The sequence below is a fragment of the Dyadobacter sp. genome (assembly GCF_039919315.1).
Taxonomy (GTDB): domain Bacteria; phylum Bacteroidota; class Bacteroidia; order Cytophagales; family Spirosomataceae; genus Dyadobacter.
On record NZ_JBDSFX010000050.1, the window covers coordinates 1 to 57,671 of the forward strand.

General features: G+C 45.3%; 53 protein-coding genes, 1 tRNA gene and 1 pseudogene (1 of these 55 running past the window's edge). 29 read left to right on the forward strand and 26 right to left on the reverse strand.

All coding sequences use genetic code 11. The annotated features are described in order from the left end of the window. From ABIO93_RS13410 to ABIO93_RS13440, 7 genes are all read left to right on the forward strand, one after another. The coding region (locus ABIO93_RS13410) for a hypothetical protein (RefSeq protein WP_348068407.1) at nt 1–602 on the forward strand (602 nt) is incomplete at its 5' end. After that, nucleotides 599–1,306, forward strand: coding sequence for a hypothetical protein (locus tag ABIO93_RS13415; protein ID WP_348068409.1), 708 nt, complete (start codon nt 599–601; stop codon nt 1,304–1,306). The genes ABIO93_RS13410 and ABIO93_RS13415, both read left to right, overlap by 4 nt. A 174-nt stretch (nt 1,307–1,480) precedes the next feature. Further along, nucleotides 1,481–1,693, forward strand: coding sequence for a hypothetical protein (locus ABIO93_RS13420; RefSeq protein WP_348068411.1), 213 nt, complete (start codon nt 1,481–1,483; stop codon nt 1,691–1,693). A gap of 228 nt (nt 1,694–1,921) precedes the next feature. Further along, entirely contained in the window at nt 1,922–2,128 is a 207-nt protein-coding gene (locus ABIO93_RS13425; RefSeq protein WP_348068413.1) for a hypothetical protein, read from the forward strand. Nucleotides 2,129–2,426: 298 nt separating this feature from the next. After that, nucleotides 2,427–3,794, forward strand: a complete 1,368-nt coding sequence (locus ABIO93_RS13430) for a Gfo/Idh/MocA family oxidoreductase (RefSeq protein ID WP_348068415.1) — start codon at nt 2,427–2,429, stop codon at nt 3,792–3,794. 93 nt (nt 3,795–3,887) lie between these two features. Beyond that, nucleotides 3,888–4,829 carry a glycoside hydrolase family 43 protein gene (locus ABIO93_RS13435; RefSeq protein WP_348068417.1) on the forward strand — a complete coding sequence of 314 codons (942 nt, stop codon included), beginning with the start codon at nt 3,888–3,890 and terminating at the stop codon, nt 4,827–4,829. A 125-nt stretch (nt 4,830–4,954) separates the two neighbouring features. Beyond that, a complete protein-coding gene (locus tag ABIO93_RS13440; protein ID WP_348068419.1) occupies nt 4,955–5,530 on the forward strand; it encodes a DUF4136 domain-containing protein in 576 nt (191 codons plus the stop codon). Nucleotides 5,531–5,603: 73 nt separating this feature from the next. Here the strand turns inward: ABIO93_RS13440 and ABIO93_RS13445 are convergent, their stop codons facing one another. From ABIO93_RS13445 to ABIO93_RS13455, 3 genes are read right to left on the reverse strand one after another with little or no spacing between them, the layout of a single operon-like run. Further along, a complete protein-coding gene (locus ABIO93_RS13445) occupies nt 5,604–5,981 on the reverse strand; it encodes a transcriptional regulator (protein ID WP_348068421.1) in 378 nt (125 codons plus the stop codon). Between the two features lie 10 nt (nt 5,982–5,991). Then, nucleotides 5,992–6,261: a type II toxin-antitoxin system HigB family toxin gene (locus ABIO93_RS13450; RefSeq protein WP_348068532.1), complete on the reverse strand. Its 270-nt coding sequence runs from the start codon at nt 6,259–6,261 to the stop codon at nt 5,992–5,994. Between the two features lie 12 nt (nt 6,262–6,273). Beyond that, nucleotides 6,274–7,731, reverse strand: coding sequence for a hypothetical protein (locus ABIO93_RS13455; protein ID WP_348068423.1), 1,458 nt, complete (start codon nt 7,729–7,731; stop codon nt 6,274–6,276). A 123-nt stretch (nt 7,732–7,854) separates the two neighbouring features. Between ABIO93_RS13455 and ABIO93_RS13460 the strand changes: the two genes are divergently transcribed. Continuing rightward, nucleotides 7,855–10,812, forward strand: a complete 2,958-nt coding sequence (locus ABIO93_RS13460) for an FAD-linked oxidase C-terminal domain-containing protein (RefSeq protein ID WP_348068425.1) — start codon at nt 7,855–7,857, stop codon at nt 10,810–10,812. A 3-nt stretch (nt 10,813–10,815) separates the two neighbouring features. On the opposite strand, the gene ABIO93_RS13465 is transcribed toward ABIO93_RS13460, so the two are convergent. Beyond that, on the reverse strand, nt 10,816–11,070 hold the full coding sequence (locus tag ABIO93_RS13465; protein WP_348068427.1) for a hypothetical protein: 255 nt from the start codon (nt 11,068–11,070) through the stop codon (nt 10,816–10,818). Nucleotides 11,071–11,281: 211 nt separating this feature from the next. Here ABIO93_RS13465 and ABIO93_RS13470 point away from each other — a divergent pair, with 211 nt between their 5' ends. Beyond that, the gene (locus ABIO93_RS13470) at nt 11,282–12,022 is read left to right on the forward strand and encodes a hypothetical protein (protein ID WP_348068429.1); all 741 of its coding nucleotides are present in this window, start codon (nt 11,282–11,284) and stop codon (nt 12,020–12,022) included. A 74-nt stretch (nt 12,023–12,096) separates the two neighbouring features. Here the strand turns inward: ABIO93_RS13470 and ABIO93_RS13475 are convergent, their stop codons facing one another. Together ABIO93_RS13475 and ABIO93_RS13480 are read right to left on the reverse strand one after the other, a co-directional pair. Next, nucleotides 12,097–13,563 carry a SusD/RagB family nutrient-binding outer membrane lipoprotein gene (locus tag ABIO93_RS13475; protein ID WP_348068431.1) on the reverse strand — a complete coding sequence of 489 codons (1,467 nt, stop codon included), beginning with the start codon at nt 13,561–13,563 and terminating at the stop codon, nt 12,097–12,099. A gap of 23 nt (nt 13,564–13,586) precedes the next feature. Then, nucleotides 13,587–16,724 carry a SusC/RagA family TonB-linked outer membrane protein gene (locus ABIO93_RS13480; RefSeq protein ID WP_348068433.1) on the reverse strand — a complete coding sequence of 1,046 codons (3,138 nt, stop codon included), beginning with the start codon at nt 16,722–16,724 and terminating at the stop codon, nt 13,587–13,589. 371 nt (nt 16,725–17,095) lie between these two features. Here ABIO93_RS13480 and thrA point away from each other — a divergent pair, with 371 nt between their 5' ends. The 6 genes from thrA (at nt 17,096) to ABIO93_RS13510 (ending at nt 22,750) form a co-directional block, all read left to right on the forward strand. Beyond that, nucleotides 17,096–19,552 (forward strand): bifunctional aspartate kinase/homoserine dehydrogenase I, encoded by a 2,457-nt coding sequence (gene thrA, locus ABIO93_RS13485; protein ID WP_348068435.1) that lies wholly within the window; start codon nt 17,096–17,098, stop codon nt 19,550–19,552. Nucleotides 19,553–19,589: 37 nt separating this feature from the next. After that, nucleotides 19,590–19,928 (forward strand): nucleotidyltransferase domain-containing protein, encoded by a 339-nt coding sequence (locus ABIO93_RS13490; RefSeq protein WP_348068437.1) that lies wholly within the window; start codon nt 19,590–19,592, stop codon nt 19,926–19,928. A gap of 240 nt (nt 19,929–20,168) precedes the next feature. After that, the gene (locus ABIO93_RS13495; protein WP_348068439.1) at nt 20,169–20,315 is read left to right on the forward strand and encodes a hypothetical protein; all 147 of its coding nucleotides are present in this window, start codon (nt 20,169–20,171) and stop codon (nt 20,313–20,315) included. Beyond that, nucleotides 20,312–21,247 carry a homoserine kinase gene (locus ABIO93_RS13500; protein WP_348068441.1) on the forward strand — a complete coding sequence of 312 codons (936 nt, stop codon included), beginning with the start codon at nt 20,312–20,314 and terminating at the stop codon, nt 21,245–21,247. Before ABIO93_RS13495 ends, ABIO93_RS13500 begins: the two co-directional genes overlap by 4 nt. Nucleotides 21,248–21,336: 89 nt before the next feature. Then, the gene (locus ABIO93_RS13505; protein WP_348068443.1) at nt 21,337–21,663 is read left to right on the forward strand and encodes an iron-sulfur cluster assembly accessory protein; all 327 of its coding nucleotides are present in this window, start codon (nt 21,337–21,339) and stop codon (nt 21,661–21,663) included. 187 nt (nt 21,664–21,850) lie between these two features. Then, on the forward strand, nt 21,851–22,750 hold the full coding sequence (locus ABIO93_RS13510) for a sugar phosphate nucleotidyltransferase (RefSeq protein ID WP_348068445.1): 900 nt from the start codon (nt 21,851–21,853) through the stop codon (nt 22,748–22,750). 56 nt (nt 22,751–22,806) lie between these two features. Here ABIO93_RS13510 and ABIO93_RS13515 read toward each other — a convergent pair whose 3' ends face one another. The 4 genes from ABIO93_RS13515 to modA all read right to left on the reverse strand — a co-directional run bounded on the left by ABIO93_RS13515 (nt 22,807) and on the right by modA (nt 25,943). Continuing rightward, nucleotides 22,807–23,484 (reverse strand): SGNH/GDSL hydrolase family protein, encoded by a 678-nt coding sequence (locus tag ABIO93_RS13515; protein WP_348068447.1) that lies wholly within the window; start codon nt 23,482–23,484, stop codon nt 22,807–22,809. Between the two features lie 70 nt (nt 23,485–23,554). Next, entirely contained in the window at nt 23,555–24,451 is an 897-nt protein-coding gene (locus tag ABIO93_RS13520; RefSeq protein ID WP_348068449.1) for an ATP-binding cassette domain-containing protein, read from the reverse strand. After that, a complete protein-coding gene (gene modB, locus ABIO93_RS13525) occupies nt 24,432–25,106 on the reverse strand; it encodes a molybdate ABC transporter permease subunit (protein WP_348068451.1) in 675 nt (224 codons plus the stop codon). Before modB ends, ABIO93_RS13520 begins: the two co-directional genes overlap by 20 nt. Nucleotides 25,107–25,190: 84 nt before the next feature. Beyond that, nucleotides 25,191–25,943 (reverse strand): molybdate ABC transporter substrate-binding protein, encoded by a 753-nt coding sequence (gene modA, locus ABIO93_RS13530; protein WP_348068453.1) that lies wholly within the window; start codon nt 25,941–25,943, stop codon nt 25,191–25,193. A gap of 321 nt (nt 25,944–26,264) precedes the next feature. On the opposite strand from modA, the gene ABIO93_RS13535 reads away from it, so the two are divergent. From ABIO93_RS13535 to ABIO93_RS13545, 3 genes are all read left to right on the forward strand, one after another. Continuing rightward, nucleotides 26,265–27,422: an aminotransferase class I/II-fold pyridoxal phosphate-dependent enzyme gene (locus tag ABIO93_RS13535; protein ID WP_348068455.1), complete on the forward strand. Its 1,158-nt coding sequence runs from the start codon at nt 26,265–26,267 to the stop codon at nt 27,420–27,422. Nucleotides 27,423–27,454: 32 nt separating this feature from the next. Further along, nucleotides 27,455–28,312, forward strand: a complete 858-nt coding sequence (locus tag ABIO93_RS13540) for a prephenate dehydrogenase (RefSeq protein WP_348068457.1) — start codon at nt 27,455–27,457, stop codon at nt 28,310–28,312. 255 nt (nt 28,313–28,567) lie between these two features. Then, complete coding sequence (locus ABIO93_RS13545; protein WP_348068459.1) at nt 28,568–29,332, forward strand: murein L,D-transpeptidase catalytic domain family protein; 765 nt, start codon at nt 28,568–28,570, stop codon at nt 29,330–29,332. On the opposite strand, the gene ABIO93_RS13550 is transcribed toward ABIO93_RS13545, so the two are convergent. Then, nucleotides 29,305–30,501 carry a L,D-transpeptidase family protein gene (locus ABIO93_RS13550; RefSeq protein WP_348068460.1) on the reverse strand — a complete coding sequence of 399 codons (1,197 nt, stop codon included), beginning with the start codon at nt 30,499–30,501 and terminating at the stop codon, nt 29,305–29,307. The genes ABIO93_RS13545 and ABIO93_RS13550 overlap by 28 nt on opposite strands. A 192-nt stretch (nt 30,502–30,693) precedes the next feature. Then, nucleotides 30,694–33,384 (reverse strand): permease prefix domain 2-containing transporter, encoded by a 2,691-nt coding sequence (locus tag ABIO93_RS13555; protein ID WP_348068462.1) that lies wholly within the window; start codon nt 33,382–33,384, stop codon nt 30,694–30,696. A 304-nt stretch (nt 33,385–33,688) separates the two neighbouring features. Between ABIO93_RS13555 and ABIO93_RS13560 the strand changes: the two genes are divergently transcribed. The 3 genes from ABIO93_RS13560 (at nt 33,689) to ABIO93_RS13570 (ending at nt 39,273) form a co-directional block, all read left to right on the forward strand. Further along, nucleotides 33,689–34,282, forward strand: a complete 594-nt coding sequence (locus ABIO93_RS13560) for a 2OG-Fe(II) oxygenase (protein ID WP_348068464.1) — start codon at nt 33,689–33,691, stop codon at nt 34,280–34,282. A 61-nt stretch (nt 34,283–34,343) separates the two neighbouring features. Further along, complete coding sequence (locus tag ABIO93_RS13565; protein ID WP_348068466.1) at nt 34,344–38,600, forward strand: T9SS type A sorting domain-containing protein; 4,257 nt, start codon at nt 34,344–34,346, stop codon at nt 38,598–38,600. Then, entirely contained in the window at nt 38,554–39,273 is a 720-nt protein-coding gene (locus ABIO93_RS13570; RefSeq protein ID WP_348068468.1) for an START domain-containing protein, read from the forward strand. Before ABIO93_RS13565 ends, ABIO93_RS13570 begins: the two co-directional genes overlap by 47 nt. 518 nt (nt 39,274–39,791) lie before the next feature. Here the strand turns inward: ABIO93_RS13570 and ABIO93_RS13575 are convergent. The 3 genes from ABIO93_RS13575 to hflX form a co-directional block, all read right to left on the reverse strand. Next, complete coding sequence (locus ABIO93_RS13575) at nt 39,792–40,319, reverse strand: hypothetical protein (RefSeq protein WP_348068470.1); 528 nt, start codon at nt 40,317–40,319, stop codon at nt 39,792–39,794. 182 nt (nt 40,320–40,501) lie between these two features. Next, a tRNA-Arg gene (locus tag ABIO93_RS13580) sits at nt 40,502–40,573 on the reverse strand. Between the two features lie 184 nt (nt 40,574–40,757). Beyond that, on the reverse strand, nt 40,758–41,993 hold the full coding sequence (hflX, locus tag ABIO93_RS13585) for a GTPase HflX (RefSeq protein ID WP_348068533.1): 1,236 nt from the start codon (nt 41,991–41,993) through the stop codon (nt 40,758–40,760). A gap of 333 nt (nt 41,994–42,326) precedes the next feature. On the opposite strand from hflX, the gene ABIO93_RS13590 reads away from it, so the two are divergent. The 6 genes from ABIO93_RS13590 (at nt 42,327) to ABIO93_RS13615 (ending at nt 47,190) form a co-directional block, all read left to right on the forward strand. Then, the gene (locus tag ABIO93_RS13590) at nt 42,327–43,712 is read left to right on the forward strand and encodes an MATE family efflux transporter (RefSeq protein WP_348068472.1); all 1,386 of its coding nucleotides are present in this window, start codon (nt 42,327–42,329) and stop codon (nt 43,710–43,712) included. A 279-nt stretch (nt 43,713–43,991) separates the two neighbouring features. Next, nucleotides 43,992–45,383: a rhodanese-like domain-containing protein gene (locus tag ABIO93_RS13595; protein WP_348068474.1), complete on the forward strand. Its 1,392-nt coding sequence runs from the start codon at nt 43,992–43,994 to the stop codon at nt 45,381–45,383. Between the two features lie 45 nt (nt 45,384–45,428). After that, nucleotides 45,429–45,638: a hypothetical protein gene (locus ABIO93_RS13600; protein ID WP_348068476.1), complete on the forward strand. Its 210-nt coding sequence runs from the start codon at nt 45,429–45,431 to the stop codon at nt 45,636–45,638. Next, nucleotides 45,623–46,000, forward strand: coding sequence for a type II toxin-antitoxin system VapC family toxin (locus tag ABIO93_RS13605; protein WP_348068478.1), 378 nt, complete (start codon nt 45,623–45,625; stop codon nt 45,998–46,000). The genes ABIO93_RS13600 and ABIO93_RS13605 overlap by 16 nt, the downstream gene beginning before the upstream one ends. Nucleotides 46,001–46,073: 73 nt before the next feature. Further along, nucleotides 46,074–46,634 (forward strand): YeeE/YedE thiosulfate transporter family protein, encoded by a 561-nt coding sequence (locus tag ABIO93_RS13610; protein WP_348068480.1) that lies wholly within the window; start codon nt 46,074–46,076, stop codon nt 46,632–46,634. Nucleotides 46,635–46,668: 34 nt separating this feature from the next. Then, a complete protein-coding gene (locus ABIO93_RS13615; protein WP_348068482.1) occupies nt 46,669–47,190 on the forward strand; it encodes a DUF6691 family protein in 522 nt (173 codons plus the stop codon). On the opposite strand, the gene ABIO93_RS13620 is transcribed toward ABIO93_RS13615, so the two are convergent. The 9 genes from ABIO93_RS13620 to ABIO93_RS13660 form a co-directional block, all read right to left on the reverse strand. Then, nucleotides 47,191–47,934, reverse strand: a complete 744-nt coding sequence (locus tag ABIO93_RS13620) for a class I SAM-dependent methyltransferase (RefSeq protein WP_348068484.1) — start codon at nt 47,932–47,934, stop codon at nt 47,191–47,193. Between the two features lie 53 nt (nt 47,935–47,987). After that, a complete protein-coding gene (locus tag ABIO93_RS13625) occupies nt 47,988–49,346 on the reverse strand; it encodes a hypothetical protein (protein ID WP_348068486.1) in 1,359 nt (452 codons plus the stop codon). Between the two features lie 19 nt (nt 49,347–49,365). Further along, the gene (locus ABIO93_RS13630) at nt 49,366–49,707 is read right to left on the reverse strand and encodes a heavy metal-associated domain-containing protein (protein ID WP_348068488.1); all 342 of its coding nucleotides are present in this window, start codon (nt 49,705–49,707) and stop codon (nt 49,366–49,368) included. Between the two features lie 19 nt (nt 49,708–49,726). Further along, nucleotides 49,727–49,972 carry a heavy metal-binding domain-containing protein gene (locus tag ABIO93_RS13635; protein ID WP_348068490.1) on the reverse strand — a complete coding sequence of 82 codons (246 nt, stop codon included), beginning with the start codon at nt 49,970–49,972 and terminating at the stop codon, nt 49,727–49,729. 26 nt (nt 49,973–49,998) lie between these two features. Further along, complete coding sequence (locus ABIO93_RS13640) at nt 49,999–50,577, reverse strand: helix-turn-helix transcriptional regulator (RefSeq protein WP_348068492.1); 579 nt, start codon at nt 50,575–50,577, stop codon at nt 49,999–50,001. Nucleotides 50,578–50,582: 5 nt separating this feature from the next. Then, nucleotides 50,583–52,808, reverse strand: a complete 2,226-nt coding sequence (locus ABIO93_RS13645; RefSeq protein WP_348068494.1) for a TonB-dependent receptor — start codon at nt 52,806–52,808, stop codon at nt 50,583–50,585. 88 nt (nt 52,809–52,896) lie between these two features. Then, on the reverse strand, nt 52,897–53,361 hold the full coding sequence (locus ABIO93_RS13650) for a hypothetical protein (RefSeq protein ID WP_348068496.1): 465 nt from the start codon (nt 53,359–53,361) through the stop codon (nt 52,897–52,899). Between the two features lie 18 nt (nt 53,362–53,379). Further along, nucleotides 53,380–53,589, reverse strand: a complete 210-nt coding sequence (locus ABIO93_RS13655; protein ID WP_348068498.1) for a heavy-metal-associated domain-containing protein — start codon at nt 53,587–53,589, stop codon at nt 53,380–53,382. A 143-nt stretch (nt 53,590–53,732) separates the two neighbouring features. Further along, complete coding sequence (locus ABIO93_RS13660; RefSeq protein ID WP_348068500.1) at nt 53,733–54,905, reverse strand: alginate lyase family protein; 1,173 nt, start codon at nt 54,903–54,905, stop codon at nt 53,733–53,735. A 140-nt stretch (nt 54,906–55,045) separates the two neighbouring features. Here ABIO93_RS13660 and ABIO93_RS13665 point away from each other — a divergent pair, with 140 nt between their 5' ends. After that, nucleotides 55,046–55,273: a DUF2281 domain-containing protein gene (locus ABIO93_RS13665; protein ID WP_348068502.1), complete on the forward strand. Its 228-nt coding sequence runs from the start codon at nt 55,046–55,048 to the stop codon at nt 55,271–55,273. Between the two features lie 32 nt (nt 55,274–55,305). Here the strand turns inward: ABIO93_RS13665 and ABIO93_RS13670 are convergent. Further along, nucleotides 55,306–55,643, reverse strand: a pseudogene (locus ABIO93_RS13670) (tRNA-binding protein). Between the two features lie 108 nt (nt 55,644–55,751). Here ABIO93_RS13670 and ABIO93_RS13675 point away from each other — a divergent pair. Beyond that, nucleotides 55,752–56,855, forward strand: coding sequence for a lactonase family protein (locus ABIO93_RS13675; protein WP_348068504.1), 1,104 nt, complete (start codon nt 55,752–55,754; stop codon nt 56,853–56,855). Here ABIO93_RS13675 and ABIO93_RS13680 read toward each other — a convergent pair whose 3' ends face one another. After that, on the reverse strand, nt 56,856–57,671 hold the 3' portion of the coding sequence (locus ABIO93_RS13680) for a thioredoxin-like domain-containing protein (RefSeq protein WP_348068506.1). 591 nt of this gene lie beyond the right edge of the window; 816 of the gene's 1,407 nt are visible here — the last part of the coding sequence; its start codon lies beyond the right edge, outside the window — the gene reads right to left on this strand; it ends in the stop codon at nt 56,856–56,858.

Here is a 57,671-nt window from a genome sequence, read left to right on the forward strand (position 1 = left end):
TTGCAAATCGCAAATTGCAAATCCAAAACTCAATTATTATGAAAGATCATAAAGGAATGAGACCACAGGACATTGTGGTATTACTGGCAATAGTTGCGGTTCAGAGAGCGGGTTGGGATAGAAAAGGATTAAGGGTTATTCATCGATTACCATTTCCATTAAATAAGGAGATAGCTGAATTACTGCGCATAAGTACCGCCGAAATATCAGCATCATTATATCGTTCAGCCTACGCGGGACTGATAGCGGACATTAGTTACAGCAAACAAGTGTTTTTACAATCATTGCTCGAATTCTTAAAATCGGGGTTAAAATATGTTTTTCCAGTTCAACCAGGTGCCATTGTAAGAGGTATTCCTACTGCTCACTCTGCTGATCCTTTAAAAAGTCAGCTTTCTTTTCAGGAAGAAATAGTCTGGGAACATGCTGATGGAAATGTAAGAGGGCAGGCGATTTTACCGTTATATAGCACCGTCCCGGAAATTGTTACGAAAAACAAACTGCTGTATGAGCTTTTGGCTTTAACCGATTCATTAAGAATTGGCGGAGCACGGGAAAGAGAGCTAGCGATCATTGAACTGGAAAAACGGTTCTTCCAATGATCTACAACAAACATTTATATGTAAAGCGGATTGAAGAAGTCGCCCAAAAACTAGATTACCTACTTGATGAAGTTGTTTTTGTAGGAGGAGCGGTAGTTGCTCTTTACGCAGATGACCCTGCCGCTTCCGAGGTGCGGCCTACGGATGATATCGATATTGTAGTAGGAATTTCAACCAGGGCTGGCTTTTCAACTTTCGAAGAGAAGTTGCGTGAATTAGGCTTTAAGAATGATATTGAATCAAAATTTATAGGACGTTATAAAATCAATGGCATCGTTGTAGACTTCATGCCCATTGAAGAAAATGTGCTGGGATTTAGCAATAGATGGTATAAAACAGGAATTGAGGAAAGTTTTCTATATCAGATTGATAGCGACATTTCAATTCGGCTAATGCCCTTTCACTACTTTATCGCCTCAAAAATAGAAGCGCATAATTCCCGAAATAAAGCTGATTTGCGGACCAGCAAGGATTTTGAAGATATTGTTTATTCATTTGATAATAGATTGGATCCATTAAAAGATATGCAGGAAGCGAAAGGAGATGTTGCTGCATACTTAAAAATACAGCTTGACGATTTCATGGAAAGCCCAAATTTCGATGAAGGAGTGTATTGTCATTTAACTCCTGCAAGCGCTTCTTCGCGATTTAGGCGAATAAAAGGGATTTGGTCTGCTTTTACATTGAATGTGACGGATGGTTAGGTTGTGAAGAAAGTCACCCCAGGCAGGTTTTGAAACGAATAAAAAAATGCCCACCCCAAACAAACGAAGGAGAATGTCGGGGAGTTCTTGAAGTAAGGTAATGCTGGTGACAAGAACCTGCGATGGTGTGCGAGACGCCATGACACACACTAATAATCCAAATTAACTGATAGAATGAGCAATCTCGAATTTGATAAGCAAGGTTACCTCATTCCATACGATTTGATTGATATTGAATGGTTTGAGTTGGAGGAAGTTTTTGTTTTCAGCCATGTGAGAGCAACTGTATTTATTGAGTTCAAAAAATTAGTTCAGGAGCTTTCTAGCATTGGCATTAAAAACTTTGAGATCTGGATTGACGGTTCGTTTGCAAGCAAACCCAAATGACATGGATTTAGTTTGTTTGATCGACAGCATCCAGTATCAGCATCATCAATCAACTTTTGCACAATTGAGAAACCGCTTTCCTTTGCTGGATATTTATTTTCTTAAACAATATCCGACTGATCATCCAAGTTACTTTTTAACTAACTTTGATAAGCTTGACTGGCTGCATTTCTTTACCAGAGATCGGCGGAATGACAAAAAAGGAATCCTAAAATTAAATGTTACGCTATGAAACCATATGATCAACTTCAAAGCGAAATTCAAAATACACTGGAGAAAATCGCGAGGGTAAATACATCTTTGGCAAGACATGAGGCGCAGGATTCACCGGATCAACTGGCTATTGAGCAGTACAATGATTTCAAAAATCAGCTAACGCAACAACTACTGGCTCTTTTAGCTGAAATGGATATTCGGTTGAACGTTGCAGCCTAAGTCGCGGTGTATCATTAAATTAACGATCACTTCCTTATTTTTTACTCAAAACTGGTGTCAAATCTACACTTTCGATGCTCTAATGGCTTTTTCTAATATTTGCCCGAGTAAAATCTTTCAAAATTAGCATACGTCTTTTTCGGTTCACGTTCAACTTTTTTTCTGAACGCTAAATTTTATTCCTCTTTATTTTTGGATTATGAATGCTTCCTAAAAGTGGACAGTAAAACGCCAGTCGCCTTACGCTTTTAATGGCATCCGGTTTTTTACCGTTATTCCTAACCAACCAACTTTGCTAATGAACACTTTCAATATCAATCGCCGGAGTTTTCTTCATGGCGCTACGGCGGCGCTTGCATTATCCTCTTTCGGCGCGCGTGGGATGGACCTGATCAATCCGGCCAAAACACTTCGCGTGGGTTTAATTGGTACGGGCTGGTATGGGAAAAGTGACCTTTTTAGATTGATACAAGTGGCTCCTGTTGAGGTGATTGCGCTTTGTGATGTCGATAAAAATCAGTTGAACGAGGCCGGAAAGCTGGTTAGCCAGAGGCAAAAGTCTGGTAAGGTCCCGAAATTATATGGCGATTATCAAAAGCTGCTTTCCGAGAACGAACTGGACATTGTACTCATCGGTACGCCCGATCATTGGCACGCATTGCAAATGATCGACGCAGTGAAAGCAGGAGCGCATGTGTACGTCCAGAAACCGATCAGCGTGGATGTGATGGAGGGAGAAGCAATGGTAGCCGCTGCAAGAAAATACAAAAAAGTAGTGCAGGTAGGTACGCAACGCAAGAGCACGCCTCACCTGATCGACGCTAAGAAAAATATAGTGGATGCAGGCTTGCTGGGCAAGATCTCTCATGTAGAAATGTGCTGTTATTTCCATATGCGAAACAATGGTAACCCACCAGTGGAAGCCGTTCCTGCGTTTTTGGATTATGAAAAATGGACTGGCCCGGCACCTCTAAGACCTTACGACGGGCTGCCTCATGTGCGCTGGTGGAGGACTTTTATGGAGTATGGTAATGGTGTAACCGGCGATATGTGCGTTCACATGTTCGATACTGTACGCTGGATGCTCAAATTGGGCTGGCCTACCAAGATCAGTTCGACAGGAGGTATTTATGTTCAGAAAGAAGGCAAGTCTAATATTTCCGACACACAATCCGCGATTTTTGAATATCCTGAGCTGAACTGTGTGTGGCAGCATCGTACCTGGGGCACGCCGAATAATCCGGATTACCCGTGGTCATTTACATTATATGGAGAGAAGGGAACGCTTTGGGCGAGTACAATGGCCTACGATTTTATTCCGCAGGGCAAAGGAGAAAAGATCCACAAAGACGTGGTTTATGAAAAAGAAAAGTATCCTGAAGATCTTAAAGAAGACAAAATAGAATTGAATGCTGCACCTGCGACGCGCCTGCATATGCTTGATTTTCTGAGTGCTATCGATAACAGTAGCCGCCCCGTAGCCGATATTGAAGAGGGACACATTTCGACAGCAAGCTGCATTCTTGCCAATCTTTCGATGAAAACTGGACGACCTATTGTTTATGATCCGGTAAAACGCGAAATTGTGGGAGATAGAGAAGCAAATGCCCTTCTGGCCCGCGCCTATCGTGCTCCCTACAAACATCCGGATTATAAAAACGTTTAGTTTGGTATAAAAAGCTTGTGGTCCCCGAGTCAATTCCCAGTACATCGCGTCCGGCTTAACCCGGGCGCGTATTTGTTTAAACCCCTCATCGTGATGTATTTAAGATTTTGTTTTGTTCTGTTCCAGATCATTTGGCTGGCTCATTCAGCTCGGGCACAGCGGGATGTTTACCTGTTTTCTTATTTTGTCGACAATGGCCAGGACGGGCTACATTTTGCATACAGTAAGGATGGTTTGACATGGGAAGCCCTGAAAAATGAAAAGTCTTTCCTGACACCCACCGTGGGCAAGGACAAACTCATGCGCGATCCATGCATTATCCAGGGACCCGACGGATTGTTTCACATCGTTTTTACCACCGGCTGGCACGACCGGATCATTGGTTATGCGTCCTCGAACGATCTGATCAACTGGTCTGAGCAAAAGGCTGTTCCCGTGATGGAACATGAACCTACTACCATGAATAGCTGGGCTCCCGAAGTTTTTTATGATGATCAGAAGAAGAATTACATCATTTATTGGGCCACGACCATTCCTGGCAGACATTCGGACGTGGCCGATTCTGAAAGTGAAAAAGGGCTTAATCACCGGATATATTATGTTACCACGCCCGATTTTAAAAGTTTCAGCGAGACGAAAATGTTCTTCAATCCAGAATTCAGTGTCATTGACGCGAGTATTTTGAAAAAAGGGAATTGGTATTATATGTTTTTGAAAAATGAAAATCCGAAACCTGCGGAAAAGAACATCAGGATCAGCAAATCAAAAAATGCGACCGGACCTTATCCTACCAAAGTTTCGGCGCCCATCACCGGGAATTACTGGGCAGAAGGCCCGACGGCCGTTGAAATTGGGGGCTATGTTTATGTGTATTTCGATAAGTACAGGGATCACCGTTATGGAGCTGTGAGATCGAAAGATATGGAGGTATGGGAGGATGTTTCTGAACAGGTGAAATTTCCGCAAGGAATCAGGCACGGAACAGTGTTCAAGGTCTCTGAGGCCATTTTTAATGGGTTAAAAAATGTTAAATAAAGGAAATTTTTAAACTCACATACCAACTTCATTTGTTTACAAGTTAAATAGTTGTTATCCGAAGATTTAAACCATTTGCCCTCGGAAAGTGTCAGAGATAATGTTAACTAAACGTTCAAACAAAAATGAAAAGCATAGTGAAGTTGATGAAGGCCGCCGGGATGGCGGTATTGCTGGGAATCTTTATGATGGCGTGTAGCCAGGCCCTTCAGGTGAGTTACGATTACGATTCTGCTGTTAATTTAAAGCAATTCAAAACTTTCAAAGTTGAGGCTGAACACAATATGGAAACAGATCCTCTTTTGGGTAGTGAGCTGAACAGAAGGAGATTAGGTGACGCAGTGGTTGAAGTAATGGAATCGAAAGGGTATAAAATGGACACGCAGAATCCTGAGATCATTGTGAGGTTTATGACAGATGTGAAAGATCGGCAGCAGGTTCGTTCCAATAACATGTATTCGCCTTATATGTGGTGGTACGGCGGCGGAAACAACATTTCTACCTACAATTATCAGGAAAGCCGCTTTATTCTGAACATTTATCAGAAAAACAGTGACCGGATGATCTGGCAGGGATGGGCGTCAGGCAAAGTGAAAGCGCCAACTAAAAAGGACGATCGCGAATCTATGGTAAAAAACACAATGGCCGATATCCTGAGAACATTCCCGCAAGCTACGCTGGATACGTACAGCAGAAAGTAATTTGAAAGTATGTTTTAAAAAAAAACTTACCAAGTCTTGGCGACCCCGTCTTCAAGACTTGGCAAGTTTTTTTTTATTTCGCTACCGAAAGATTCTTAGGCTCTGAAATAAGAACGTCCAGCGGAAAACCAAGACCATTATGCAGGTTTCGGATCATCTCAATCGAAAGACTTCGTTTTCGGTTTAACACCTTAGAGACATTTCCCTTATTCCCGATGAAAGGAACTAGATCGGTTGGCTTCAGTCCCATTTCTTCCATTCGGATTTTGATGTACTCGATAGGATCAGGTTCGTCTATCGGATAATTTTCCTCCTCATATTTGTTTACCAATAAAACCAAGATTTCCACTTCTTTGGCTTCGCTGCTACCTTTTGGTGCATCGAATAACAGATCAATGCGTTTGATAGCATTGTCATATTCTTCTTCTGTTTCAATTAATTTAATTTCCATAAAACCAGGTTTAAACATTACGGGCGTCCACTTTATCATATTCTGCATGCGTACCCAGCCATTTAATCATGATTCTTTTGTGCTCAAAACTAATCCTTGCGATTAACCGGTAATGGTTTCCTTTGATGTTGAAAATCACACGATTGTCCGAGACGAAATCTACACTGTTAAAATCAGACCTTAGTGCATTAAAATCTTTCCAGTTCGCTTTTCTGACTGTTTTGAACCAAGAAGTAAGATAGGTTTTGGAATCAGGATGGATTTCGTAGAAATCTCTTATTTTCTTGGTTTTTTATTTCGCTACCTTCTGCAATTCCGCATCCAGCGTCTTATTGTTTGGGAACTCCTGTGGAATCCAGCGGTTTACGATTTTGCCGGATGCGTCGGTGACCAAAAATGGATAGCGGATATCGATTGCGTATTTTTCTTTCAATTGCTCAATGGTTTCGTCGGAGGCCCAAAGGTGCTTGGCATTTGGTCTGTCCTTGGCGTATTGTTTCCAGGTTCCGAAGGAAATGCCGGGTGCAACGGATATGTACACAAAACTAGCTTTATCAGCATATTTATCCTCAAATGCCTTTAAACCAGGCTCATGTTGGCCAATGCTGAATGCGAAGACCATACATAGCGGCTTACCTTGCAGTGACGAAACTGCCACAGCTGAACTGTCCACATTCAAAAACTGAATCTCGGGCAATGCAGCTCCTGCTTGTAATGATTCCTTCGTTTGAATCAGTTTGGTAATGTACTCTGTGTTAGGCGACTGCGGAAAAGTCATTTTGTAGTCTTCTAGTAATGCTTTGCTTGTTTCCAGCGTCGGGATCGCAGTGGCTGCGTAATTCAGCCAATATGTGAGCAGATATTCTTTTTGTTTTGGGTAATCAGCGAGCTTTTCTTTGCTGAATGCGTACACATCTTTCAATGCAGCAGGACTGATCTCATAGCGGGATTCGGATTCTAGTGGAAACTTCCTTGTCGAAGGGATCAATGCCCAGTTGCGAAGTTCATCGCGATATGCCTGGCTCAGCAGTGCGTCGTCGGGAAGTATTTTGAAATCTGTTAATGTGAAGTCTTCCAGTTCCTTACGCTGCGCTGCATCCAGTTTGGTAACCCGGTTCCTCCTCATGATCTTCTCCTGGATCGCCCTGCGTGTCAGCGACGGTTCGGTGGTGGTAGTGGCCAAAACGTAAGCTTCGAAGCCCGGTACAGCAGGGTTCGCAGTTTTGAATTTTTCGAATGCTTCCGTTCTTACTTTTTTCAGACTGTCGCTCTGCTGAACTACACTTTTGTTATCGATCTGCGAAGGTTTGTAACCAAAAACAGGTAGGTACTGATACTGGTTTTCAAGAAAATAATTTTTCAGGAAGGTCTGATAGTTAGCGTTTTTGCCGGTGAAAGTAGGATCTGAATTCTCGGCAAAATTAATGGTGAGATCATCGCCCGGCTGTATAAAGAGCATCCAGGTTTTATTCACCGCATTACCGCTGTATTGTAAACGCATCATCCTCGGTTCATTAAGCTGAATGATGGACTTTTCAGAAGTTTTTTCGTTAAAATTAGCCGATACCACCGGTTCCAGCTTTACGTCTGCCAATCCGATGCCCAGATTGGGGTGAAAATGTACATCCTCCTGCACCAGCGTCACATTAACGGGGCCTTGTTTAGAACTTGTGAGGGTTATCGTTGCAGTATTCTGAGCTTTTACCACCAGACTTGCAAATAGAAATAGCAGTAGCGTTACTTTTTTCATTTCGTGTATAATATGAATTTTAGGTCACCGATAAAGTGTAAAAACTGTGCCAATATACGTACATAGTATGTCAATGCTCCGTAGTTCTGTTAACTTAGCTTTTTAATCTTTGCTTCTTTTGAAATGAATCGCGTTTCCCTATTTCAGTTCAATACCCTTCGTTCCCGGTTCACGGGAGAGCTTTATTTTGACGATTCGACCTTGCATGCTGCGCAAAAATCGATTTACGCGACAGACGCTTCTGTATATCAGGAAATGCCGATGGCGGTAGCTTTGCCGCGAACGGTTGAAGATATTCGTTTGCTAATCGAGTTTGCCGGAAATCATAAAGTGACGCTCATTCCTCGCGCGGCCGGTACTTCATTAGCCGGTCAGGTTGTGGGAAATGGTATCGTGGTGGATATTTCGAAGCATTTTGGGAAAGTGCTGGAAATCAATGCGGAGGAAAAGTGGGTACGCGTACAGCCCGGTGTCATTCGCGACGATCTCAATAAACATCTGGCGCCATTCGGATTGCTTTTCGGACCCGAAACTTCTACGGCCAGTCGGGCAATGGTGGGTGGGATGATCGGTAATAATTCCTGTGGTTTGCATTCGATTACCTGGGGCGCTACCCGGGATCATTTGCTGGAAGTTAAAGCACTGTTATCAGATGGTTCGGAGACAATTTTTAACAATCAATCCGTTTCGGATTATACCAAAACCATTACGGAAAAGCAGGCCAGAGGAAGAGAACAGGGAATATTGGCAGGAATGTACGGCCTGATCTCAAATCCGGTTAACCAGGAATTGATCAAAAAGCAATTTCCCAAACCAACTGTTACCAGACGAAACTCAGGCTATGCACTGGATGCATTGGTTCGCAACTTTGAAAATAACGACATTAACCTTTGCAACCTCATTGCAGGCTCGGAAGGTACATTATGCTTTGTTACCGAAGCCAAATTGGCATTGGTGGATGCGCCTCCCGCTGCCGTGGGCGTAGTATGTGTGCATGCCAATTCGCTTGCGGAATCGCTTCACGCGAACCGCGTTGCGATGACATTCAATCCAAAAGCGTCCGAACTGGTGGACCGATACATTATGGATTTTACCAAAAATCATACTGTGTATTCTCAAAACCGCTTTTTCATGCAAGGAGATCCGGCGGCGCTGCTCATGGTTGAATTTTGGGGCGATACAGAGGCGGAAGTGGAAGAGCAGGCGGCAGCATTAATTTCCAGTTTGAAGGTAGAAAATCTCGGTTATGCTTATCCATTATTGTTTGGCGAAGACGCAAATAAAGCCTGGGAGATCAGGAAAGCAGGTTTGGGGCTGATCAGAAACCTGCCCGGCGATACCCAGCCGGTAAACCTGATCGAAGACTGCGCGGTAGCCGTGGAAGACTTGCCTGCTTACATTGATGAACTGGCAGCATTGTTGAAACAACACAACCTGCACGCATCCTACTATGCACACGCAGGCGCGGGAGAGCTGCACGTGGAGCCGATGATCAATCTGAAAACTTCGGAGGGCAAGCGGCAGTTCCGGAATGTGCTGGCGGATACCGCGAAACTGGTCAAAAAATACAACGGGGCACTTTCCGGGGAGCATGGTGACGGTCGGTTGAGGGGAGAATTCATACCATTCATGATGGGTGAGGAGGTGTATGAAATGTTCAGGCAAGTAAAGCGCATCTGGGACCCGGACGGTATTTTCAATGCCAATAAAATCGTGGACACGCCTCCGATGAATGAGTTTTTGAGGTATGAACAAGATAAGCCGCAGCCCGAAATCAAGACTGTTTTCGATTTTTCAAGACAGGAAGGCATGCTGAGACTGGCTGAAAAATGCAGTGGTTCAGGCGATTGCCGCAAAACAGAACTGACTGGCGGTACTATGTGCCCTAGTTATATGGCGACGCGGCGGGAACGGGACACGACCCGGGCGCGGGCCAACATTCTTAGACAATATTTAACGCCAATCAAGGAAAAGCAAAAATCCATCACGCAGGGAATGGTGAAAGAGGTATTGGATCTCTGTCTTTCATGCAAAGGCTGCAAATCCGAATGCCCGTCGAGTGTAGACATTGGCAAAATGAAGGCGGAATTTACCCAGCAATATTACGAGAGCCATGGTGTTCCGATGCGTAGTAAGCTGATTGCCAATTTTTCAAAACAAATGAAACTGGCCTCCATTGCTCCCTGGGCATTCAATGGTGTGTTTGGTACGCCCGCATTGCGGAAAATTGCCAACAAAATGGTAGGCTTTCATCCCGATCGAACAATGCCGGTGCTTCATAGCCAAACTTTGAAAAACTGGTGGCTCAAAAGGAAATCAACGGACAAAAACGGCGCGGGTATCTCAGATAAGATGGTATACCTGTTCTGCGATGAATTTACGAACTATAATGATGTAGAAGTTGGACAAAAAGCCATTGAACTATTGGAAGCTCTCGGGTACCTGGTCATTATCCCGGATCATAAAGAATCAGGACGGTCTTATTTATCAAAAGGATTTGTAAAGGAAGCGCAGAAACTGGCGGTTGAAAACGTATCGCTATTGCAGGACAAGATCACTTATGATACGCCTTTGATCGGTATAGAACCTTCCGCGATCCTGTCGTTCAGGGACGAGTATGTGGACCTTGTTCCCGAAAATCAACGGAATGATGCACAGAAAATCGCTGAACATGCATTGCTTTTTGAAGAGTTTATCGCTCGTGAGATTGACGCTAAACGAATTAATAAAACTGTTTTTACACAAAAAAAGCAGCTGATCAAGCTGCATGGGCATTGTCACCAAAAAGCACTGTCAACGTTAACTGCCTCCAAAAAAGCAATGTCCTTGCCTGAGAACTACCAGGTACAACTTATTCCTTCGGGATGCTGCGGTATGGCAGGTTCTTTCGGATACGAAGAGGAACATTATGCCGTTTCCATGCAAATTGGGGAACTGGTGCTGTTTCCTACTGTCCGGCAGCAACCTGATGAAGTGATCATCGCTGCCTCCGGAACCAGCTGTCGACATCAGATCAAGGATGGAACAGGACGTAAAGCATTACATCCTGTTGAAGTATTATGGGACGCGCTGATCCGGTAGCAGCTATTTGCTATCCCGTACGCTTTCCATGATGGTATCCGAATTGGCTTGGGAGACCGTGTCTGACGCAACTGAATCGGCCATGGCCGGTACATTTTCAGAAGGATTATCCGACTCACTGAATTTTTCGTTGTGGTTAAAGAATCCACCCCAGAAAGCTATCAGCATCAGCACAACTCCGACTCCCAGAATCCATTTCCAAACATTTTTGGTGTTCTTGGTCGCCTTTGCTTCTTTATCTGTTTCTCGCCTGTCCATTTGTTCAATGATTTAGTTTGATGGGATCACTACCAATTTTGTACCAATGGCAATTACAGGGACATTAGGCGATTTATATAACATTGTGTTGATAAAATTTCCCCAAACTAAGTAGGTGAAAAAAAATGTAATAAAACGGGTATGTTTGATGTTACCTTAGTTGAAATTTGTTTTCATTAAGAAGATACTACTACCATTCATAGCCCAATTCATGAAAATTTTCCTCAACAGCCACGCATTCCTGATTGTATTATTTTTATTTATTGCCTCACACACTCAAGCGCAGAACACACGTAGTTTTTTTTCTGTGACAGGGGGTTATAGTTTGCCGGTAGGAGAGCTTGCCCGTGAAAAACTGGACGACCCATTCGCCGGATTAACTGGTTCAGGCTATTTTGGACAGGCCAATTACGACTTCCGTATCGCCCGCTGGGTAGGACTTCGCGCTTCGGGAAGTATGAATGTCAACAAAACGAATTCACAACCTATCATTGACAAAGCCAATAGTTATGCACAGGGATTAGGTGAGACCTTCGCCTGGCAGGCCAATGTATCCAAATGGAAACTGAATGCATTAATGATCGGTCCGGCCCTGTATATCAACATGGGCAGGGCACAAATTGAGCTGCATGCGCAGGTGGGGAAAATCTGGGCTAATTCGCCTACCGTAGATCTCCTTGGTACTGCTGAAAACGGTGGTCAACCAATCACCGTCAGTTTGAAACCAGCCTCAACGTCGGCAATTGGTTTGGCGGGAGGAGCGAGTTTGCGACTACCAATTGCGGGTAAGCTATATTTTCAGCTGAGCGGCGATGTAATTGGAGCGGAGGCAGAAATTAAGGATGTGACGATCAGGGCTGTAAGAGGTAGTTTCGATTTCTCTGAAAAGGTCTCTGAAAAGCGCTTCATCGGGGTAGTGAATGTAGGCGCAGGACTTGGAATTGCGTTTTAAAATATTGGAACACCAAAAAGAAACGGGTCGGATGCCGCACGCATCTGACCCGTTTCTTTTTCACACGAAGCTTACTACACTTCTTTGGCGAACCAAAGTTTCATTTTCATATCATTTTTACCACCCTGGGCGGAAAGCGCAGCTGAGAAGTTTTCCAGGTTCAGCGATTCTTCCGAACCCGGGTAAGGCATACGCGTAGGAATGATATTCTGGTTGGTATTGAGCAATGGTGGCTGCAATGCAGGAATACCCGTTCTGCGGAACTCGGTCCAGGCTTCCAGTCCTTGTCCGTACAGTGCGATCCATTTTTGTTCCATGATCTGCGTGAAGCCATCCGCACCTGCTTTCAATGCATTGGCTGTCAGGTACTCAGGCGCAACGGTCAGCTTATACTGAGCATGGGAGGCGGTGATTCCATCTGCATAATTTTTGGCGGCTTCTCCGGCTGCTGCGATTCCTTTGTATGCGAACTCAGCTTTCAGGAATAGTAATTCGGCATAACTAATAATCACAGCGGGAGCATTGGGAGCGATAAAATAAGCGCCTACCCTTGAAGTAGCTTCCAAACCTAGCTTACCAGCCTCCGATGAGGACAGGCCGTTTGGCACACCTACATAAGCAGGATTGAGCGTAGATAAGTTGGCATAGATAGGAAGCCTGGTATCGTTCAATGCTTTAAGTTTATTGACTAAAGTGGCACTTACGCGATGATCGTCCCGTGTTTTGCGATTAACATTGACCGGGTTCTGATTGTTGGTAACATCCAGATAGTTGAGCTGAACTGTTTCAGAAACAGCGCCGATCACAGGATATTTCGCAGGATCGCTCAAAATCCGGGTGATCTCAGCCTTGACATCAATGGGCGCATCCGCTTTGTCGATCATTCTGCTTAATAAGCGAAGGCTCAGCGTGTTTGCGAACTTTTTCCATTTCGTCAGGTCATTATTAAACAAAATATCACCGCTGATCGCAATGCTTTTGTCCGTCGCGTTAATGGATTCACCGGCAGCTTTCAATTCCGCTATCAAACCGGCATATACATCTTTTTGCTTATCATACTTCGGAAGCAAATTCCCTTCTAAGCCCATTAAAGCATCTTTATAAGGAATATCACCATAAACATCAGTCAGCAACGAAAATGCCCAAGACCTTAAAATGATGGCGACGGACTGGTAGTTCACATTGTTAGTTTCCACTCCGATTTTGTAAATCCTCTGATAATCGGCCAGCGATTCAATGTACAATCCCTGCCAGCCGGCTGTATACACATCGGCTGACACAGTATACTGGTCAATGTCGGTATACTGGATCCTGGCCCAGTGCTGCGAGAAACCGTCGCCTACGTCCATGCCCAGAGAGCCGCCCCAGTAAATATCCACGGCACTCTGGATGCCGTGAGGCAGGAAAAGATCCGCAGTTCCGGTAGCGGCACTGTTATTATTGGTATTAATCTCGTCAAAATCCCCTGTACAGGCTGAAAATCCTAATAATGTGGAGGACAGAAGGACTCTGAAAATGAATGAATTTATAGTCTTTTTCATATCAAATCGGTTAATAAAATGTCTCATAAATTGAAGCTGATGTTGAAACCTACCGTCTTGGTAGTAGGGATCTGACCGTTTTCTATACCTTGCAGGTTACCGTCGTTATAGTAGCTGGTTTCAGGATCGATGTGCGGAACGTTGCTTTTCAGCAAGGCCAGGTTACGTCCTACGATCGAAACAGCGATGTCGCGGAAAGGCAGTTTGTTGAAAACTTTGCCGGAAATCATATAAGTCAATTTTACCTCACGCAGCTTCACGTAGCTTGCGTCGAAAATGGTGTTCTCGTTGTTGGTCAGCAGGTAATATTTGTGGTGATACTCTTCGGACGAAATCCTTTTTTCATTCGCCACATATTCAGGGCTCGCAGCAGTTCCTTTATTGACCACGCCAGCACCGATCACACCTTCCTCACGACCGAATGTAGTTTCTTTCAAAACCCCGGTATAGCGGCCTACATTGATGGATTGCGAGAAAATGTCGCCGCCGGATTTAATGTCGATCAATGTACTCAGGGAGAATCCTTTGTAGGTAAATGTGTTGGAAATACCACCGATCCAGTCAGGAGTGAAGCTGCCTAGTACGCGGCTCACAGGGTCGATCATTGGATAGCCTTGTGCATCGTACACGATCTGTCCATCAGGAGCACGCAAGAAACCTTTTCCGAAGAATGTACCGTAAGGCTGTCCTACGCGGGCTTCCACGGACAGTCCGCGGAATGCGCTGTTGGTAGTTGCTTGTGTCAGCGGATTATAGCTGGTGTTCAGCTGGTAAGTAGTAAGGCCACCTTCCAGAGAAAGAACCCGGTTCTTGTTTTTTGCCCAGTTCAAACCAATATCCCATTGGAAATTACCAAGCTTGATCGGCGTAGCAGTCAATTGAATTGCAACCCCTGAGTTTTTAATCTTACCCGCATTCAAAAGTTTGGACAAAAATCCGGTAGCATTGGAAATATTGACATCCAGGATCTGGTTTTTAGAAACTTTGCTGTAATAAGTCACATCGATGCCGACCCGGTTGTGCCACAATCTGATATCCGTACCTACCTCGTAGGAAGAAGTAATCTCAGGTTTCAGATTTGCATTGAGCATTGCATTGTTTTCCGACAAGCTCGGCGTGCTGCCCCAGGCATTCTCGTATTTATAAGCACTTACCAGACGATAAGGATCGGTATCATTACCTACCTGAGCCACACCAGCCCTGATTTTTGCAAATGACAGTATCGATGATTTTACATTAAACATATCTGTAATGATCGCACTTACAGCCGCAGAAGGGTAGAAGTAGGAACGGTTGTCCGAAGGTAATGTACTCGACCAGTCATTTCTGGCAGTAACATCCACAAACAGATAATTTCTAAAACCGATATTAGCCGAAGCGTAAAGGCTGTTCACCGTCTTCTTAATGTAGCTGTTTTCTCCAACCAGCTTCTGGCGTGAGTTACCAAAGTTATACACCCGTGGGATCGCCAGCTCGGTAGCACCCATGTAGTTGCGCTGCGCGTAGTTGGTTCTGTGGTTTCCGCCAATGTTGGCAGTAATGTCGAACTCCCCGAATTTGTGTGTTGCATTCAAGAGGAAATCGGAGTTGGATTCGCGGACAAAAATCTGCTCTTCGTTGTAGGCGTCAAACAAATTGGAAGTTCCGATTACAGCCTGGCGTGCAGCAGTCTTGGTTTTGCGGCGGTCTTCGTAGAAGTCCGTTCCGGTCCTGCCCGTTAATGTAAGCCAGTCGGTGAATTTGTAGGTTGCTGAGAAGTTACCGTAAAGTCGGTCTTTTTCGTTGGCCTTTGTGCTTTCGTTGAGCAGGTAGTAAGGGTTAGTCCAGTAGTTATCGTTCCAGTTGTTCTGGTAAATGCTGCCTGGCTTTTTATAGGAAGTCAGTTTGTCCATATCCACCTGGCGACCAAACCAGATGAAGTATAAACCAAAGTTGTTTCTGTTGTCGCTTCCGTCTTTAATATAGTTACCGGTTGCTCGCACGCTCAGTTTCTTGGTCAGGTTCCAACCTACATTCAATGATACGGTACGACGTTTGTAGTCGGTATTAGGCAAAATACCAGTCTGGCTCAGATTGGTAAATCCGAGGCGGAAATCAGCTACTTCATTACCTCCTGTTACGGCAACGCTATTCGTATACGTTTTGCCAGTTTCGTAAAATTTATCAACATTATCAGGATGCGCGATCCACGGAGTCGGGGTTCTTGTTCCGTCGGAAGCGATCGGAGAATCGAATTGTGGCAGTAAGCGGCCATCCAATTTTGGTCCCCAGCTTTCATCCACGCCATCTCCTTTTCCACCACCTTTTCCATCGACGTAAGAAAATATGCCACCGGCACCTTGTCCGTAATCATTTTGCCATTCAGGAAGCCTGAACGGACTTTCGAATGCGGTGTTGGTATTGAATGACACACCAATTCCTTTCGTTCCCTTACCACTTTTGGTAGTGATCAAAACCACACCGTTCGCACCGCGGGAGCCGTAAAGTGCCGCCGCGCTAGGGCCTTTCAATACGCTGATCGACTCCACGTCGTCAGGGTTGATCGATGCGGCCGCATTACCATAGTCCACACCCGTTCCCGAGCCGAAGTTACTGTTATCAACAGGAACACCGTCTACAACGAACAGAGGCTGGTTATTACTACCGATCGAGCTGGCACCACGTATGATCATCCGGGACGATGAGCCGGGCGCACCGTTGGAATTGGTCACCTGCACACCCGCAAGCCTTCCCGAAAGTGAATTGACAAGGTTGGTTTCACGGGCTTGTGTCAGCGTCTTTCCGCTCACTTCCTGTACCGAGTAACCCAGTGCTTTTTTCTCGCGGGCAATACCCAGGGCCGTTACCACGATCTCGCTGAACTGGGTCGCGTCTTGTTCAAGTGTAATGTCGAAAGTCGTTTTGGAGCCGACAGGCACTTCGAGGGTTTTGTAGCCTATGAATGATACTACCAATGTGGCGCCGGATGGTGTGCTGATAGTGAATTCGCCGTTTGCATCCGTGGTGCTCCCCCGGCTGGTGCCTTTAATGAGGATACTCGCGCCCGGAAGATTCCCGTCTTCCGATTGAACCTTTCCTTTGATGTTCAGGTCCTGCCCGAAACCTGTCCCGGTGAGGAACAACAGAAAAGATAGAAAGCCTAAAGTAAAGACTTTTCTCATGATTGAATTTTTAAGGAGTGAAACAATTAGTAAAAAAGATAGACAGAACTATCTTCTATAATATTCGAAATTGGGACAATAAAACATTAGATAAAAATCTTTTTAAAGAATATTAATCGTAAAATATGATATTATTTAAAATATTATATTTTTAAAAATAATCATCCTATGTCTCTCCGAATTTTGGACAAATCCAATCCGAAAGGGTTTGCTTTTTGGTACTATTCAGCGACTTACCAAAAAATATCAGCGTTAGGCGCATTTCAATAGATCATTGAAGTATGCGGCGTTTGAATTGTTATATTTGCATTCAATTCAAAAACAAAGGGCGGTGAGCCAGTTGTAATCTGCGTATTCGAATATAGCTTTAAATGAAGGTTCTTAAATTTGGCGGTACCTCTGTCGGTTCGGTTGACAGCATCAAAACAGTAATCAGTATCCTTGAAGACAATCTCGCGAAAGGCGAGCGCATCGCGGTTGTTTTCTCAGCAATGGGAGGGGTTACGAACCGTTTGATTGAAATAGGGAAAATGGCTGCCGCCGGCAATACCGAGTACATTGAATTCCTGAAAGTCGTTGAAGAAAGGCATTTTTCAGTGGTAAGAGGACTGATCCCGGTAAAGAACCAAAGCAGTACTTTCGCTGCAGTAAGAGGTATTTTCAATGAGCTGGAAGACATTTTGAAAGGTGTATCCTGGATCAAGGAACTGTCGGAAAGGACATTGGACCTGATCATGAGCTTTGGTGAGCGACTTTCTACAATGGTCATCACCGAAATTCTTAAAAGTAAAGGCATCAACGCTGAATTCTGCGATGCGCGGCAGATCATCCATACCAATGCTACCTATGGCATGGGGGATGTTAATTTTGAAATTACAAATCATCAGATTTTAGAATATTTTGCAAAAACCTCCGCGCTGCAATGCGTAACAGGGTTTATCGCATCCACTGCAGAAGGCATTACCACTACGCTTGGCCGTGGCGGTTCCGATTATACGGCTTCCATTCTGGCTGCGGCCCTGGAAGCGGATTCCATTGAAATATGGACGGATGTGGACGGTATGATGACGGCCGACCCGCGTAAAGTGGCCAATGCATTCACGATTCCTTCTATTTCCTATGCCGAGGCGATGGAGCTGTCACATTTCGGAGCAAAAGTGATCTACCCGCCGAGTTTGCAACCTGCATTTGCGAAAAACATTACATTGAAAGTCCTGAACACATTCAATGTAGATTTTGGAGGTACTTATGTTCAGAAATCCGCTAACGGTAAGGAGTATGCGATCACCGGAATTTCATCGATCGACGAGATTGCGCTGGTGAACATACAAGGCAGCGGGATGATCGGCGTGGCGGGGATTTCGGGAAGGTTGTTTACAGCACTTTCCAATCATGCGATCAGTGTGATCCTGATCTCGCAGGCTTCGTCGGAGCATTCCATTTGTTTTTCTATTGATCCAAAAAATGCTCAGCGCGCCAGCGAAGTACTGGAAAGAGAATTTGCAACAGAAATAAGTATAGGGCATATCGATAGCATTGTCATTGAAAAAAACCTGTCGATTATTGCTATCGTCGGTGAAGGAATGAAAAAGAGCACCGGGGTTTCCGGGAAGCTTTTTTCTGCTTTGGGTAAAAATGGTATCAATGTCGTTGCCACGGCGCAGGGCTCGTCTGAGCTTAATATCTCTGTGGTAATTGCAAAAAGTGACTTATCCAAAGCACTTAATGCGATCCACGGCGTATTCTTTCAGTCCGAAACACGCTCATTAAATTTGTTTATAGTAGGTGTAGGCCTTATCGGTGGGACGCTTTTGGAACAAATCAGAAACCAGACGAAGTATTTGAGAGAAGAAAAATTACTGAACCTGAACATTGCAGGGCTTTCCAATACAAAAAAAATGCTCCTCGACCCGGACGGTATCAAGCCTGAAAACTGGCGCGATAGGGTAATGGATGAGGGTGTTAAGACCAGTCTCCCAGCTTTTGTGCAAAGAATGATCGAGCTGAATTTGCCGAACAGCGTTTTTGTCGATTGTACGTCGGAAAAGGACATTGTGCAATACTATCACATGCTGCTGGACGCGAGTATTTCGGTGGTAACTCCCAATAAAGTAGCCAACTCCGGTACTTATGCGGAATATCTTTCATTGCAGCGCACAGCATTGCAACGCGGTGTTAAGTTCCTCTACGAAACCAATGTAGGTGCAGGTTTGCCGATTATCAATACCATGCAGGGATTGATGGCGAGCGGCGACAAGTTCCTCAAAATAGAAGCCATTCTGTCCGGTACATTATCATACATTTTCAACAATTTCGGCTCAGATAATCGTTTCGTGGACATTGTGAAGGAAGCGAAAGCGAAAGGTTTTACCGAGCCGGATCCAAGAGAGGATCTGAGCGGAGCGGATGTTGGGCGTAAAATACTCATCCTGGCGCGGGAAGTGGGCGTGCCGCTTGAAGCAGAAGAAGTGAAAATTTCACAGATACTACCAGGTAATTGCCTCAATGCGCCAACGGTTGATGCATTTTTCCAGGAGCTTGAAATTTCAAACGGCTTCTTCGCAGATCTTCAGTCAGAAGCTGAGGCAGCTGGCGGGAAGTTGCGGTACATTGCCACATTGGAAAATGGCAAGGCCAGCATTGAATTGAAAACAGTGGACGCTCAACATCCTTTTTACACACTCTCAGGCAGCGATAACATTGTATCCTTCACCACAGAGCGCTACAAAGACCGTCCGTTGGTCATCAAGGGCCCGGGCGCAGGCGCAGAAGTGACGGCCTCCGGTGTATTCGCGGATATTATGAGTATTAGTAGCTATTTGGGTTAAAGGATTTTAAATTGTGATGTTTTAAGCAATCAAGGCTATGAGCAACAAAAACATCCCCGAATCAATCAAGGAGTTGACAGAAGAGTTTGTCAATCGGATGGATCAATTATATGGTGAAAGGCTTCATAAGGTGATTTTATTCGGATCATATGCGAGAGGTGATTATCGCGAGGATTCTGATATTGATTATCTGGTTGTTTTGAATGATGAGGATATCAAGCCCTATGAAGAAATCAGTAATCTGTCACCTACCACTTTTGATTTGTCTTTAAAATACCTGATGTCGGTCTCTGCTGTTCCTGTTTCCAGGAATAAGTTCGATCATTATGGATCTCCGTTATTGAAGAATGTTCGTGAAGACGGTATTTTGCTATGAAAGACGTTTCTCTTTCGGATATAGTAGCAAAAATGGTCGGCTGTTTGGACGATGCGAGAGAGCTACTAGAACTTAGGAGAGCAGAATCAGTATTGAATCGTTCCTATTATGCCCTGTTTCACGGCGTCCAGGCTTTGCTTTTCACAATTAATTTACCTGCCAAGTCACACAGGGGCACATAATGCTTTTCACAAAGAATTTATATTGCCTGGGTTAATCGAAAGAAAACTAGGCCTAGCTTTGAAAAGGACCTTTGGGAAAAGGCAATTCAGCGATTACGAATATGATGAAGTTTCTTACAAAGATGCTCTTGAATCTTTTGAGGATGCGGAATATTTTGTCAAAGGCATCATCAATTATTTAAAGGAAAACAATTATTTAAAGTGAATTCAATAAAAGCTTTTGCGCCGGCGACGGTGGCTAATGTGGCGTGTGGGTTTGATATTTTTGGTTTTGCGATCAAAGAGCCGGGAGATATAGTGGAACTGCATCGGCGCGACGAGCCCGGTGTTGTGATAAGAGATATTACAGGTGATGAAGGACGTTTGCCGCGCGCTGCTGAAAAAAATTCAGTAACTGTGGTCATGCTGCATTTGCTTAAACATTTGGGTATCAAAGACCTGGGTTGTGAAGTAACATTGCATAAGCAGATGCCCCTCGGTAGTGGCATGGGTTCCAGCGCAGCGAGTGCGGTAGCAGGAGTAGTAGCGATGAATGAATTGCTCGGTAACCCGCTGACCCGCCAGGAATTGCTGCCTTTCGCCATGGAAGGAGAGCGCATTGCTTCCGGCTCGGCACATGCTGATAATGTTGGTCCTTCGCTCCTGGGTGGTTTTGTAGTAATCAGAAGTTATAATCCGCTGGACATTTTTACCATTCCGGTACCCGAAGATTTGTATTGCACGCTAGTCCATCCGGATATTGAAATTAATACCAAAGATGCCCGATTTATACTCAGAAATGAGGTTTCGCTGAAAAATACGATCGCCCAAATGGGTAATGTGGCCGGACTAGTAGCTGGGCTAATGAAATCTGATTACGAGCTGATTAGCCGATCGATGGTGGACGTGATCATTGAACCAGTCCGCTCTATTTTAATTCCGGAATTTAAAGAAGTTAAGCAGGCCGCGATCAATAATGGAGCACTGGGTTGCAGTATTTCAGGTTCAGGGCCGTCGATGTTTGCGCTAAGCCGTGGGCTGGAAAATGCTCAAAATGCAGGTAAAGCAATGCAGGAAAGATTTGCGGCTGCGGGAATTGAATCGGGCCTGCATGTTTCGGCAATTAATCAGGGTGGAGCAGTGATTTTAAATGATTAGTAAAAGGGAGGAATCATTTTTGAAAATGGAGTGAACTTTCTTATTCGTGTAGGACGTTATTTGAGCTAAGTACAAAAAATAAAAAGACCATGGTTACTGTAAGTGATACTGCAAAAAACAAGATTGTTGAACTCCGGAATGCAGACGGTCATGAGGACGATTATCAGATTCGTGTAGGCGTACTCGGCGGAGGTTGCTCCGGTTTGACTTACAATCTGGAATTTAACTCGGATTCGAAACCCACCGATATGGTTTTTGAGGATAAAGGGGTGAAAATTATTGTAGACAAGAAAAGCATTCTTTATCTAGCTGGAACAGTGCTCGATTTTTCAGATGGCTTAAATGGTAAAGGCTTTCAATTTGTAAATCCAAATGCAACCCGGACCTGCGGATGCGGCGAAAGCTTTGCAGTATAGAAATTCTTAAAATATTTTATTTTGGAAAACGCGCTCTTTAAAACGGAGCGCGTTTTTTTTTACGTAATGAATGGGCTTAATTTGCCCCCACAAATGATAGATTTTTAGCAGATAATTCACTTTAAAAGCGCTGAAAGCTGTTTTTTGATTTTTGCACACAACGGTACTGCCGTTTAAAACTATTTGAATGAAACCAACTCTTTTGATTTTAGCTGCCGGAATAGGCAGTCGTTACGGAGGCATCAAGCAACTTGACCAGTTCGGTCCCAACGGAGAAACGATCATTGATTATTCACTATATGACGCGATACGCAGCGGTTTTGGTAAGGTAGTTTTCATCGTTCGTCAGGAAATAAAAGAAAGTGCCGAGGCTCTATTTGCGCCCATATTGAAAGGGGAAATTGACTTTGACTTTGCAATTCAGGGTGTGCAGTCTTACGTTCCGGAAGACCTGGGAACGGTGGATCGTGTGAAGCCTTGGGGTACGGGACATGCGACGTTATGCGCCTGGCAGCAAACGGATACGCCTTTTGCGGTGATTAATGCGGATGATTTTTACGGGCTTAATGCATTCCAAACAATGTCTGCCTTTTTACAGAATGACATGAATCCTAACCAGCACGCCATGATTGGTTACGAGCTAAAACGGACACTATCTGAAAACGGCACAGTATCACGCGGCGTTTGCGTGGAGCGCGAAGATCATAATCTGGAATCGGTTGTGGAAAGAACCAAAATCTTCGAAGAAAATGGCAAGATCTATTTTGAAGAAGAAGACATCAAAATAGCACTGGAACCCGAAACTCCTGTTTCAATGAATTTTTGGGGTTTTAAACCTTCTATGTTCCCCATCACAAAGGATTTGTTCGATTCCTACGCAAGAACTAACATCAATACACCCAAAGCGGAATTTTACATTCCGACTGTGATGACCCATATCATCAAAAACGGCCTGGGCGACTGCCGCGTTTTCCGGACTTCGTCCAACTGGTTTGGAGTGACCTATCCGGAAGATAAGCCTACCGTACAGGCCTCGTTAGCTGCGCTGCATGTGCTGGGAGATTACCCGGAGCGGCTTTGGGATTAGGTTCATAAAAAAACTGCTTCAAACATTGAAGCAGTTTTTTTATGAACTTCGATAACCTACCTCTGTACCAAAGCTTCGAGCATCTTCTCCGCCAGAAACTTATTACCAGCATCCGTTAAATGCACGCGGTCGCTGGTCAGGATTCCTTTCTCCTTGTTTTCAGGATTGTTTTGGGTTAGGTAGTCCTGGAAGTATTTTCTCAGGTCGCATACTTGCAGGCTGTTACGGGTTGCAATTTCACGGATCAGTTTGGAGTATTGGTTCAGGTCACCGTCCTGGGAGTTGGAAGCATCATTTCTCTCGCCGATCACGGTAGGCGTGCAAACGATGACGCGAATGTTCTGAGCTTTCATTTTTTTGATCAGAGCTTCGTAAAACTTCACATATTTATCGGCGTCAGTACCCGTTCCCGAGGACGCTTTATGCCATACGTCGTTGATACCTACATAAATGAAAACGACATCCGGCGTTTTGGATAAAACATCATCTTCCAGGCGTAAGTAAAGGTCATAAACTTTGTTACCGCCAATTCCGGCGCCTATTAGTTCATATTGACCTTCCTGGCCTTTTGTTTTTAACATTTCGCCCATTTGGGTAATGTATCCTGTAGGGTTTACGCCCGCCTGGGTGATGGAGTCTCCAAAGAAAATGACGCGCAATGGCTTGTCCTGGCGCATCGCCAGCAAGGGCAATGCAAAAATGGCAACTTGTAATAATTTGAAAAGTACCCGCATAGAATAGTGGAAATATGTTTTTTTGAAAAAGACAGCTGCTATTTAAAATTACCCTAAACCTCAGCCAGCTCTACCGGTTGTTGACTAACCTGATCCGGCCGGGTTCGAGCGAATAGGGCAATGTAAAGTTGTTTCCGGGAAGCATTTGCGGCTCCATGTCTAGTGAAAGCGACAATTGCCGGACTTTATTCTCAATCAGAGCACTGACCAGCAAATGGCCATCGAGCTTCTGGCAGCTCAGTACTTCGCCGAAAAGTGTAAAGTCGCCGACATCATCCGTTTCACTGGTGTAGACTTCCGCCGGGCTACCTGATTGCGTGATTTTGCCATGGTTCATGATCATGACGCGATCGGCGAGCCGGAACATTTCACCAATGTCATGCGTGACGATCATGACGGTAAATTGATAAAGCCGGTGAAATTTTAATAGCAGGTTCTGCAACTGATAGCGCATGGAATGATCCAATGCTGCAAACGGCTCGTCTAATAGCAACAAATCCGGTTTACGTACGAGCGCCCGGGCCAGTGCGACGCGCTGCTGCTGCCCGCCTGAGAGCTGATGTGGTTTTCGTCCGCTAAGCTGGGTGAGTTCCATGGCTTCCAGGAGCTCGTCGGTGACTTTCTCATCACCTTTTTTTTCAAGCGCAAAAAGCAGATTTTCCTGCACAGTCATATGCGGAAACAATGAGTAATCCTGAAAAACGAATCCAATGTTGCGCTTTCGGGCTGGTACCTGAATATTTTGAGAAGTATCCAGCCATAACTGCTGGTTCAATGATATTTTTCCTGATTGTGGATTGACTAGCCCGGCAATTTGTCTCAGTAATGTCGTTTTTCCTGCACCGGAAGGCCCTGTCAACGCCAGAATGTTCCCTTTTGAAAGTGAAAAAGTGACTTCCATCGGTAGAATTCCGTTGGCAGTTTGAAGAGAATGCCGGATGTTGATGTCAAGAAGATTGTCGGACACGAAGCAGGCGGTTGTTGATAGAATAGACCATCAGCAAAATAACGAATGTAATTGCAAAAAGCACCATAGCGTATTGGTTTGCCGCCGGATAGTTGAGCGCCTCCACTTCGTTATAAATAGCAACAGATGCTACCTTGGTCACGCCGGGAATGTTGCCGCCAATCATCAGCACTACCCCAAATTCCCCGACAGTATGCGCGAATGTGAGCACAAAAGCAGTTAGAATGGCTGGTTTGCAATTGGGTAACAGTACTTTATAAAAAGTAACCCATTCGCTTTTTCCCAAAGTATAAGAAGCCTCCCGCAATGAAGATGGTAATGATTGTAACCCGGCCCTGATCGGATAAACCATAAAAGGAAGACTATATAATATCGACGCTATGACCAGCCCCGGGAATGAAAACACGAGCCGCAGTCCCAGTACCTTTTCAATCCACGCACCAAACCAATAGGACGGGCTGAATGCCAACAGGAGGTAGAAACCAATCACAGAAGGAGGCAAAACGAGCGGCATACCAATGATGGCTTCCACCACACCGCGCCCCTTGAATTTCCCGAAAGCCAGCCAGTACGCTACCGGCATCGCCAATACGAGCAGAATCACAGAAGTGATTATTGCGAGTCGGAAAGTGAGCCAGAGGGGTTGCCAGTCCATTTTAATGAGTGAATCCGCCGTGGAACGGGAGTGAATGACTGAATGAGTGAATGAGTGAATGAGTGAGTGAATGAGGGCTTGTGATCATTTATAGCCGTATTTTTTGAAAATCTGTTTGGCTTTGTCGGAGTATAGAAAACGATAGAATTTAGTGCTGGATTCTTTTTTTGGAGAGTCTTCACTGTGTTTTAGCAGGATGGCTGCCTGTTGAATGGGCTTGTGTAACGTGGAATCGATGACGATGTAGTGACCTTTGTTCTTCATTTCTGGTGAAAGCACGATGGATAGTGCATTGAAACCTGCTTCTACTGATCCGGTAGAAATGTACTGGGCGGTTTGTGCGATGCTTTCGCCGTAGACCAGCTTTTTTTCTGTTTTTTCAATGATGTTCTGAGTTTTCAAAACTTCGATCGCAGCCTCGCCATATGGGGCGTTTCGTGGATTGGGAATAGCTATTTTTTTAACCTTTTCGGTGGCGAGTATGGCAATGTTAAGCTCAGGTTGCGCCATGTCTTTTGACCATAGTACCAGCGATCCGGTCGCGTATATTTTCGGTTTTTCGTCTGATCCACCATTTTTAAATATTTCCTGAGGATATTTTGTGTCCGCGGAAACAAAAACATCGAATGGTGCTCCCTCTCTGATCTGCGCCGTGAGCTTTCCCGACGAGCCTACGACGATCTGAATCTCCTCGCCAGTTTCTTTTGCAAATTCCTTCTGGATCTCCTTCATGACGTACTGTACATTGGCGGCCGTAGCGACGACGATCTTATCCGATGGTTTGGAACAACCGGAAAGAATTACAGAAAACAGAAGAAAGATGCGTTGAATGTTCATCCCGCAATTTAGAGGATTTTTGGTTTCTATTGCATGTGACAACAGGAAGCCCCTCCGGGGCTCAATCAAAAAAATAAAATCCCCCTTTTCTAGAAACAGGGTGCGCCTCTGGCGCAATGATGCAAGGAGTAAAATAGATCGAGACAAGGATTCTGGAACCATAACGTACCAAAGGTGCACAACCGTCACTACAAACCGGTCCCAGCTGCACCTCCTGTTTCTAGGAATTTATCGTAAATTGCGCGCCGTTTCGGCCTGATGATCTGGCGGAAACATGCCAACCGCTCGTGGTAACAGCCAAAAGCGCAATTAAAAGTAATAATGATTATAGAAACTGCTCAGCGCACCAAGCAGACTTCGGAGTACTATTTCTCCGTCAAGCTGGCAGAAGTGCGCAAACTGATTGCCGAAGGCCATGATGTGATTAACCTGGGAATTGGAAATCCAGACATGATGCCTTCCGAAGAAACCCTGACGGCTTTATCGCAAGCTGCTCAGAAACCGCAGGCCCACGGCTATCAGCCTTATGTTGGAACGCCTGCTTTTCGCAATGCAATCTCAGATTTTTATTATCATACTTACGGAGTAAAACCTGATCCCGCTACCGAAATAATGCCTTTAATTGGTTCAAAAGAAGGTATTACCCATATTTCACTCACATTCCTGGATCCCGGTGACGAGGTACTCGTGCCTGAGCTGGGCTACCCGGCCTACCGCGCCGTAAGCCAGATGGTAGGGGCGGTAGTGAAAGAATATCCGCTTCGTGAGGAATACGGCTGGCAGCCCGACTGGAAAGCAATGGAGTCGCTGGTGAGCCCGCGTACGAAGATCATGTGGCTCAATTACCCTCACATGCCCACCGGTGCACCCGCGACCCGTGAATTGTTTGAAGAAGCCGTTGCATTTGCAACCAAACATAAGATACTGCTGTGCCACGATAATCCGTACAGTCTGATTTTGAATAAAAAGGCGCCTATCAGCCTGTTGTCGGTTGAAGGAGCCAAGGAAGTGGCGATTGAACTGAATTCGATGAGCAAGTCGCACAATATGGCGGGATGGAGGCTGGGCTGGCTCGTTGCTGCCAAGCCTTACATTAATGCGGTGCTCACGATCAAAAGCAATGTGGATTCAGGAATGTTCTGGGCGATGCAGGAAGCTGCTGTGGCTGCATTACATAATTCTGATACCTGGCACGCAGAAAGAAATGCGGTGTACCAGGGGCGTTTGGACGCATCGGAGGCGCTTTTGACTGCAATTGGCTGCACGTGGGATCCGAAACAGGAAGGAATGTTCTTATGGGGCAAATTACCCGACTCGGTTGAATCTGCTGAAACGCTGGTGAATAACCTGTTGGTTGAAAAACACGTTTTCATCGCACCCGGCTTTATTTTTGGTCCGAAAGGGCAGCGCTACATCCGGTTGTCGCTCTGTCTTCCCAAAGAGCGAATCTGGGAGGCGGTGGAACGCATTAAAGCATAAAGATCAATTTTGACATTTATTGACGATTTGAAATGGTAATCAGTATCATCGGTGTGGGCCTGCTGGGCGGGTCGTTTGCACTGGGAATTCGCGAGAAATATCCGAATGTGAAATTCGTGGGCGTTGACAACTCTCACGTGAACCAGAAAATAGCCCTGGCCAAAGGTATAGTGGACGAAATTATGTCGCTGGACGATGCATTGGCGGTTTCCGAACTCAATGTTATTGCGACGCCCGTCGATGCTATAAATACATTGCTGCCTTATATGCTCGATCGCCTGCCGGAAGGTAAAACGATCATGGACCTGGGCTCTACCAAGGAAATGATATGTGCGTTGGCCGACAAGCATTCCAAACGCAACCAGTTCGTGGCGGTACATCCGATGGCCGGTACCGAAAACTCTGGGCCCGGAGCTGCATTCAAAGAACTGCTGATCGATAAAAACGTCATCATTTGTGACAAAGAAAAAAGTGACCCCGAATCGCTGGGACTGGTGGAAACCTTCTTGCGTGATGTGGGCATGAAGATCCATTATATGAAACCCATTGAACACGACCTGCACCTGGCTTATGTTTCGCATTTGAGCCACATCAGTTCATTCGCGCTGGGTTTGACGGTTCTGGATAAAGAGCAGGACGAACGGGCTATTTTCGACATGGCGAGTACTGGTTTTTCTTCCACAGTAAGGCTTGCCAAGAGTTCCCCCCAAATGTGGGCGCCCATTTTTGATCAGAACAAAACCAATGTTTCCAAAGCTTTGGGTGACTATATTGAGCTTTTGAAAAAATTCAAAGATGCCATTGATAGCAAAGATCTCGACACGAGCCTGAGCTTTATGAGCCGTGCTAATGACATTGGCCGCATTCTGGCTGGTATTGAGAAGAAGTGAGATAGGGAGTTGATGAGTTATGAAGTTTATGAGTAATTTTATTTTGTTTTAACTTTCTTATAATCAACTAGTTGAATTGAGATAATTTTTGTTTCGGAACCATTGTTGCGGAGAGGGCTGTTAACTTGTCGACTCTTTGAAGCATTCACTTCATGTATCTGACATCCGGTTTTAATCGTTCATTTTTTAAAACCGGTCAATCAGACTCCTCCTTTTAAATAATCGAAATAGATTTTTTCAACAAAACGATTAAAAATGACAAAGGTTCAGGCGGTACTTGTAGCTGTAATGATCACGCTCAGCGTTTCTTTCAGCATCCACCAGATCAATCCATTCTCAGCTCTTTCTACTACTAAAAATATATCAGTTGTAAAGCCGGATTCTGCATTGGTAAAACCCCAATGGATATCTGTTTACGACTCTCTTGACCTTAAAAAGCAAGGTTTGTCGGAAAAAGCGTTTTACTACGCGTGGGTTGGTTTTCAAAAAATGAACCTGCATAATCCGATCATGGCGATTGCTGATTTCACACAATCGTCGCGTAACAAAAGGCTTTATGTAATCGATCTGATTAAGAGAAAGGTCTTGCTCAATACCTATGTAGCACACGGACGGAATTCGGGTCAGGAGTTCGCAGAGCATTTTTCCAATGATAATTCCTCATTCCAATCGAGCCTGGGTTTTTACAAGACATTAGGAACCTATCAGGGTAAGCACGGTCTGTCGTTAAGGCTTGAAGGAGTGGAGAAAGGTATCAACGACCGCGCATTGGAACGCGCGATCGTCATGCACGGAGCAGATTATGTGAGTGAGTCTTTTATCAAAAGTACCGGCAGGCTCGGTCGCAGCCAGGGATGTCCGGCTGTATCAATCGCTGATTCTAAAACGCTGATCAATCTCATGTATAATGGGGCGGGACTGTTCATTTACTCCGCTGACCAGAAGTACGTTAAAGCTTCATCGCTGCTGTCCGGCCTAATGCCGGACCATGGTCAGGCTTTGGGTGCGCCTCTTTTGTAGACGTCAGGAAAGTACATTACATCTCCTTTTTCATTGCAATCTGCGCCTAGATAGAGCAGAAATACCGGAATCCTCGCTTTCAGCTTATGCCATTTAGGCGGTGTGGACACGGTATCAGGCTCAGTCATGAAGTCATTATCAAGCAATTTCATACCAGCCATATAGTTGGCAAGATCAGTAGGTTTCTGCACGCGCACACAGCCATGGCTTCTCCATCGCTGATTGCTGTTAAACAAGTACCTGGCGTTGGTATCGTGCAAATAAATCGCCAATGGGTTCTTGATTTCCACTTTCAGCAAGCCCAGCGAATTATCCTCACCCGTTTCCTGGCGAAAGCGATAAGGAAACTTTTCAGCAGTTAATTCCTCCCAGTCAATATCTTCCGGGTCAACGGCCTCTCCTTTGTTATCAATAATTTCAATGCGGTTTCTCGACAGGTACTCAGGATCTTTCATCGCTTTTGGGAAAATCTCCTTGATTGCAATGCTTTTGGGGACATTCCAGTACGGATGCGTCACAATGCTCGTAGCGTAGGTGTCGATAGTCGGTGTAGGTGTATCATTCTTGCCTACAACGGTACGCATGCTCAGCGCATTTTTACCCGACGAATCCATCGCAGTAAGATATGCGCCACGGATATTGACCATCACAAACCGGGGAGAACCCTGGATCTGGCGGTGAATCCAGCGGTAGGCATTCAAAGCCTCGGCAACATAGGCAGCACTGTCGGTCTTTTTTGCCTCTATGAGCCTCGCATAATGTATTTTGAGGTTATGGTAAACCGGGAAAACGGGTTCCAGCTTCTCCATTACTTTTTCGACAGACTGGCCTTTAACCAGCTCCTCTGCCGCAACGCGGATCAGGGCCGTGTCAGAAGCAATTTTTTTCTCTGTATATCGGATCGCGGGCTTGTGGCCGAAACTGATTTCTTCCAGCAATGCAAAAACGGGTGCATTGTCTTTTCCGGGTTGAAATTTGCTAACATTTACTCCCGCTTTCTGCGAAAATTCCAGCAGCTTACTATAATGTTTTTCCTTACTCAGTTCATCTGCGAGCTCTGCCTTAGTCATTTCCTTGGGATCCTTGCGGCAGGACTGAAGAACAGCGAGGGTAAACAGAATGATGAGGGGGATGTATTTGGATCGGCCCAGGCCTGATAGCATTTGCATTGTATCTCTTTTTGAGTTTTTAAAGATACATACAATTGTCATGCTAAGCAGCTAGGTCGCTCACATGCTCATCCACGCAACTCTTTCAGAAGCTTTTAACCAAACCAGAAATTTGACTCATCTCTTAGTCACTTAAAATATGGGGAATTTGCTGGTCATTTCCATGTGGTATAATTGACCTTGCACATTACCTTACTCACTACGCAGACTTTTCACAGGATCAACCAATGCAGCTCTGACGGCCTGAAAACTAACCGTCAGTACCGTAATCGTGAGCACGACTGATCCGGTGGCGGCATACATCCACCAGCTGATATCGGTTCGGTAGGGATAATTTTGCAGCCATTTGTCGAGACCAAACCAGGCGAGGGGTGAAGCGATCACGATGGCAATGACAACAAGCCGGACAAAGTCGCAGGAAAGCATGGTAACAATCCCCATTATCGATGCGCCCAGCACTTTACGAATGCCCACTTCCTTGGTACGCTGCTCAGCCGCCTGCACCACCAGCCCGAAAATACCCAGTACCGAAAGAAACATCGTCAATCCGCTGAAAAACATAAATAACTGATGGAGCCTTGTCTCGGATTCATACTGCTTGGCCAGCATGTCGTCTATTTGATTCACTTCCAATAGTTTGGCCGGGTAAAACTGTTGCCAGAGCCTCCCAATGGCAGCCTCCACACGCCGCTCGGTACCATGCTGTACCCGCACGAGCATACCCGCATATTGCGGTGAGCGCTGCGCAAGGATAACCGTCGGCTTGATCGGCTCGTAAAGCGACTCATTATTAAAATTTTCAATGATGCCTACCGGGACGCTATTGGCGTTTTTGATGCGCTCATCCAGCTTTTGGACGCCTAATGCTTTTGCTGCGGAGGCAGTAATCAGGGAACTTTGTAACATGGCTGCCTGCTCAAATTTTTCAAAACTCTCCTCCTGCAACGAATCAGCATTGAGGGCGTCACTCGAAAACTGATGGCTGAACATGCGCCCTTTGATGAGTTTTAGCCCCATTGTCGCGGGCAGATCCACGTCGCCCGCAATGTACCAGACTTTTATCCGATGTTCTGGTCTTGTTGGGTCTTCTACTTCCCGCGTCATATAGCCACCTCCCTGCGTAGGTAGCCACAGCGTTGCGCTGGCACGGACCACCCCCGGAATTTGTAATAATTCACCTTTGAATGCATCGCCTTTGCCATCCCAGGATACATTATCGATCGCGAGGAGGTTATTTGTATTGTATCCCAAATCCTTGTTTTCCATCAGGTTAAGCTGCTGCCATACCACGATCGTGGCGAGTAAAACCACAATGGAAATAGAAAACTGGACAACTACCAGGCCTTTTCGCAGCCAATTTTGCCGGTAGGATGCAGAAGAAGTAAAAACACCTCTCAATGTATTGGAAGGCTTAAAGCCGGAGATCAGCCAGGCAGGATAAAGCCCTGTCAGCAATGCTGTAAGAAATACAATTACCAGCGCATCCACGGCCATGGGTACATTAGAAGTGAATGTTTCAATAAGCCTGTGGCCCAGGAACTGTTCTACGTATTCGAGGGAGAAAAAGTAAAGAAATGTAGCGACCAAGATAGCTGTACCAAACAATAGCAATGTTTCGGTGAGTAGCTGTATGATCAGCTGGTAGCGCGACCCACTCAGTATCCGCCGGACACCGGCTTCCTTCAATCTTGCAAATGCTTTGGCAGTACTTAGATTTACAAAATTAACGCAAGCAATGAACAATAGCAGCAGCGCAATGCCCGAAAATATGTAAATAGTCCTGGCGTCACCCCGGATATTTTGACCTTCTGCAAAGTCGGAATGCAGGTAAATGTCGGGTAGTGCCTGGAATTCGAATGCGTGCTCGTTATCTCTTTTGCTAAACTCCTGATGCCATTTATTGACTTTCGCAGTAAATTCCTGCATATCCGTGCCAGGCTTCATGCGAATGTAATTTTGCGAAAACGTAACAAATCCGCCGGCTTCGTAAGGCTCGGGCTTGTTGATATGCAGTTGAACTACATCGGCGCGCAAGTGACTGTTATACGGCAGGTCGTCGATGAGACCGGTGATCTGGTAATCATTGGCTTTGGTACCGTACTTGGGAATATCCTGAATGATCTTGCCAACAGGGTCCTTGCCCGGGAAAAAACGGTTTGCAAAACTTCTGGAAATGAGCAGGTTATTAGTTCCGGGCGTAAATTTCCTCGGATTTCCTGCCAGTACTTTCAAATCAATCATTCCCCAGACAGACGTATCCGCCCGCAAGACTTCGGTAGTCACGCCATTGAAATCATCGTTCTTAAATTTAAAATGGCGCGTCGCGATAGAAAACTCGGTCGAAGCGACCGCCTCCGGGTAGCTGTTAACCAGTTCAGGTGCGAGCAACATGGGTGATGACGAAATGCGTTCCTGTAACCCCGCCCCTGCCTTGTTCACTGAAATAATCCTGTAAATATCATTTGCGTGACTCCATTGCCTGTCATAAGAGAGGCTGTCGATCACGACCGTTGCTACCATCATACAAGCCCATAATCCAATGGACAGTCCGGTGAGGTGAATGAAAGAGTAGCCTTTGTTTTTATAAAGGACCCGGGAACCGATCTTGAAGTAGTTTCTGATCATGTAATAACTGAATAACGGAATGTAGGAGTACTCGGAAGACTTTCTTTTGATGACAGATGGACGTAACAATGCTGCTACCTCCCTCAGATAAAATAATTTCGCTTTTACTGGACCAAATTTTCGATTCCGCAATGCATACCGTTCATGCAGATCGCCGATCAACTCCTCGCGTAAATGTGGCGCGCAGATTTTTAACGCCAGCTTGTCGAGCCAACGCGGCGGAAGAGGATCAAATGCACCCGGATCGCTGTGTTTCATAGGTTTTCAAGATAGCTTAATAATCCACCATTCTATTTCATCTATTTCTGTATATCAAATACTTTGCCAGTCAATGATATGCCCATTCTGGGTTAATAGGGCGTGTTTTGTTAATTTATAAACCAAAAGGCCTGTTCAAAAGCGGACACCGGATGTTCGCAGTTGTACAGGGGTTTCTGGGTGTAGCAGCTGAACTTTGCTGGTCAGGAAATTTACTTTTTACCAAAGAACTTTTGCGTCGGGTTGTCTTTTTGAGCTACCTTCACTATGCCCGCAACATTGCCCGCCCATTTTCCTTTCTCCTTTGCAAAAGATCTTTGATGAGCTGATCGACAGTTATATTGATAATAAAATCGGCATCGCCAAGTCGTTTCTGTCCGAGGAGCTGGCTGGACGTTTGAAAGATAGCCTGCTCGCATTATATGCAGCAAACCGCCTGCTACCGGCTGGAATAGGCAATAACAAAGATCTGGTCCATGACAAATCCGTGAGAGGTGACCGCATTTACTGGCTCGACCGCAAACATAATGATCCTCACGAGAATGAATTCTTCGATCAGATGGATCTTTTTGTGAGCCATCTGAACAATACCTGCTATACCGGCATCACCGGATATGAATTCCATTACACAATGTATGAAGCCGGCAGTTTTTACAAAAAACACCTGGATCAGTTTCGCAATGATGGCAGCCGCCAGTATTCTATGATTATTTACCTCAATGATGGCTGGCAGGAAGGTGACGGGGGCGAGCTCTGCATTCACCAGGACAGTGCTTTACAAAATATCAGTCCAACTAACGGCAAAAGTGTGCTATTCAAAAGCAGCGAACTTGTGCATGAAGTACTGGTGACCAATAAGCGAAGAATGAGCATAACCGGGTGGCTGAAGATTGGGTGAGTGTATGATTATGTCACCGGATTAAATTAATTTTAGAGGCGAATTTACTTACCTCTCCTCTATGCAGAAAATTTACCTGTCAGCGCTTTTGCTGATCATTACCCTTGGTACGCTCCGTGCCCAAACTCCCAGTATATCGATCTATAATATTGAAAATGCTTGCCTCGGCAGGATTCAGAGGACGCATGTTTCTCTGACTGGTGTTTTCAAGGACGATAACAAGTTTACCGTCCAGGTCAGAAGGAATAATGATGCCTCGCCGATAGTGGCAGAATTACCGGCTGTACTGCGCGATGGAATGATCGAAGTCGTGCATCGCGATTCAAGTTTATCCTTGCTCCAAAATGTCCATATGCGGGTCGTGTCCTCCTCACCCAAAGTGGAAAGCGCGTGGGCCTCACTCAGGATTTACAGCAAAGGTTTCACACAGCTATCTTTGGCCGCAGCGGATACGATCAATGCGGGTGAGGACTTGCTGATTAAATTTACAACTTTCAGTTCGAGCGGCGCACAGATCACATTGAATGATAGTACGAGGATCAGCGTTTCGTATTATGGCGAAGGTACATTTGAAAGCTATCACCCGCTCGGGACCGATGATACTGAACCATTTTACATTGCGCATGCGGAAAATGCATGCGGCGCTATGCAGGTGAGCGGGCAGGTGAAGGCCGTGATCAATCCTACGTCTCTGCGGACTGTCGGTGTGTCGCCTGTATCTGCCTGCGAGGAAAGCGAAGTGAAGATCAGCTTCTCAACAATGGGCCCCGCGCTGACTGCCCAGGCCAAATTTCGTATCAAATTCAGGGAGCTTATTCATTCAAGTGACCAGACCCCCAGAATAGCAGAAGTAACAGCTGAACTGAGGGATAATGTACTGGTGGCAAGAATTCCGAAAACGCTCAAAATAACAACCAGAACGCAATTCTGGGTACAGATCATTACGGAAAACCCTAGCATAATGGGTGCTAACGCGGAGATCCTGCTGGCCGTTTATCCAAAAGCGTCGGTTGAGTTTTATACGCCCAGTGTGACGGTTACAACAGGGGATAATGTGCAGATCGGGCTGAATTTCACGGGTTTGCCGCCATTTTCGGCAACATTGACTGATGGCTCTATCCTGTCTGCGAGTTACAATGGTCAGTCTTACATTAATGTAAAGCCGGAAAAGACTACACTTTACACCGTCGAATCTTTGAAATCAGGTTGCGGGACTACTTCCGTTTCCGGTTCGCAGACCATGGTCGTGTCTGTCAAAGAAGGCGTGTATCTTGAATCTGACGGAAATTATGAGATCATCTGCGCAGGTGGAAATGGTAAAATGAAGGTTATTTCTAACTTCGTCAACAGTGCCGCTACCACTTTTACTGTTCATGGCTTGCTGGCAAACCAGCAGGTTTATTCATTTCCTGCCAAAAAAGTGGGCGACTACCTCGAATTTAACATTCCGTTGCTTCCCGACGGGACCAGTCGCGTGCTGAGTTACGACAATATAAGGACCTTTTACGTGACAACTCAGAATCCCGCTTCCCGTTCCAACTTCTCTTATAAATATGTGATTCAGAGCAAGCCGGATATGGTTGTTACTGAAAATAGCATCCTGAATTACGAGGTGCCGAAGAGAATCCAGTTTGGCTATTATTTGTACGGAAGAGGCCCATACACGATCACGGAGACTTCCGGTAAGACCAATCGCGTAGATTATGACGCCTGGTACCCCGATTATTTTTTGAGTAAAACGACTGATTTTCAAATTCAGTCGATCAGTAATTCCTGTTTCAAAAAAGAAGGCATTGGTACGGTGCGACTGACGCTCGACGGGAGTAGTGAAACGACGCCGGGCGTGTACCTCGATCCGATCAAGACGCCTATTTGCGCTCAGGACAGCATTGAAATCGTTTTTACAAAATCCGGAAAATTCAATGCGGGCAATGTATTCAACATTCAGGGCTACACTGATTGCTGTAATTTTCAGACGCTGGCGATGGTTTCGGATGGCGGGAAGTATAAGGTTAAAATTCCGGTAAGCCAGAATTACAATTACTCCCAATTCAGGGTGGCGTCCACGAATCCTGTACTGTTCAGCGAGCAGTTTCAGGTGGAAATGCAGCGCCCGCCGAGCAATTTTTCAATCAGCCCGCTAGGAACCGCCGAAAATCCGGTTCAAATGCTGAAAGAGGAAAATGTCGTTCTTTCGCTTTCCCATCAGGGTGGGGCACTGTCTTCATTTGTATACTCAGATGGGATTTCGGATAAGACTGCAAAATTTGAGAACTATAATTATGGCGAGAAAATAACACCGCCGGTAGGTGTAACAACGGCCTATACCATCAAATCTGCGACCAATCAATGCGGTACGGTACCCGTAAACCTCACCACTTACATTAAAATACTTCCTTACCGGATTCTCTTTGCGGATGCCGATTATTACATTTTCGGATTTTGCGTAAACAGCCCGATGAGCATACCATTCGGGGTAGCGCAAGGTGATCCCGGCAATGCTACCTTCTCACTTCAAATTGCCAAAGACGGTAATTACGATTTTACGACGCTTGTGCAGGGCATATCCTCGCGGCAGTTTGATACCAAGGTGCCGGGAGACCTGTCTCCGGGAATCTACCAGTTAAGAATAATATCGTCGGACGGGGGGACTTCTGATATTCTAAGAGTGAGAGTGGGTGCGCTTCCAACTGTGAACATGTTTTCGGACAAAGGTGAATCGCCACTGGTGAATGCGGGAGACTATGTATCGTTCAAATTAGATTTCACAGGTTCAGCTCCGTGGACGGCTATTTTTGAAGATAATACAAAGCTTTATTCTACCAATAACCCTGATTACAGGAATATTTATGTGCTGAAAGGCGGGGAGTATGCCGTAAAATCGGTTTACAATACCTGCGGCTATGGTACTGCTACCGGTAAGATCGCTGTGAAAGTCAAGGCTCAGCTCAATTCCAATTCCGACAGCTATTCGGTTTGTGAAGGGGGAAGCCTTACGGTCAGGTACAATCTGGTCGGTGAGGTAGATCTTTCCAAAGACTATATCCGCTTCGAGCTGTTGGATTTGAGTAGCCTGAATGTAACGGTCCTTGATTCTGTGAAGACGCTTTCAGGTGTGAGGGTTTTGAAAATTCCCTCATCGCTTTCCGGAAGCTCTTACCAGATCCGAAGTACGGTAAGAAGCTTAAATCTTACATCTGTTCTTGGCGTAGGTGTAACTACGAAAGCCGATGTTACATTGACAGGTAATACATTGATTAACAGTGGAGAAAGTACTAATTTGATTATTAGCAGTAATAAAAATTACGGCGAAACGATCGGCTACACGCTGTCGGACGGAACAACGGGTTCGTTCTATGGAGGGCAGGGGCAGCAGGGGACATTCATTAAGGTTAAGCCCGATAAAACTACGACTTACACATTAACTTCTGTGACCAACTCCTGTGGTGAGGGCAAAGTTTCGGGAAGTGCGCTGGTGGAGGTGAATGCACCGAGCGACAGAGCTATTACGGTAACCAATGTTAATTCAAGTAATTATAGCCTGTGCATTGGGGATACCGCACTCATTACTTTTACTTCAAAGGGCAGTTTTTCGACAGGTAATGTCCTTACCGTTCAAATTTCTGATACGACAGGAAAGAATTTTCGCTCGATTCCGACCGTCGGCAAAACTTCACCGCTCAAAGCAGCATTGCCTGCCGATATGTTTTCTATGAAAGTTTACCGGGTGAGGGTGGTAGCTTCGGATGCCAATACAGCCAGCGGCGCTTACCAGAATCCATTGTATGTCAGCCAGAAAGCGAAAGCGAAATTTACGTCGGAATCGGTGATTTACGACGGCATTACCAATCCTAAAATTGTGGTGTTGCTCGAAGGGGGCGGGCCTTGGCAGTACCAATACGGCACCGATCTTTCGATCCAATACAGGTATAGCACACTATCCGCCGATACGATAACACTTTTGCAGGCATCGCCGAATCAATATTATAAACTTTTCAGTGTGTCTAACAGTTGTGGAGTTGGTACCATTGAAAGTCCGGGTACCGTTCGGGTAGAGGTGATCACTGCCAATGAACCTGCATTTACGCGGAGCATTGTCATTGGGCCGAATCCGACGCAGGATTTTTTACAGGTCAAATTCGAAACAGGTTCCAGCCGGAATATCGTGCTATATAATTTATCCGGGACAAGCCTTCATCAGCAAGTGAGCAGAGGTACGGTTGAAAGTATAGATTTGAGGCACTTATCATCCGGAATTTATATTCTCCAAATTGAAAGCAAAGGGCAGAGGGCGTCTTACAAAATTATCAAGCAATAAGTGCTTAGCAGAACTTGTATGGGTTGGAAAATGGAGGGCAACGATCATTGGGTTAATCTTTTGCCTGCTGTTTTCCAATGGACATGCTCAGACAGGTTGGAAGCTAATCACAGAAAAGGAACAGATCAGGATATTTTCCCAATCTGTTCCTGATTCAAAAATAAAAGCCATTAAAGTCAATTGCACTGTGGATGCTTCGGTGACGCAGCTGGTCGGATTGTTGATGGATGTGGAAGGCGGCGTGAATTGGGTTTATAAAACCAAATCCTGCGTTTTGCTACGAAAAGTTTCTCCTACGGAACTATACTACTACTCAGAAATAAGCCTCCCCTGGCCGCTGGATAACCGGGATTTTGTCGCACACCTGCGTCTCACACAGGACCGGCTTACAAAGGTTGTGACCATCGACGGCCCAGTCGTCGCCGGAATGGTCAGTATCAAAAAAAACATTGTGCGGGTCGATCACTCAAAGGGTCGTTGGGTACTCACGCCCGCAGGCCGCGACCGGACAAAAATTGAATACACCTTACATACCGATCCGGGAGGCAATGTGCCAGCCTGGGCCGTAAATGCCTTCGCCGCCGAAGGGCCTATGGAAACATTTAAGAGCATGAAGGAGCAGTTGAAATTGGCAAAGTATCGGAATGTGGTGTTGGGGTATTTGGTGGACTGATGGGTTTTGGGGAAAATAAAAGTCAGGTAAGATGCATGGCGTTGTGACCGCAACGGAATCGAACTGTCTTTTGTGTGAATTGTTGCCGAGTAAGTAATTTTAACACGTATACATTGCAATAATCAATAAATATATAAAGGAGATAGGACAGAAGGAAGGACGAGGGCCTTGGCTGATATGCAGCAAAAGAGCCGGATAGATTAATCTATTCGGCTCTTTTGGCTCTACCGGTGACAAACATTGTTGAGTTTCAAACTGCGTCTCTTAATCGCAAACTCTTGTCGTTTCTTTCATCGGTGACGTTAACGATAATTGTAAAAACTTATATCCTACTACTTGATTGCGATCTGAACCGCTTTCTCCGCCAAGATATTCTAATCTGGATTTGTTGCTTAGCTAAAAACACGATTGGAAATGCGGGGGTAGGGTTCTACATTATCGACTTAATTAACTTCCTACTGGCATGTTGAACATAGTTATGTTGGTTATATCAAAGTTACGAATTTATTAAATACAAGCTACTTCTCAACTGTTTTCTTAATGGAAAACATGTATCCCTGACCCGGTACCAAGAACGGAATGGCGCTATAAGTTATTTCATTGTTAAATCGTGATTGCTTCGGTTTTATGCTATGCTGGAAAGTTGGATGGATATTTATAGTGAACGCGCCTTTGTACTTAAATTCAACGGATACGTTCATCGTGTGTTGATTTACATAGTAAATGTCGTTCAATACGCCATTAAAATTTTCATACCGGGCTATGAACCTTTGCTTAACAATAAGCTCTTGATCTCTTCGCAAAACAATAGGCTTTTTCAATTCATATAGGTCCTGCTCTTTTCGTTGGTCTACTGTCTTCTGGACATTGAAGTCAGCTTCCGTTACGATAGTTTCCGGATCGTCTTTAAAGTTAAATGAGGCGTTCTCGAAATCATATGTAATTTCTGAGGTGTCAGTAAGCGAGAACGGCATTTTATAATCCAGAGTTGGTGAGCTTCCCGCCGTGTAGACCATTGTAAAGGTAAGGTCATTTATAACAAGCAAGGTGCTGCCCAAAAGCCTGGCTCAGTGACCGCGACGAGAATCGAGTCGAACGCGACCCCGGCCATATCTAGAGTTTAGTTAGAGTCGCAATCGACAAATTCCTATCGCGCGGCGACCGTTCTATCCGTTGCACTTAAACATGGTCTGTAACACAAAAAAGCCAGGCAAAAAGCCTGGCTCTGTGACCGCGACGGGAATCGAACCCATATCTAGAGTTTAGGAAACTCCTATTCTATCCGTTGAACTACGCAGTCGTTCAATTTTCATTGTGCCTTGTGACCGCGACGAGAATCGAGTCGAACGCGACCCCGGCCATATCCAGAGTTTAGTTGGAGTCGCAATCGACAAACTCCTATCGCGCGCCGCGCGCTCTATCCGTTGAACTACGCAGTCAATCGGGGTGCAAAACTCGCAAAAAATCATTTGAATTACAAATGATTATTCCTCTGTCTGTACAGCCGTGTACCCCAAATCAAGCCAGTTCGGATAAATTGAAAAGTGTTTCTCCTTCACCATTGAAAACAATGTATTCTTTAATTCCTCAATATTTTCCTTTTTCTCAGCCGAAATAAACACGACACGCTCGGCTTTATCGGCGATGTAGCTCTTTTTCAACAGATCCAATGTGCTTTCAGATGACTGTTCCGGCTCTTCGTCCAGATGTTCGTCATTATACGACGGTTTATAAAGATCAATCTTATTGAAAACCAGAATAGACGGCTTATTGGCAGCGCCAATTTCCTCCAATGTCTTATTTACCACATCCAGATGCTCCTCAAATAAGGGATGCGATATGTCTACAACGTGCACCAAAATATCAGCCTCGCGAACCTCGTCCAATGTCGATTTGAAAGATTCAATCAACATGGTAGGCAATTTGCGGATGAATCCGACGGTATCGGTCAGCAGGAAAGGTATGTTTTCCATGTTGACTTTCCTTACCGTGGAATCGACGGTAGCGAAGAGCTTATTCTCAGCAAAGACATCAGCCTTCGAAAGACTGCGCATCAGCGTAGATTTGCCAACATTGGTATAACCCACAATGGCAACGCGCACCAGGCGGTCTCTTTCTTTTCTGCGTGTACTGCTCTGACGGTCAACTTTTTCCAGTTTTTCTTTCAGAAACGCAATGCGGTCTTTTACAATCCGCCTATCCGTTTCCAATTCCGTTTCACCAGGTCCGCGCATCCCTACACCTGCACCCGACTGGCGACTTAAGTGAGTCCAGAGCCTGGTTAGCCTTGGGTACATATATTGGTACTGCGCCAATTCTACCTGCAATTTGGACTGGGCTGTTTGCGCCCTCATCGCAAAAATCGACAGGATCAAAAGACTGCGGTCAATCACCTTAATGTCTTTGAAAACCACTTCCAGGTTCCTCACCTGCGACGGAGACAGGTCGTCATCATAAAGGATCATATCGACCGGATTGGCGGTCACATAGATCATTATTTCTTCCAGCTTTCCTTTTCCGGTGTAGGTACGAATATCGGGGCGTTCCAGGTTTTGTGTAAATGTCTTAACGGTTTCAACGCCCAATGTGGTCGCCAGAAACGCCAATTCTTCCAGGTACTCCCGTGTTTTTTCGGCAGGTTGTTTTTGGGTACTTACTGCTACTAATACGGCTGTTTCCTGCCTTTCAGCCGTGGAGTATAACTTCTTTTTCTCAATCATGCACTCAATTTTTGTTTTCTGAACTTCCGGCTGCTCCATGTATATTTTCGTGCCTATGTAAACCGAAAGAGTAGATTGGCAACGGCTTACCGGCAGCAAAAGTTCACGGCCCGAATCCGTGAAGTTACATTTACCTGGCAATAAATCCATTTTTTTGTTTGAATATTAGAAAGACAGTTTTGTATATTTGCCAAAATTCAAAAGCTCATGTCGCTCTGCATACTCGGTTAATCCTTTAACCATCCGTCATTTCAAGTCCTCTTTCAGGACATTTTTCTGAGGCTCTTTTGAGCTGCAATATTTGCTATTTTTCATTTCAATATATTTTCATCCATGAAAAAGTGGTTTCAACTACTTCGTCAGGCTATTCGTGGCTCCGAAGAAAGTTTTACCGAAGGAAGCATCAACCGTGCTATATTTTTACTATCCGTTCCCATGATCCTGGAAATGGTAATGGAATCATTATTTGCTGTAGTTGACATTTTTTTCGTTTCAAAAGTCAGTACCGAGGCTGTGGCAACAGTCGGCCTTACTGAGTCGGTTATTACATTGGTTTATTCTGTGGCCATCGGGCTGAGCACCGCTGCTACTGCCACCATTGCACGCAGGATCGGGGAAGGTAACGCAGCTCAGGCCAAGCAGGCAATAGGGCAGGTAATCCTGATCTCGTTGGTGGTTTCATCGATCGTGGCGAGCATAGGGTCATTTTTTGCAGGAGACATTCTTCGGCTGATGGGCGCTGATGATCAGGTCATTGCGACCGGTACAACCTTTGCCAGAATTCAGTTTCTGAGCAGCCCGGTGGTAGTTTTGCTCTATTCTCTAAGTGGGGCTTTACGGGGTGCCGGTTCGGCTGCTACCGCTATGCGTTCATTAATGGTTGCCAATGGTATCAATATGGTCCTGGGGCCGATACTCATTTTTGGTGTGGGGCCTTTTCCAGAACTTGGAGTAACAGGCGCTGCTCTGGCGACGGCCACCGGCAGAACCATTGGTGTTGGTTATCAGCTGTTTTCATTGACACGAGTCAACAAAATGCTGGGACTGGTGTGGGAAGACCTTCGTCCTGATCCTGAGACCATTGCGTCGATCGTAAAAGTAGCCACTGGCGGAACAGTGCAATTTCTGATCGGTTCGGCCAGCTGGATCTTCCTGACCCGGATACTGTCTGAATTCGGTAGCGATGTCGTGGCGGGATATACCATTGCAATACGGGTGATTATGTTCACGCTGCTTCCTGCGTGGGGCCTGGCCAATGCTGCCGCAACGTTGGTTGGACAAAATCTCGGCGCGGGAAAACCTGAGCGAGCGGAGGCATCTGTCTGGAAATGTGCATCTTACAATCTGATGTTCCTGGTTGGCCTGTCGGTTTTCATGTTTCTGGGGGCTGAAACCATTATTGGCTGGTTCAGTACCAATGTGGAGGTGGTGCAAACAGGTAAAACAGCACTTCGTGTATTGTGTCTGGGATACGGCTTTTATGCTTATGGAATGGTCGTAATACAGTCGCTCAATGGGGCAGGTGATACCAAAACGCCCACTGTAATCAACCTGATTTGCTTCTGGATGATCCAGATTCCGTCTGCGTATGTACTAGCCGTTATGCTGGATCTCGGACCGATCGGTGTTTTTGCCGCAGTACCCATTGCCGAATCCGCGCTGGCTATGCTGGGCATCTGGCGATTCAGGCTGGGTGGCTGGAAGGCGATCAAAGTTTAGTAAAATCTTAATGAGGTAATCATTTACAGTCGATACATTAAATCGCGAGTCTGATTCTTTCTGTCAGACTCTATTTAGTCATGAATTTAATAAGTATAATCAGGCATCTTTCCGGTCTGATCAGGAGAATCTTCATGGTCTTCATGAAGTTGTCAAGGTTTGTCATGAGATAAAATGACATTCCCCGACGGCCAGTGACCATTTTGGTAACCCTAGTAGGCCAGGAGAAACAAAAATGGTTTTCCATTGGTTTTAAGTTTAACAAGTAAAACGATCTGCATGAAAATAGAACAAATATATACCGGATGCCTGGCGCAGGGAGCCTATTTTATAGTTTCCAATGGAGAAGCTGCTGTGATTGACCCGCTCCGCGAGGTACAGCCGTACATTCAAAAAGCCGAAAAGGTCGGCGCCAGGATCAAGTATGTTTTTGAAACCCATTTTCATGCAGATTTTGTATCGGGTCATCTCGACCTTTCAGAAAAAACCGGAGCGGAGATCGTTTACGGTCCTAATGCCAATACAGCCTTTAAAGCACACATTGCCACAGACGGCGAAGTATTTCATTTAGGAGATATTACGATCAAGGCATTGCATACGCCCGGGCATACGCTGGAATCGACCAGTTATTTACTTTTTGATAAAGACCAAAAACCCACCGCGCTTTTTAGTGGGGATACCTTATTTATAGGCGACGTGGGCAGGCCTGATCTTGCACAAAAGAGCGATCTGACGATGGAGGACCTGGCTGGAATGTTGTACGATAGTCTGCGTGCGAAGGTTATGCCCTTGCCAGATGACGTGATCGTGTACCCGGCTCATGGCGCTGGCTCTGCATGTGGGAAAAATATGAGTAAGGAAACTTCGGATACATTAGGTAATCAAAAACGGTTCAATTATGCGTTGCGGGCCGATATGTCGAAGGAGGAATTTGTCACAGAAGTCACAGCAGGATTACCCGAGCCACCGCATTATTTTCCTGAGAATGTAAAAATGAACCGGGACGGTTACGAAAGTATCGATGATGTGCTCGAACGTGGCGATCAGGCATTATCGGCGGAAGCATTTGAAGCAAAAGCCAATAATACCGGGGCTTTGATATTGGATACCCGAGATCCTGCGGAGTTTGCCAAAGGATTTATTCCTAATTCCATTAACATTGGTATCGAAGGCGGATTTGCGCCTTGGGTAGGAGCGCTCATTCCCGATCTGAAACAGAATCTGCTCATTATCACGGAGCCGGGCAAAGAGGAGGAGGTTGTGACGAGGCTGGCGAGGGTTGGTTACGACCATACCATTGGCTACCTGAATGGCGGTTTCGAAACCTGGCGGTCGTCAGGAAAAGAAATGGATGCTGTCGCGTCTGTATCGGCGGCTGATTTTGCCAATAAGTTTGAATCCGGAGAATTGGAGGTTATAGATGTTAGAAAACCGGACGAATTTGCTTCGGGACACATTGAAGGAGCTAAAAACCTGCCATTGGATTACATTAATGATCTGATGCACGAATTTCCCAAAGACAAAACACTTTACGTACACTGTGCAGGAGGCTATCGCTCGATGATTGCCGCCTCTATTTTGAAATCCAGAGGTATTGATGATGTTGTAAATATTGAAGGAGGTTTTGGCGCAGTTTCTAAAACGAATGTACCTGTTTTGGAAGGGGTTTAAGTTGAGGGATATTTTTTGTAGCTTGGTGAAATAAAGCTTTTAACTATGGAAACTCTTGTCGTTGAACTGACTCACAAAAATGCTTTACGGCTACTCAGGGACTTGGAAGATATGAATATTATCAAGTTACATGATAGTAGTGAAAGCGACAGTAAAAAGTTGTCTGAGAAGTATAGGGGAGTGCTTTCCCAAGAGGAGAGTCAAGATTTAAGCAAGCATATCGACGAAATTCGTAATGAATGGAGGAATATTTAGTAGATACCAATGCGGTTTCGCACTACTTGTCGGGAAATTTACCTGAGTTGGGGATGGTATTTTTGGATAATGTCATTAATGCAGTTCCAAATCTTTCAATCATAAGCCAAATAGAACTTCTCACCTGGAACTCCACAAAAAATGTGGTGGTTAAAGATTTTATAACGGATAGTTTTATTTTCAATATCAGCCCGGAAATTGTAAATATTTGCGTGACTATTCGCAAAGGAAAAAAGATCAAAATTCCCGATGCGATTATTGCTGCTACTGCATTGGTTAACGGATTTACGTTAGTGACTGACAATGAAAAGGATTTTGAAGGTATTCCAACCTTGAAAATTATAAATCCCAAAAAATTATAATTAGCCTTTCCAACTGAATGTTGAATGGTTAAGAATTGTTATTTTTAGAAATACTATTAAATCGATAGATATTATGGAAATTCTTGAACTGATAAAGAAACCCTGGCCGTGGTATGTGGCGGGGCCGCTGATCGGGCTCACTGTTCCGATTTTACTATTGCTTGGTAATAAGTCGTTTGGCATTTCTTCTTCGCTGAGGCACATTTGTGCGGCGGTGATCCCGGCCAATATTTCGTTTTTCAAGTATGACTGGAAAAAGGAGTCCTGGAACCTGTTTTTTGTAGCGGGAATAACACTGGGAGGCTTTGCAGCCAACTTTTTTCTGGCCAATCCTAATGCCATTGTCGTTTCAGAATCGACTCAGAATGCATTGGCCGCACTGGGCATCTCAGATTTTTCGGGTTTAATGCCGGCAGATATATTTTCAACCGCTAATATCTTTTCGGTCAAAGGCCTTATTTTCTTCGTATTAGGAGGTTTTCTGGTGGGTTTCGGAACGAGGTATGCAGGAGGTTGTACGTCGGGTCATGCCATTATGGGACTTTCCAATTTACAGTGGCCTTCGTTGGTAGCTACTATTAGCTTTATGATCGGCGGTTTTGCATGTACGCATTTGCTTCTACCTTTTTGCTGAAACTTGCTCAATAACATCAGACTATCACTCAACAATGGAAAATATAACAAACCGCTCATTTCAGGGAATCGAATCAAGCCATGCTGACCTCATTCTCGCCGACGGCTCCGACGGGGCCAATCAGCAAGTTACCTCGGAAGGATTTGCCGCCAATTTTAAATACCTGATCGTGGGAGTACTTTTCGGGATTGTTTTTGTAAAAGCCGAAATCGTTTCATGGTTCCGCATTCAGGAAATGTTTCGTTTCGATTCCTTTCACATGTATGGCGTTATCGGCTCGGCCGTAGTGACCGGACTCATCTCCATTCAATTGATCAAAAGGTTCGGGGTCAAGACATTATCGGGAGAAGGAGTGCACATTGTCGATAAAACGTTCAACAAAGGGCAGATTTACGGAGGCGTCCTTTTCGGGCTCGGCTGGGCGATCACGGGTGCGTGTCCGGGACCGCTTTTCGCGCAGATAGGTAGTGGGTACCTGGTTGTGATCATCACATTGCTCAGTGCTATCGCCGGAACCTGGACTTACGGACTGCTGCGGTCACGGCTCCCGCATTGATTACAGTTTTCGGGCAACAAGGTAAAGCTGCTCATCTCCTAATGTGAATGGATCAGCTTCCAGGTTTCCAAAAGTTCCGACAACTTCCAGTCCTGCATTTTCAAACATAAAGCAGATTTCAGACAGGGAATAAATGTGCTGACGAACCGTATGGGTCACCTTTTCTGACCCGGAAATAAATGTTTGTTCGGCCTCAATGTAACCTTCCTGCGGCAGGTATTCGTTTTCAGCGAGGTAGATCATATCCTCTTTCACCGGCATCCAGTTGCGCGCCTGAAAATTGGTGAGAATGCTTTCGGCCAAGTTCTCGGTATGAATGGCCACGTGACCGCCTTGCTTGACCGCATTGGCCATTTTGCCAATAAACTGCTGCATATCACGGCGAGGAAAAAAACTGAAACTATTTCCAAAGCAGTAAGCCGCATCAAAGTCCTGTTCAGAAAACTTATAATTCAGCACATCCGCGCAGATGACCCGTACCGGAAGGTGGTCTTTGTGCGCGATAGCCTGCAATTCTTCGCAATATTCTCCCGAGATGTCAATGCAAGTCAGATCGCATCCTTCGATCGCCAGGGGCAATGCATGCCGTCCGTAGCCCGCTAGCACATCCAATACCTTGCTTCCAGCACTTAATTCCAGTACATCCCGCAGGAAATCTATTTCGTACTCGGTGTATTCTTCGTCCTGATGCAGTTTCCAGGCGATTTGGGGAAGTCCTTTGAAGTAAGTATGGTACCAGGCCACGGGAGGTGCGTTTTAATGAGGCGCAAAACTACGAAAAAGTGGCGGTTTGAGGGCTACATTTTCATCATGGCAGGAGTCAGCCGCAGATATACCTGGCCCGAGAGCGGCGATTTGCCATAGGGTGATTCCAGGGCCTTGTCAATGGCATATATCCCGATTTGGCCGCCAGCCTGCAAGAGTGTTTTGCCAAATGAAGCCACCTGCCGGTTGAGGCCTACGGAAAACAATGATACCGGAAACTGTTCTTTCGAGACTACATCATACCAGACCAATCCCAGTTCGGCACTGCTTTTCTGAACCCACTCGTACCGACCGTAAACAGCCCATTTATCAAGCTGAACATTGGATTCCAGTAACAATGAATGCTCTTTGTGATGACCTCCGGCATTGTTCAGTCCCCAGACAGCCGTCGAGGAAATCCATTTATTCTTACCATTCAAATTCGCGGAATGCTGGACTGAAGCCGTGGTGCGTTTTACATCCTCGTCTGGTTCCAGTGGTTCGGGACTATTAATAAATCCCCTGCTTACTTGTAAAGCCCAATTTGCAGACGGGTTGAAAAGTAGCCGGTAACTATACGAGTCAAAACGTGGTTTGTCAAAGTCAAAACGGTTTTCATCTGGTTCGCGGCCTGTGAATGAGGAAGCTTCCAGCTTGAACTTGCCATAGCGCACACCTGCCGTCACTACCCCGAAAGTAATGTGGGTTGCATCTTGCCAATGGTGGCCTAAAACGGCATCGGGATTGTTGAAAGCGGACATTCTGTGCATGAATGCAGTTGGGCCGAGCGCAGGCTCACCGGGATAACCGGCGTAAACGGTCACATCAATTTTCTCATTAAGCCGCTGGGTATAGGCAACCGACAATTCCGAAATAAGGTCATGCGGATGTTGCCGATTGATGAGCGGTGCACCTTTCCAGGTTTCTCCGGATTGAAAAAGCAGTGGATAGCCTGCGCCTCCGTCAAACAGCCTGTCGAGTGAAACCATCGCCCTTACATTCAAAAGACCATTTTTGCCAACTTGCCGCTGTGCCATTCCCATCAACCAGTTGGGCGCGCTGACCTTGGCTAGTGATCCTTTTTTGTCGCTATTATTGAAATTTTGAGCCGTGTAACGCAGGTAAATGCTACCGTGCAGCATGTAATTCCACTTGTTCCCGTGCTTCATGTACGCATACATAGGCGTAGCGTCCGGTTGCCAGCCTGTGCCCGAGCCATTACGCGTCATGGGCAGGCTCAGGGAAAAGCTGTGCGTCATGTGGGATGCGTGATCCATTCCTTTCATGTCCTGCATTTCATGTTGGGTGGTATCTTGGGCAGGTTGCTGGTGGTGTTCGTGCTGGGCAAAAGCGGGAAGTGTACCCGCCATCAGGCCAGCTAATAATATGATTTTTAGCTTGTTGAGTTTCATGACGAAGTTGTTTGGTTACTTAATGCGCTGCCGCAGTTTTCCTGCAGCAGCTTGGCAGCTTGTCGTGTGCTTTCTGGTTCGCGATCTGCGTATCGGCGTCGTAGCCTGTATTAATGATCGTCGCTTTAATGGCCTCGGGAGTGGTTTTGTTAGGATTGTATTTCACAGTCACCACCTTGTCGGTCAGGTTCAGATTGGATTCTTTGACACCTTTGGAGAGCCCCAGATTACGTTCAATGCGCGCTTTGCACATTTCACAAATCGCCGAAGTTTTGATCTTGATTTCTTTGTCCCCGTCAGCATAGGCGAAATTTAGCCCCAAAAACAGTGCAGTTACTATGGATAAGATGGTCGTTTTCATAATTGAAATTTTGATAATGTTAATGATCAGTATGATGTGTTGTAGAATCGATTTCCGCCATGGCTACTTCACCCAATTCCATTTTACAAACCGGACATTTGCCTGCCTCGGTGTAGGTTTTATCGCCCTCACATTGCATAGGGCAGGCATAGGTTTTGGCGGCTGATACTTTTGCCTCGGTATCCGCCACTTTTTCAGTCTTTTCGTTTTTCGCCGCACAGGCTGTGAAAAGAAATATTAAGGATGCATAAATGACTTTGTTCATAACGATCGAAGGTTTTGAATGATATCTTAAATTTGATTAGCTCCTACTTTGTCGAGTGATTTCCTGTTTAAACTGGTCTTTTTGAACTCGCCGGGTGTCATACCCATCACTTTTTTAAACTGATTACTCAAATGTGCGGTACTGCTGTATGAAAGTCGCCACGCCATTTCGCTTAATGTGAGCTCGTTGTAGGAAAGCCATTCTTTCACTTTTTCCACTTTTTGGGCGATGATATATTGTTCAATGGTCTGGCCCGTTTCAGAGGAAAACAAATTACTGAGGTAGGAGTATTCGTACCCTATTTTTTCAGACAAATAATCAGAGAAATTCATTTGCGCAGGCTTATGGCCCTTTAAATTCTGAACTTCTTCGATCACCAATGTCCTGATATGTTCCACCAGCGCCAGTTTGCGGTCATCGAGTAATTCAAAACCGTTGGCTTCCAATACTGCTTTAACCTCCTTCAATTGGGTAGCGTCTACTTCGGCTACGGTCTCGACCTCACCGAGTTCTACGAGCGTCAGTTCAATTCCCAATCCTTCCAGTTCGTCGCGTACAACCCGCTTGCAGCGGTCGCAAACCATATTTTTTATATGCAGTCTCATAATCTCTATCGTATAATCTTATAACGTATTCCTGCATAAATCATTCGGCCTACTACTGGCCCCCAGGCCATACCCGCGTCAAAATGATCGCCGAATGGTTCAGCAGCGCCTACAATAGGGTCTTTCTGCCGGAAGTTAGCCAGGTTTTCACCGCCCAAATAAATGTCCCATTTTGGAAAGGTACGCGTTACCTGCGCATTCAGATTGTAAAAAGATGGCGACATGGTTGACGTAATGTTATCGGGAACGTGATGCTCGGCTACGTGACCCATGTACGGAATCCTCTTTTTGCCATTCCATTGGACCGTAGCGTCAAACTTCCATTTATCATACGGTAAAGCATAACCCGCATTGAACAAGACTCTGTCGCGGCTGACCATCATTCTTTGTGACAAAAGATTTTCATCGTATACATTGCGGATGGTCTGTTTTACATCAAACAAACGGTAAGCCAGTTTCAGGTCAAAACGTTTGACAGGCGTGAGGTTGGCTTCTATCTGAAAACTATTGGCGAAAGCCTTTCCTTCCAGGTTGGAGAATCGAATGTAGCGCGGATCTTCTAAATTGGCGACCAGCTGGTTTTCAAAGTTGGTACGGTAAAAATCCGCGATCAGGTTTCCATCCATGTTACCCAGTTTGAATTCTTGGGTAACACTGGCACCATAATTCCACGAAACTTCGGGACGAATACTTTCACCGAATTGCACAACCCGCGAGCTTACCAGATTTCCATAATATTCGGCAAGCGGATTAGATACCCTGAAACCTTTTCCCGCCGACGCACGGAATGTGGTTTGACTTGTCAGGTTATACTTCATGTGTATCCGCGGCGTCCATTGCGTTCCGTACAAATTGTGAAAATCGACCCTGCCGCCTGCTACGAGGACAAATTTGTCCAGATTGTTATAAGTGTATTCAAAAAATGCGCCTGGTACCGACTCGTTTCTGGCCAGATGAATGTCCTTGTATTGCTCATTATAGTTGTCGAGCAAGTAACTCAGCCCGGTTTTGTAAGAGTGGTTGGTATTACCAATAATCGATTGATAGATCAGGTTTCCGTATAAAGTTTTCTGGCGGCCATCGTAATTATTTAAGCCAAAATACGATTTGGAATCATGTACAGAAGCATTGATGATCAGTCCCAGTCCTTTGTATGGCTTGTCGGGAAATAACCGCGCTATCTTGGAAAAAAACTCGTAACGGTTCACTTTCGCGCCAAACCCGTAAGCCTCGGTAGTACCTTTCATCTCCCGTCTGAAATCCTTTTGTCCGCCCAAACGGTCTTCATACAAAGCCTTTACGCCAAATTGGGCCATCATTTTGGTACTCTGGTATTTCCAGCGGTTAATGGCATTGTATTGGGTGTAAAGTGGCAAATCCAGAAAACCGTCGCCGTTTTTATCGACCCTGTTTTTCAATGTACTGCCGTGGGTCAATAGTCCGGTACTCCATTTATCATTGAGCTGATGTGCCAGGTTCAGGTTTACCTCCGCCCGGCCGAAGTTGTTGACATACGTATTCAGATAGAGCTTTTCGTGGGTATCGGGTTTTTGAAGTTCTACATTGATCTGCCCAGTCATGGATTCGTAGCCATTCACCACCGAGCCGGCGCCTTTACCTACGTCAATGGATTGTATCCACGTTCCGGGCACGAAATTCAGCCCGAATGTAGATGCCAGGCCGCGCAATGATGGAATGTTTTCAATGTTAGTCTGAATGTAAGTACCGTTCAGTCCCAGCATCTGGATCTGTTTAGAACCTGTCACCGCGTCGGCGTATGATACCGAAACCGATGCATTGGTCTCGAAGCTTTCGGACAAATTACAGCATGCAGCTTTGGCCAGGGCGCGGGTCGTGATGATCTCCGTCTGGTGCGGGGAAAGCCGGTCGATGGTGGAAGCATTGCCGCGTACCACCACTTCATTGAGCGTTTGGTCGCTTTGCAATACCACCTGCAATTCACTTTCCGCTCCTATTTTAATAGTGTCGTTTCTGAAACCTACGAAACTGATGATGAGTAGGTTGGATTGCGCGGATCTGGGAATGTTGAACTTGCCCGCAGTGTCGGTAGCGGCTGCCTGCGTAGTGCCTGACCAGTACACATTGGCGCCGGTGATCGGTTTCAGATCCTTACTATTGGCGACCTGTTCATTGACCGAGCCCGTTATACGTTGCGCGAAAAGAGAGAAGGAAATGAGAGTCAGAATTCCTCCTAACACATATTTTGTCATGATTTCATAGATTCATTGGAATAAAAGAGACGTGATGCGAACCTCATTCAAAGCGTGAGATTTACTTGAATCGACTGTTAATCAATGATCAGATCAAAAATGACTGGATAAAAGAGAGCATACTTCTCCCATGAAGCCGGGAGGAAAAGGATATGTCGGGGGATGCGGGTTCGGGTGAAGGAAGAGTCCATTCGGCCCGGATAAAAGTGTAAGAAGTGGTAGTCCAGAGAAAATCTCCACCCCATACTTTAAGGAGTTTGGTAATGGCCTGATTGGCAGATGATACTACATCAAGCTTCTCGAATTTCTGGCTTTCCTTGCAGCAATCGGTCTTTTTAAGAAAGGTACGTTTGGAATCTTTGAGTTGCTTGCTTTTAGCGCAGCAGGATGAAACAACTTTCGCTTCACAAGAATCTGTTTTTTTTTCAGAAACAAGCTGAACCGATTTACCACGCATCATGCATTGATGCTCCACAAAAGCAAACCCGGTGCTGCTCAGCAGTACCAGAAAGGCCATTATGACGGTGATTGATCGGTTCAGATTACTTTTCATGTTCAAAGATATTAATTATCAGGCTATTTCTTCGGCATTATAACCGGCGTTTTTAATCAGCTGCGCAATTTCTTCCGGCGAGCGGTCGGTTTGTACTTCGAGTACTCGTTCCGGGCTCAGCAGGTTTACATCCCACTTTTCAACACCATCAGCATTGTTTAGAAATGGTGTAACGGTGGCTACACAGCTGCCGCATTTGATATTGGTTTTGAATTTTAAAGTTTCCATGGTTTTGATATTCCGAACAATGTCCGTTACTGATTATTTAATGTGCTACAAATATCGGAACGGCAAGGCTCCGGAATGTTACAGAATTACAGAAATGAATTGCAGAGTTTTTGGTTTGCAGCATTTTGTCTTGAATGTTAGTGTCAAAACCAGATAATTGGGTTCCTTACCGGCAGATTCCTGATTACTTCCTCCACTTTTGGGTCGTGATCCAGGCGCTTCCATGTACTAAGCCAAGCAGCGTTGTTAAATGTATTGGCACCAAAAACCAGGAATGGATGCGCGATTGGCCAATTGTCCCAGTACATGACGTCGGGTTTGAGCGGCCATTTAGTCTTATCTTTAACAAAAGGATAGAGATACCCAATCGCTTTTTCAATTCCTTTTCCGTCTGCGGTCTGATAGTTCCAAAGATCATTGTCCTTATCGGACAAAATCTGACAAAGCATCACCATCGCATCCAGGTTGAATAATGAATAGCCGTAAGGTTTGGTCCGTTTCAATTCCAATGGAAAACTTCCGTCCGTATCCATTTGATTGGGCAGAAAAACGGTTTTATATCTATCTCGACAAAAATCGATCATAGCCTGGTTCCCGGTCAGCGATGCAAAAGAAGCAACCTGCATGGCCCAGCAAGTACCGTGGTTGTTTTTGGCTTCCATTTCGTCTTTCCCGTACTGGTGTGTTGTGAGCCAGGCGATATAATCTTCAAACCACTGTTTGACATTTGCCAGTGCCTTTTTATCCACAGCATTATCTTTTTCCATCACCTTGATTCCCTGAGCTACCTCCATGAGATGGATCGTATCGATAATGCCAATACCCCGTCCCGTTGCTCTTCCCTTAATGGCCTGGGCAAACAGTAGGGAAGGGTTCATACGGGTTTCGGAATCTACAAACCAGGCTTTGATGTGTTTGAATGCATGGTTGATGTACTTTTTATTGTGAGTCAGTTTATAGGCCGAAGCCAGTGCGCCCACGATCTTACTGAACCGGATCATGGCCAGGCGATGTGCCACAAAATTTTCAGGATTGGTCATTCCGTCGCGCTGGATGTAAGGGCCGTCCGGATTTAGTGAGTCGGGCCACCAGTAGTCTCCTTCTGAATAAAAATCATGCTTCGTTCCCGCGCTTCTTGGGCAAATACTTGCCGTGACAGTTACCGGCGCCTGGTTCAAGGCCCAGCTTGCTTCCGCGAGAATATTTTTTTTCAATGTTTGCATTACTTCTTTCTCAATCTCCGTCTCAATAGCAAACGTCGTGGTCGCAGTAAGAAAAAATAGAAAGAACAGGGGTCTGAAAACTGATTTGTTCACGAAACAGGGGTTATCTGAAAAATGAATGGATGCCTAATTTAAGAGACTATGATCGAAGGTTTTACCCTGAGTTTGGGATTGATTTTCAAGTGAAAGTATTGACTAAAATTGTTTGACTTTGATTTAACCAGCATTAAGAAATGATGTTAACAACAGTGCGAGGAACTTACGAAAACGGAAGGGTGATTCTGGAAGAACCACTGCCAACACCTTATGCGAAGGTGATTGTTACGGTTTTGGAAGAGGAAAAACCGGATGAGAAGAAAGTGCCGGAAAAGCCCAGGCGCCAATTTGGGATCATGAAGGGAAGTATAACGCTTCCTGATGATTTTAATGATCCTTTGGACGAGTTAAGCGACTATATGTAAGTTGTCTGGTAAAATCGAACTTTTATTCACTTTCACGCCAACCTAGTCCCATTCGGTACTTCAAAGTCCGGGCTTGCCAGTATAACTTCTCCATCGGGTAATACAAATCCAGTCGTAAGTACTTCGGATTTGAAATCTGCGATTTGTTTGGGAGGAAAATTGGTGATGCATAGCACTTGTTTTCCAAGCAGCTGCTCTTTTTTATACCGGGTGGTAATTTGGGCTGAACTTGCTTTGATACCTATTTCCGGGCCAAGATCTATGCGGAGTTTGAATGCGGGTTTCGCGCTTTAGGAAAATCGTCGACCTGGATGATCGTTCCTGCAACTAAATTGACTTTTTCGAAATCCTGCCAGCTAATTGTATCCATTATGCAATGCTTTTGACGTAATGCTCAGTTTATATTCTTCAAAATAACATTAAATAATGATCGCCAGCCGCTTTACAACACATTAGTATCTCACTTAAAATGGAAAACATGAAAAAGCTGATTGTCCCTGTAATCGTCCTGCTGGTCGGTTTAATGTCCTTTTCTTTTCAGGATAAAACCATTTCCTTTTACATCGGAACGCAGGATAAGGGCGCTAATTCATCTGTTTCATTGTGTGAACTTAATCTTTCTACCGGCCAGGTTACTTTATTGGATACTTTCAACAATTGCGTTGGCCCGGGCTATGTGGCGATTTCTCCCAATAAAAAGAATTTATATGCAGTCGGCGGCGATAAGATCGTCTCATTCGCAATCGGTGCAGACAAAAAACTGACATACCTGAACAGCGAGTCTTCGGCTGGCGCGGGGCCGTGCCATGTTTCTGTTCATCCCTCCGGAAAGTCAGCCTATGTAGCTAACTATGGTGGTGGTAGCTTTTCGGCCTACAATGTGCAGCCAGACGGAAAAGTCACTCCCGCGAGTTATACGGAACAATATGCAGGAACCGGGCCTAATGCGAAGCGTCAGGAAAAGGCCCACGCGCATTTCGCCACCGCAAGTCCCGACGGCAAATATGTGTTCGTGACGGATCTGGGAAGCGACAAGATTATGAATTACGTAGCAGATAGCAAAGGTGGGGCACTTAAACCAAATCCTGCGCAGCCATTTTTCTCCGGCAAACCTGGCGCAGGCCCACGTCACCTGATCATTCATCCTTCCGGCAAGTCACTTTTCCTGCTCAATGAACTGGAAGCAACATTAACTTCGTGCTCTATCGACAAAAAAGGAGTTATCACTGCCATTAAAACTTATCCTACGATCCCGGCCGATTATTCAGGTCCGACCAATACCAGTTCCGCTATTCATTTGCATCCAAATGGCAAATTCGTATATGTTTCCAATCGCGGCCATAACTCCATCAGCGCATTTAAAATTGCTGCAAACGGAGAACTTGAGATGGTTGATCAGCAGACCAAATCGATTGCTACACCAAGAGATTTCAACATTGACCCGAGCGGCAAATTCATGATCGTGGCCAATCAGGCTACCGACAATCTGGTGATTTACGAGGTAGATGCAGCAACTGGCAAGTTTACTTTCAAGCATGAAAGCATTGCTGTAAAGACGCCGATTTGCGTGGCCTTTTTGTAATTACAGCTTCCTGGCCATTTTGTTCTGGTAGTAGTTCAAAAAGTCTTCCAGCTGCTCCACAGGCATTTTGCGTGCGATGATCTTTTTGTTTTTATCCAAAATATAAATGGTAGGCGTAGTCACCACATCGAATTTCTTATTGAAATCGATTTGGTTAAGCGGGTCGGAGCCGTTGATAAGGTCTTCGAGATGGTAAGTCGTGATGAATGATTTCCAATCTTCCATGTTATGCTCAGTCGAAATCGCCATGACCTTAATACCATTCGCCTTGTTCTTTTCGTAGAATGCTTTCAATGTTGGCGATGCTTCCTTACAATGTCCGCAGCTCGGTGCATAAAAGAACAGGACGGTGTAATTGGCCTGAACTGTTTGTACGCTTACTTTTTTGCCGGCTGGATCGGTGAGGGCCAACGCCGGGAACGTCTTGTTAACGAGCAAGTCTTTTAATGTATTGACCTTGTCGGCTATACGTTTTTTTACGTCTTCGGAAGTGCCCATTTCGCCGGACAAATAATATTTATTAGCCATATGCACCCACACCGCCTCGGTACCGACCGTTTTAGGGTTTTCGTACTGGTTCGTAATGTAGGAAGCCACCATCGACTTCACATCCTTGTTCGCAGAAGCCTTTTTAACAAGCATATCGGCATCTTTGATCACTGAATCCGGTACCTGCACGACCAGGTTTTTAAAATAACGTTCGAGCCGTGGTTCCAGGAATGGTGTATTGAGGATCCTACCGTCTGCAAAATCGAATGTGTCCCAGTAATGTGATTTGTAGTAATTGAAAATCCAGGTAGAATCTGCTTTTCCATT

Excerpts from the sequence above, each read along its gene's own strand:
- ABIO93_RS13565 (WP_348068466.1), top strand. The coding sequence starts at position 34,344 with ATGCAGAAAATTTACCTGTCAGCGCTTTTGCTGATCATTACCCTTGGT.
- ABIO93_RS13650 (WP_348068496.1), bottom strand. The coding sequence starts at position 53,361 with ATGAAAAGTAATCTGAACCGATCAATCACCGTCATAATGGCCTTTCTG.
- ABIO93_RS13545 (WP_348068459.1), top strand. The coding sequence starts at position 28,568 with ATGACAAAGGTTCAGGCGGTACTTGTAGCTGTAATGATCACGCTCAGC.
- ABIO93_RS13445 (WP_348068421.1), bottom strand. The coding sequence starts at position 5,981 with ATGGAAATTAAATTAATTGAAACAGAAGAAGAATATGACAATGCTATC.
- ABIO93_RS13540 (WP_348068457.1), top strand. The coding sequence starts at position 27,455 with ATGGTAATCAGTATCATCGGTGTGGGCCTGCTGGGCGGGTCGTTTGCA.
- ABIO93_RS13665 (WP_348068502.1), top strand. The coding sequence starts at position 55,046 with ATGATGTTAACAACAGTGCGAGGAACTTACGAAAACGGAAGGGTGATT.
- ABIO93_RS13470 (WP_348068429.1), top strand. The coding sequence starts at position 11,282 with ATGAAAATTTTCCTCAACAGCCACGCATTCCTGATTGTATTATTTTTA.
- ABIO93_RS13635 (WP_348068490.1), bottom strand. The coding sequence starts at position 49,972 with ATGAACAAAGTCATTTATGCATCCTTAATATTTCTTTTCACAGCCTGT.
- ABIO93_RS13675 (WP_348068504.1), top strand. The coding sequence starts at position 55,752 with ATGAAAAAGCTGATTGTCCCTGTAATCGTCCTGCTGGTCGGTTTAATG.
- ABIO93_RS13430 (WP_348068415.1), top strand. The coding sequence starts at position 2,427 with ATGAACACTTTCAATATCAATCGCCGGAGTTTTCTTCATGGCGCTACG.
- ABIO93_RS13595 (WP_348068474.1), top strand. The coding sequence starts at position 43,992 with ATGAAAATAGAACAAATATATACCGGATGCCTGGCGCAGGGAGCCTAT.
- ABIO93_RS13515 (WP_348068447.1), bottom strand. The coding sequence starts at position 23,484 with ATGCGGGTACTTTTCAAATTATTACAAGTTGCCATTTTTGCATTGCCC.
- ABIO93_RS13420 (WP_348068411.1), top strand. The coding sequence starts at position 1,481 with ATGAGCAATCTCGAATTTGATAAGCAAGGTTACCTCATTCCATACGAT.
- ABIO93_RS13425 (WP_348068413.1), top strand. The coding sequence starts at position 1,922 with ATGAAACCATATGATCAACTTCAAAGCGAAATTCAAAATACACTGGAG.
- ABIO93_RS13510 (WP_348068445.1), top strand. The coding sequence starts at position 21,851 with ATGAAACCAACTCTTTTGATTTTAGCTGCCGGAATAGGCAGTCGTTAC.
- modA (WP_348068453.1), bottom strand. The coding sequence starts at position 25,943 with ATGAACATTCAACGCATCTTTCTTCTGTTTTCTGTAATTCTTTCCGGT.
- ABIO93_RS13610 (WP_348068480.1), top strand. The coding sequence starts at position 46,074 with ATGGAAATTCTTGAACTGATAAAGAAACCCTGGCCGTGGTATGTGGCG.
- ABIO93_RS13480 (WP_348068433.1), bottom strand. The coding sequence starts at position 16,724 with ATGAGAAAAGTCTTTACTTTAGGCTTTCTATCTTTTCTGTTGTTCCTC.
- ABIO93_RS13550 (WP_348068460.1), bottom strand. The coding sequence starts at position 30,501 with ATGCAAATGCTATCAGGCCTGGGCCGATCCAAATACATCCCCCTCATC.
- ABIO93_RS13645 (WP_348068494.1), bottom strand. The coding sequence starts at position 52,808 with ATGACAAAATATGTGTTAGGAGGAATTCTGACTCTCATTTCCTTCTCT.
- ABIO93_RS13590 (WP_348068472.1), top strand. The coding sequence starts at position 42,327 with ATGAAAAAGTGGTTTCAACTACTTCGTCAGGCTATTCGTGGCTCCGAA.
- ABIO93_RS13630 (WP_348068488.1), bottom strand. The coding sequence starts at position 49,707 with ATGAAAACGACCATCTTATCCATAGTAACTGCACTGTTTTTGGGGCTA.
- thrA (WP_348068435.1), top strand. The coding sequence starts at position 17,096 with ATGAAGGTTCTTAAATTTGGCGGTACCTCTGTCGGTTCGGTTGACAGC.
- ABIO93_RS13455 (WP_348068423.1), bottom strand. The coding sequence starts at position 7,731 with ATGAAAAAAGTAACGCTACTGCTATTTCTATTTGCAAGTCTGGTGGTA.
- ABIO93_RS13640 (WP_348068492.1), bottom strand. The coding sequence starts at position 50,577 with ATGAGACTGCATATAAAAAATATGGTTTGCGACCGCTGCAAGCGGGTT.
- ABIO93_RS13440 (WP_348068419.1), top strand. The coding sequence starts at position 4,955 with ATGAAAAGCATAGTGAAGTTGATGAAGGCCGCCGGGATGGCGGTATTG.
- ABIO93_RS13655 (WP_348068498.1), bottom strand. The coding sequence starts at position 53,589 with ATGGAAACTTTAAAATTCAAAACCAATATCAAATGCGGCAGCTGTGTA.
- ABIO93_RS13460 (WP_348068425.1), top strand. The coding sequence starts at position 7,855 with ATGAATCGCGTTTCCCTATTTCAGTTCAATACCCTTCGTTCCCGGTTC.
- ABIO93_RS13600 (WP_348068476.1), top strand. The coding sequence starts at position 45,429 with ATGGAAACTCTTGTCGTTGAACTGACTCACAAAAATGCTTTACGGCTA.
- ABIO93_RS13505 (WP_348068443.1), top strand. The coding sequence starts at position 21,337 with ATGGTTACTGTAAGTGATACTGCAAAAAACAAGATTGTTGAACTCCGG.
- ABIO93_RS13535 (WP_348068455.1), top strand. The coding sequence starts at position 26,265 with ATGATTATAGAAACTGCTCAGCGCACCAAGCAGACTTCGGAGTACTAT.
- ABIO93_RS13555 (WP_348068462.1), bottom strand. The coding sequence starts at position 33,384 with ATGAAACACAGCGATCCGGGTGCATTTGATCCTCTTCCGCCGCGTTGG.
- ABIO93_RS13465 (WP_348068427.1), bottom strand. The coding sequence starts at position 11,070 with ATGGACAGGCGAGAAACAGATAAAGAAGCAAAGGCGACCAAGAACACC.
- hflX (WP_348068533.1), bottom strand. The coding sequence starts at position 41,993 with ATGATTGAGAAAAAGAAGTTATACTCCACGGCTGAAAGGCAGGAAACA.
- modB (WP_348068451.1), bottom strand. The coding sequence starts at position 25,106 with ATGGACTGGCAACCCCTCTGGCTCACTTTCCGACTCGCAATAATCACT.
- ABIO93_RS13625 (WP_348068486.1), bottom strand. The coding sequence starts at position 49,346 with ATGAAACTCAACAAGCTAAAAATCATATTATTAGCTGGCCTGATGGCG.
- ABIO93_RS13415 (WP_348068409.1), top strand. The coding sequence starts at position 599 with ATGATCTACAACAAACATTTATATGTAAAGCGGATTGAAGAAGTCGCC.
- ABIO93_RS13490 (WP_348068437.1), top strand. The coding sequence starts at position 19,590 with ATGAGCAACAAAAACATCCCCGAATCAATCAAGGAGTTGACAGAAGAG.
- ABIO93_RS13475 (WP_348068431.1), bottom strand. The coding sequence starts at position 13,563 with ATGAAAAAGACTATAAATTCATTCATTTTCAGAGTCCTTCTGTCCTCC.
- ABIO93_RS13605 (WP_348068478.1), top strand. The coding sequence starts at position 45,623 with ATGGAGGAATATTTAGTAGATACCAATGCGGTTTCGCACTACTTGTCG.
- ABIO93_RS13615 (WP_348068482.1), top strand. The coding sequence starts at position 46,669 with ATGGAAAATATAACAAACCGCTCATTTCAGGGAATCGAATCAAGCCAT.
- ABIO93_RS13435 (WP_348068417.1), top strand. The coding sequence starts at position 3,888 with ATGTATTTAAGATTTTGTTTTGTTCTGTTCCAGATCATTTGGCTGGCT.